Origin of the sequence: Intrasporangium sp. (genome assembly GCF_030452765.1) — a bacterium.
Lineage (GTDB): Bacteria > Actinomycetota > Actinomycetes > Actinomycetales > Dermatophilaceae > Intrasporangium_A.
In genome coordinates, this window is record NZ_JAKDLO010000015.1 from 1 (window position 1) to 41,290 (window position 41,290).

General features: G+C 70.4%; 36 protein-coding genes and 1 riboswitch. Of the genes, 13 read left to right on the forward strand and 23 right to left on the reverse strand.

Annotated elements, in window-relative coordinates:
• The first annotated feature begins 186 nt into the window (after positions 1–186).
• The 3 genes from L0H79_RS03380 to L0H79_RS03390 all read left to right on the forward strand — a co-directional run bounded on the left by L0H79_RS03380 (position 187) and on the right by L0H79_RS03390 (position 4,263).
• Entirely contained in the window at positions 187–1,794 is a 1,608-nt protein-coding gene (locus L0H79_RS03380; protein ID WP_301483137.1) for an amidohydrolase, read from the forward strand.
• Entirely contained in the window at positions 1,791–3,389 is a 1,599-nt protein-coding gene (locus L0H79_RS03385) for a class I adenylate-forming enzyme family protein (RefSeq protein ID WP_301483138.1), read from the forward strand. Before L0H79_RS03380 ends, L0H79_RS03385 begins: the two co-directional genes overlap by 4 nt.
• A 217-nt stretch (positions 3,390–3,606) precedes the next feature.
• Positions 3,607–4,263, forward strand: coding sequence for a TetR/AcrR family transcriptional regulator (locus tag L0H79_RS03390; protein ID WP_301483139.1), 657 nt, complete (start codon positions 3,607–3,609; stop codon positions 4,261–4,263).
• A gap of 307 nt (positions 4,264–4,570) precedes the next feature.
• Here the strand turns inward: L0H79_RS03390 and L0H79_RS03395 are convergent, their stop codons facing one another.
• The 3 genes from L0H79_RS03395 to L0H79_RS03405 form a co-directional block, all read right to left on the reverse strand.
• The gene (locus L0H79_RS03395) at positions 4,571–5,491 is read right to left on the reverse strand and encodes an ornithine cyclodeaminase family protein (protein WP_301483140.1); all 921 of its coding nucleotides are present in this window, start codon (positions 5,489–5,491) and stop codon (positions 4,571–4,573) included.
• Positions 5,492–5,600: 109 nt separating this feature from the next.
• Positions 5,601–6,755: a semialdehyde dehydrogenase gene (locus L0H79_RS03400; protein WP_301483141.1), complete on the reverse strand. Its 1,155-nt coding sequence runs from the start codon at positions 6,753–6,755 to the stop codon at positions 5,601–5,603.
• Positions 6,756–6,858: 103 nt separating this feature from the next.
• Positions 6,859–9,036: a heavy metal translocating P-type ATPase gene (locus tag L0H79_RS03405; protein WP_301483171.1), complete on the reverse strand. Its 2,178-nt coding sequence runs from the start codon at positions 9,034–9,036 to the stop codon at positions 6,859–6,861.
• Positions 9,037–9,287: 251 nt separating this feature from the next.
• Here L0H79_RS03405 and L0H79_RS03410 point away from each other — a divergent pair, with 251 nt between their 5' ends.
• The 4 genes from L0H79_RS03410 to L0H79_RS03425 all read left to right on the forward strand — a co-directional run bounded on the left by L0H79_RS03410 (position 9,288) and on the right by L0H79_RS03425 (position 14,396).
• The gene (locus tag L0H79_RS03410; RefSeq protein ID WP_301483142.1) at positions 9,288–9,968 is read left to right on the forward strand and encodes an alpha/beta fold hydrolase; all 681 of its coding nucleotides are present in this window, start codon (positions 9,288–9,290) and stop codon (positions 9,966–9,968) included.
• A 455-nt stretch (positions 9,969–10,423) separates the two neighbouring features.
• Entirely contained in the window at positions 10,424–12,406 is a 1,983-nt protein-coding gene (locus L0H79_RS03415; RefSeq protein WP_367652427.1) for an MMPL family transporter, read from the forward strand.
• A 149-nt stretch (positions 12,407–12,555) separates the two neighbouring features.
• Positions 12,556–13,776 carry a sensor histidine kinase gene (locus L0H79_RS03420; RefSeq protein WP_301483144.1) on the forward strand — a complete coding sequence of 407 codons (1,221 nt, stop codon included), beginning with the start codon at positions 12,556–12,558 and terminating at the stop codon, positions 13,774–13,776.
• Positions 13,773–14,396, forward strand: coding sequence for a response regulator transcription factor (locus L0H79_RS03425; RefSeq protein ID WP_301483145.1), 624 nt, complete (start codon positions 13,773–13,775; stop codon positions 14,394–14,396). Before L0H79_RS03420 ends, L0H79_RS03425 begins: the two co-directional genes overlap by 4 nt.
• Here L0H79_RS03425 and L0H79_RS03430 read toward each other — a convergent pair.
• The 4 genes from L0H79_RS03430 to L0H79_RS03445 form a co-directional block, all read right to left on the reverse strand.
• Positions 14,302–15,006, reverse strand: coding sequence for a nucleotidyl transferase AbiEii/AbiGii toxin family protein (locus L0H79_RS03430; protein ID WP_301483146.1), 705 nt, complete (start codon positions 15,004–15,006; stop codon positions 14,302–14,304). The two genes, L0H79_RS03425 and L0H79_RS03430, sit on opposite strands and share 95 nt — an antisense overlap.
• Complete coding sequence (locus L0H79_RS03435; RefSeq protein WP_301483147.1) at positions 14,999–16,054, reverse strand: type IV toxin-antitoxin system AbiEi family antitoxin domain-containing protein; 1,056 nt, start codon at positions 16,052–16,054, stop codon at positions 14,999–15,001. The genes L0H79_RS03430 and L0H79_RS03435 overlap by 8 nt, the downstream gene beginning before the upstream one ends.
• A 50-nt stretch (positions 16,055–16,104) precedes the next feature.
• Positions 16,105–16,371 carry a hypothetical protein gene (locus tag L0H79_RS03440; RefSeq protein WP_301483148.1) on the reverse strand — a complete coding sequence of 89 codons (267 nt, stop codon included), beginning with the start codon at positions 16,369–16,371 and terminating at the stop codon, positions 16,105–16,107.
• Between the two features lie 133 nt (positions 16,372–16,504).
• On the reverse strand, positions 16,505–16,711 hold the full coding sequence (locus tag L0H79_RS03445; protein WP_301483149.1) for a hypothetical protein: 207 nt from the start codon (positions 16,709–16,711) through the stop codon (positions 16,505–16,507).
• A gap of 158 nt (positions 16,712–16,869) precedes the next feature.
• Here L0H79_RS03445 and L0H79_RS03450 point away from each other — a divergent pair, with 158 nt between their 5' ends.
• Positions 16,870–17,112, forward strand: a complete 243-nt coding sequence (locus L0H79_RS03450; protein ID WP_301483150.1) for a DUF1778 domain-containing protein — start codon at positions 16,870–16,872, stop codon at positions 17,110–17,112.
• Positions 17,113–17,135: 23 nt separating this feature from the next.
• A complete protein-coding gene (locus L0H79_RS03455; protein ID WP_301483151.1) occupies positions 17,136–17,465 on the forward strand; it encodes a type II toxin-antitoxin system PemK/MazF family toxin in 330 nt (109 codons plus the stop codon).
• Positions 17,466–17,504: 39 nt separating this feature from the next.
• On the opposite strand, the gene L0H79_RS03460 is transcribed toward L0H79_RS03455, so the two are convergent.
• From L0H79_RS03460 to L0H79_RS03535, 16 genes are all read right to left on the reverse strand, one after another.
• Positions 17,505–17,651, reverse strand: coding sequence for a hypothetical protein (locus L0H79_RS03460; RefSeq protein WP_301483152.1), 147 nt, complete (start codon positions 17,649–17,651; stop codon positions 17,505–17,507).
• Positions 17,648–17,842 (reverse strand): antitoxin MazE family protein, encoded by a 195-nt coding sequence (locus L0H79_RS03465; protein WP_301483153.1) that lies wholly within the window; start codon positions 17,840–17,842, stop codon positions 17,648–17,650. Before L0H79_RS03465 ends, L0H79_RS03460 begins: the two co-directional genes overlap by 4 nt.
• Positions 17,843–18,054: 212 nt before the next feature.
• Positions 18,055–18,843 carry a CHAP domain-containing protein gene (locus L0H79_RS03470; RefSeq protein ID WP_301483172.1) on the reverse strand — a complete coding sequence of 263 codons (789 nt, stop codon included), beginning with the start codon at positions 18,841–18,843 and terminating at the stop codon, positions 18,055–18,057.
• Positions 18,844–18,941: 98 nt separating this feature from the next.
• Positions 18,942–19,122, reverse strand: a riboswitch (cyclic di-AMP (ydaO/yuaA leader).
• 180 nt (positions 19,123–19,302) lie between these two features.
• Positions 19,303–20,382, reverse strand: a complete 1,080-nt coding sequence (locus L0H79_RS03475; RefSeq protein ID WP_301483154.1) for a GTP pyrophosphokinase family protein — start codon at positions 20,380–20,382, stop codon at positions 19,303–19,305.
• A gap of 61 nt (positions 20,383–20,443) precedes the next feature.
• Entirely contained in the window at positions 20,444–21,016 is a 573-nt protein-coding gene (locus tag L0H79_RS03480) for a hypothetical protein (RefSeq protein WP_301483155.1), read from the reverse strand.
• A 62-nt stretch (positions 21,017–21,078) separates the two neighbouring features.
• Complete coding sequence (locus L0H79_RS03485) at positions 21,079–21,480, reverse strand: YciI family protein (RefSeq protein WP_301483156.1); 402 nt, start codon at positions 21,478–21,480, stop codon at positions 21,079–21,081.
• Between the two features lie 252 nt (positions 21,481–21,732).
• Positions 21,733–22,563 (reverse strand): nucleotidyl transferase AbiEii/AbiGii toxin family protein, encoded by an 831-nt coding sequence (locus L0H79_RS03490; protein WP_301483157.1) that lies wholly within the window; start codon positions 22,561–22,563, stop codon positions 21,733–21,735.
• Positions 22,560–23,102 carry a type IV toxin-antitoxin system AbiEi family antitoxin domain-containing protein gene (locus tag L0H79_RS03495; protein ID WP_301483158.1) on the reverse strand — a complete coding sequence of 181 codons (543 nt, stop codon included), beginning with the start codon at positions 23,100–23,102 and terminating at the stop codon, positions 22,560–22,562. The genes L0H79_RS03490 and L0H79_RS03495 overlap by 4 nt, the downstream gene beginning before the upstream one ends.
• 60 nt (positions 23,103–23,162) lie before the next feature.
• Positions 23,163–25,337, reverse strand: a complete 2,175-nt coding sequence (locus tag L0H79_RS03500) for an ATP-dependent DNA ligase (RefSeq protein WP_301483159.1) — start codon at positions 25,335–25,337, stop codon at positions 23,163–23,165.
• Positions 25,338–25,467: 130 nt separating this feature from the next.
• The gene (locus L0H79_RS03505) at positions 25,468–28,818 is read right to left on the reverse strand and encodes a S8 family serine peptidase (protein ID WP_301483160.1); all 3,351 of its coding nucleotides are present in this window, start codon (positions 28,816–28,818) and stop codon (positions 25,468–25,470) included.
• A 244-nt stretch (positions 28,819–29,062) separates the two neighbouring features.
• Positions 29,063–29,941, reverse strand: coding sequence for a sugar phosphate isomerase/epimerase (locus L0H79_RS03510; RefSeq protein WP_301483161.1), 879 nt, complete (start codon positions 29,939–29,941; stop codon positions 29,063–29,065).
• Positions 29,938–30,897, reverse strand: a complete 960-nt coding sequence (locus tag L0H79_RS03515) for an NAD(P)-dependent oxidoreductase (protein WP_301483162.1) — start codon at positions 30,895–30,897, stop codon at positions 29,938–29,940. The genes L0H79_RS03510 and L0H79_RS03515 overlap by 4 nt, the downstream gene beginning before the upstream one ends.
• Positions 30,894–31,688 (reverse strand): HpcH/HpaI aldolase/citrate lyase family protein, encoded by a 795-nt coding sequence (locus L0H79_RS03520; RefSeq protein WP_301483163.1) that lies wholly within the window; start codon positions 31,686–31,688, stop codon positions 30,894–30,896. The genes L0H79_RS03515 and L0H79_RS03520 overlap by 4 nt, the downstream gene beginning before the upstream one ends.
• Positions 31,685–33,646 carry a 3D-(3,5/4)-trihydroxycyclohexane-1,2-dione acylhydrolase (decyclizing) gene (gene iolD / locus L0H79_RS03525; RefSeq protein ID WP_301483164.1) on the reverse strand — a complete coding sequence of 654 codons (1,962 nt, stop codon included), beginning with the start codon at positions 33,644–33,646 and terminating at the stop codon, positions 31,685–31,687. The genes L0H79_RS03520 and iolD overlap by 4 nt, the downstream gene beginning before the upstream one ends.
• A gap of 31 nt (positions 33,647–33,677) precedes the next feature.
• Positions 33,678–35,126 carry an aldehyde dehydrogenase family protein gene (locus tag L0H79_RS03530; protein WP_301483165.1) on the reverse strand — a complete coding sequence of 483 codons (1,449 nt, stop codon included), beginning with the start codon at positions 35,124–35,126 and terminating at the stop codon, positions 33,678–33,680.
• Positions 35,123–36,277: a Gfo/Idh/MocA family protein gene (locus L0H79_RS03535; RefSeq protein WP_301483166.1), complete on the reverse strand. Its 1,155-nt coding sequence runs from the start codon at positions 36,275–36,277 to the stop codon at positions 35,123–35,125. Before L0H79_RS03535 ends, L0H79_RS03530 begins: the two co-directional genes overlap by 4 nt.
• A 235-nt stretch (positions 36,278–36,512) precedes the next feature.
• Between L0H79_RS03535 and L0H79_RS03540 the strand changes: the two genes are divergently transcribed.
• From L0H79_RS03540 to L0H79_RS03555, 4 genes are all read left to right on the forward strand, one after another.
• Positions 36,513–37,451: an alpha/beta fold hydrolase gene (locus L0H79_RS03540; RefSeq protein WP_301483167.1), complete on the forward strand. Its 939-nt coding sequence runs from the start codon at positions 36,513–36,515 to the stop codon at positions 37,449–37,451.
• 134 nt (positions 37,452–37,585) lie between these two features.
• Positions 37,586–39,142 carry a DHA2 family efflux MFS transporter permease subunit gene (locus L0H79_RS03545; RefSeq protein ID WP_301483168.1) on the forward strand — a complete coding sequence of 519 codons (1,557 nt, stop codon included), beginning with the start codon at positions 37,586–37,588 and terminating at the stop codon, positions 39,140–39,142.
• Positions 39,143–39,208: 66 nt separating this feature from the next.
• Positions 39,209–40,573 carry an NAD(P)/FAD-dependent oxidoreductase gene (locus tag L0H79_RS03550; RefSeq protein WP_301483169.1) on the forward strand — a complete coding sequence of 455 codons (1,365 nt, stop codon included), beginning with the start codon at positions 39,209–39,211 and terminating at the stop codon, positions 40,571–40,573.
• 98 nt (positions 40,574–40,671) lie between these two features.
• Positions 40,672–41,290 (forward strand): YceI family protein (locus L0H79_RS03555; protein ID WP_301483170.1); only part of this gene is annotated, 619 nt, incomplete at its 3' end.

Consider the following 41,290-nt stretch of genomic DNA (forward strand, 5'->3'; position numbering starts at 1 on the left):
CCACCCTGCGCGAGGTCCTGCCCGGGCGCACGGTCGCCTGCCACTACGCCGAAGGGATCCTGGACGGGTCGGTCCAACCGGCGAGCACCGGGCAGCAGGCGGTCGACGACGCACAGCCCGCCTCGAAGTGAGGCGCACCCCAGCGGCGTCCTTGCCGCCACGCACCGACAGGAGCAGGCCCTGACGATGGATACGATTCTGCACAACGCCAACGTCATCGTCGGCGACGCCACCGGTCGTCGCGCCGCCTCGCTCGGGCTCGCACAGGGCAGGGTCGTCGCCCTCGAGGTGGACAGCGCCCTCGTCGACCCGGACCGGCGGGTCGACCTCCGCGGGCGGACGGTCGTGCCCGGATTCCACGATGCGCACTGCCACACGACCTGGTATGGGCTGTCGCTCCGCGAGCTGCCGCTGGACGACCCGAAGATCCGTGACCTCGATGACGTGTACGCCGCCGTGGCAGCCGCGGCGGCGACCCAGCCGGAGGGCGGCTGGATCATCGGGCGAGGATGGCACCCCCTCCGCCTCGGCGGCCGCTCGCCCCGGTTGCCGGACCTGGACCGGATCACCACCCGGCATCCAGTCTGGCTCGTGGCCAGCTCGGGTCACGCGTCCGTGGTCAACTCCGTCATCCTGCGACTGCTCGACTTCACCCACCTGTCGGCTCGCAGGCCCCTGCAGACCGACGAGCAGGGCCAGCCGACCGGCCTGCTCGAAGAGGACGCGCACGCGTGTGTCCTCGAACAGGCCCGCCCGTACCTCCTCGACGACGTCGTCGCCGCGATCGGCCGCGCCCACGACCAGTACCTGCGCGTCGGCATCACCAGCGCCCAGGAGGCCGGGGTGGGGGCCGGGCTCGTCGGGTATGGCGGCGCCGAGATGGGCGCGTACCAGGTCGCCCGCGAGCGTGGTCGGCTGCGGGTCCGCACCACGTTGATGCCCAGCGCGAAGGGCCTGCACGACCTGCACCAGTCCAGGGGCGAAACCCTCTTCGGGCTCGGCCTGGGCGTGCACACCGGGTTCGGCGACGACCGGCTGCGGATCGGCCCGGTCAAGTTCTTCACCGACGGGTCGGTGCTGGCCGGCACGGCCGGAATGCACGGCGGGCCGGAGCAGCCGTACTACGACCACGAGTGGCTGCGGCGCCGGATCATCGACGCGCACCGTTCGGGCTGGCAGCTGGCCATCCACGCCCAAGGTGATGCGGCCGTCGACTTCGTGCTCGACTGCCTCGAGGAAAGCGCGCGGCGCTACCCGCGCCATGACCCCCGGCACCGGATCGAGCACGCCTCGATCGCCACGGACCAGGCTGTGGCGCGGATGGCCCGGCTCGGCGTCATCCCCGACCCCCAAGGACGCTTCGTCGGCGTCGTCGGCGACGGCCTGCTCGACCTGCTCGACCCGGCCCAGCTGGCCAACACCTATCGATCCCGCACGTTCCTCGCCGCCGGCCTGGTCCTGCCCGGCAGCTCGGACAGGCCCTGCACGGAAGGCATCCCTATGCTCGGAATCCACGACATGGTCAACCGGCGCACCGACAGCGGGCGCCCGTTCGGCCTGGAAGAGGCGCTCACCCCCACCGAGGCGCTGCGCGCCTACTCGCACGGGTCCGCCTACGCCACCTTCGCCGAGGACCGACTCGGGACACTCGCGGAGGGGCAGCACGCCGACCTCGTCGTGCTCGACGCCGACCCGACCGAGGTGGCACCCGAGAGCATCCGCGAGATCGAGGTGCTGGCCACCTACGTCGCAGGCCAGCTCGTCCACGACCGCGACGGCCGGTGGGCCCGATGACCCCCACACCTGCCAGAGACGCACCCGCCGACGCCCACCTGGTCCCGGTCCTCGAGACGCTCCCGGAATACGTGGACCACTGGGCCCGGCAGACCCCCGACGCCGAGGCGTACATCGACCAAGGACGGGCGACGACCTACCGCGAGCTGGCCGCCCAGGTCGCCACGTTCGCCGCCGCGCTCCGAGAGCGAGGAATCGGGCCTGGCCACCGGGTTGCGATGCTTACCGACCCACGCGCCGAATACTGGATCTGCCTGCTCGGCACCTTCCGCGCCGGCGCTACCTGGCTCGGACTCAACCCGAAGTACCAGCTCGAGGAGCTGCTGCACGTCGTCGGCGACAGCCGCCCGAGCCTGCTCCTGGGCATCCCGCACAGCGGCGACCGCGACCTCACCCCGATCCTCGACCGGCTGGCCGAGCACGCCGGCGCCGCGGCGCCGGTCATGCTCGACACCGACGGCACCAACGGGTGGGACGCGTTCCTCGAGACGGCACCCCCCGCATCCGGCCGGCCGCCGATCGAGATGCCGGAACCGGACACCGCAGCCCTGATCGTCTACACGTCAGGCAGCACGGGTAAGCCCAAGGGCGCAGTCCTCGGGCACCGCGGGCTGTGTGCCAGCTTCCGGATCCAGGCGCGACACAACGACGTCACGGCGATGCGAGCAATCGTCAACCTGCCGATCAACCACATCGGCGGCGTCGGAGACCTCTGCTGCACCCCGCTCGTGCAAGGCGGCGCCCTGCTCTTCCAACCGCGGTTCAGCCCGCCCGCCATCCTCGACGCCATCGAGCAGCAAGGCGCCAACACCCTGATGCAGATACCCACGATGCTCAAGCTCTTGACCGAGCATCCCCGCTGGGGCACGGCCGACCTGGCCGGCCTGCAGTTCGTGGCCTGGGGTGGTGGTCCGCTGCCGGTTGACACGATCGAGGCGCTCCGGGCGACCGGGGCCCGGCTGGGCACGACCTACGGGATGACCGAGATCAGCGGGTCGGTCAGCTACAGCCGCCCTGACGCCACCGACGAAGAGCTCTCGAGAACCGTCGGCCACCCGATCGACGAGATCGAGATGCGGCTCATCGCCGGCGATGACGCTCCCGTCAGCCCGGGGGAGGAGGGCGAGGTAGCGGTCAAGCACCCCGGCCTGTTCCTCGGCTACTTCGGCAACCCCGAGGCGACTCGGGCGGCCTACACCAAGGACGGCTTCTTCCGCACCGGCGACGTCGCGGTCCGGCGACCCGGCGGTGCCCTGCGGCTGGTCGGGCGACGAAAGGAGATGTACAAGTCCGGCGGCTACAACGTCTACCCACGCGAGATCGAGCTCGCCCTCGAATCACACCCGGGCGTCTCCATCGCAGCAGTCGTTCCCGTGGCACACGAGACCTTCGGTGAAGTCGGAACGGCCTTCTGCGAGACGGCGCCCGGCCACACGGTCACACCCGAGGAACTCGACACGTGGTGCCGCCAGCGGCTCGCGAACTACAAGGTCCCCAAGCAGTTCCGGATCGTGGATGCCCTGCCGCTGCTGCCGGTCGGCAAGGTTGACAAGATGTGCCTACGGACGATGGCGACAGGACCCGCACAGTCGTAGGCGTACGGGAAGGATGCGTTATCCCACGTCGGCGCCGTCACTGATCACCGGCTTCCGCCGCCGAGGAAACTCGCGGCGCCATGCCACAGCCAACAGCCAGCGAAGGTCGTTAGTCGGCCATATGCTGAGGGCCTGCACCAGAGGCTGATACGTCAGTGAGCCTCGACCAAGTCATCGGACCGGTGGTCACTGACTCGGACGAGGAAGGAGGGAGAGAATGAACGCCTCCGTAGACATCTCGGTCCCGGACGGGGTGGTCAGGGAGCCTGTTCAGACCAGGGCCAAGGCGACGTTCGAGCGGATCCTGCAAGCGGGCCTCGAAGTGCTCATGGCCGACGGATTGCCGGGGATGAACACGAACCGGATCGCCGAGGTCGCCGGGGTGAACATCGCGACCGTCTACGCCTACTTCACGAACAAGGAGAGCATCCTGGCGTTCCTCGCTCGCCGCTTCGAGGACGAGCGTGCCAGTTGGGTGGAGGAGTACGCGGCCCAGCTCGGAGTGAGTGGTGGCCCAACCTGGGAGCAGTGGTTCAGCAAGTCGATCGATGGTATGATCCGGTTCCGCCTCGTCGAACCAGGCTCACTCGCGGTGCGTCGGGCCCTGACGGCGATGCCAGAACTACGGGATCTCGACACGTGGTCGACGCAACGCGCGACCGAAGCCAAGGTCGCAGGGCTGCGCCGCATCGCCCCGAAGCTGACGCAGGCAAAGGCCCGCGCCATCTCGCACACCTACACCCTCACCGTGACTGCAGTCATCGATGAAGCCTTCGCGAAAACGCCGTATGACCGTGCCGCGATCCGCGAGCTCAAGCGCATGATCATTGCCTATCTCGGCAGCTACCTTCCCCCGTCTGAAACGCAGAAGTGAGTCGGGCGAGCCCCCCAGACCGGCGATCGCGCCCGGCAACTCGAGCAAGGCAGTCGCAGTCGGCCCCGCAGCCAGCGGGGCACGATCGCCGGATCCCCTTGCCGCTGGCACTGGTCGGTTTGCCTCCCATCTGCAGGATGCCCTCCATCCGGAACCCTTGGGTGCTGCATCATGAACGCTACGTCGATCAGGGGGCACGATCAGATCTCCTTGGTACGGCCATCGCGTGACGGGCCATGACCTTTGCCTGGGCTCCTGGCTGCGAATCCCGATCGGAGAACGGGGCGGCTGGGGATTGCCGGGACCGTCACGTGGGCAGCAGTGTGAGGAGCCGATCGAGTAGGAAGACCTCAGTGCCGGCGAGGCCGACGGAGCAGAACAGCACGCGCTGGTCCGCGCTGGTCCGCCCCGCGGAATGCCCCGCGAGGACGGCACCAAGGGAGGTCAGCAGGTGCTCCTTTCCGGTGCCTACGAGGACATTCGGCGGGTCATAGGCGGAGATCTGAGCCACCGAGTCCGTGAACGCCAGGTCACAGACTGCCACCAGGTCGGGGCCGAACTCCGCACGCCCGACCTGCTTGGGGCCCAACGTGGTGATGAAGGCGCCCGGCGCCACCCACGCCGGGTCGATCACAGGTGTGGGACTGCTCGTGGCGAGCACCACGATGTCTGCATGGTCGACGGCCTCCTGGGCGTCTGCGGTGGCCATCGCGTTGAGCCCGAGCTCGGATCGTACGCGTCCAGCGAACGCGGTCCTGCCGTCAGCCCCTCGGCTGTACACCCGGACGTGAGCAAGGTCTCTCACGACGCTGATGGCGCACAACTGTTCCCAAGCCTGCGTGCCGGTTCCGACCAGCGCAAGACTGCTTGCCTCGGGCCGAGCCAAGACGTCTGCGGCGACACCGCCGATGGCCCCAACCCGTCGTGGCCCCAGCTCGTTACCGATCGCGATCCCGCGCACCCGGCCCGTGTTGGCATCGTGGACCACGACGACCTGCTCACCGGGTTCGGCGGTCTCGAACGTGTCGTAGGACCGGTAGCCGAACCACGCGCGGCGCAGCGCTCCGGTGGTGAAGACCAGACGGCTACCACCGAGGTCGGCGTGAACCCGGGGAGGCGACTGCAGTTCGCCGCGATGCTCGGCGACCATCGCTTCGCGCATCCACTCGACCGCGGCATCGCGAGTCAACAACCGTCGCACGTCGGCATCAGTGAGGACCTCAACCATGACCGGATCATGCCAGTTCTCGTCGACACCTCTGCCGCGAGATCATGCGAATCAAACGGACTCCCCTGCGCGGTCACTGACCCGACCACCCTGCGCCCTGCGCCGCGGGTCACGCAGTCGCTCGAAGGCCCCCGAGCGCCGCGGTGACCCGGTCGAAGCGTGCACGCCGCTGGGTGGTCTGGGACCGAGCGGTCGCGTGCGCACCGGTGGGCGACGCCGTGGCATGAGGCAGCACGAGCGGCTCACCGAACGAGGTCGGCTCGGCCGGCTGGAAGCCGAGCCCGCTGAAGCTGTGCGCGAGCTCCCTTGTCTGCTCGACGAGCTCGAGGACCGGCGTGCCGATCGAGAAGTCCCCGCGATGCCCGCTCAACGCCAGCAGTGCGGCCTCCGCGAAGGACGCGTGGGCCCGACCGTCCGGCAGACCGATGCTCCCGCCGTGCAGCCGCAGCGACGGGATCTCGACGATCCCACCGTCGACGACCAGCACGTCGGGCCGCTGCTCCCGCAGACCGAGCGAGGTGTAGCGGGGCTGAGTCGCGTCGAGCACGACGGCACCTGGCGCCAGGTGCTCGGGCCGCAGGACCGTTCCCGCTGAAACCGTCAGGAGCACGACGAGGTCGGCGTCGGCAACCGCCGAGACGTCATCGCTGATGCGTGTCCACGCGCAGCTGCTGACCTCACCCGCGAGTGAGGCGAGCCCCCGCGTCGACCTGTCCACCAGCGTCAACCGGTCGACCGCGGCGTCGCTGGTAAGGAGCCGAACCAGCGCCGTACCAACGCCTCCCGTCGCGCCGACGATCCCGACGTGGTGGTCCGCGTCGGGATGCACGGCCTCGCCGAGCAACCGCCGCACCTGCGCGTCGAGCGTCGCCGCGGTGAAGGCATTCCCGTTGGTCACCCCGATGCTCGCCCGGCCGCACAACCACCGTCCGCCGTCCGTGACCGTCGCGGTCAGCCCGCCGAGCCCGACGGTGCCGACTCCGAGCGTGGCCGCCCGGTCGACGGCCCACGCGACTCGCTCGCGACCCACCAACGGATGCTCCAGCAGGCGCCGCGCACCCATCGGGACGAGGATGACGTGGCCGACCTGCTCACCACCGACCTCGATGGTGGCCGTCGGAATCGGCGGCAGCGCCAGCCGCCGCAGCGTCGAATGATAGAACCGCTCCGGCACCCTGTCCAAAGGAGACCACACGCGCCCCAGATCCTCCGCGAGCCGCGCTCGCGGGTGGACGAGGAACGCGAACCCCTGACCCCGCTCCATCTCCCTACCCCCCACGCTCAGGGGTGCCGCCCCCCGGCGGTACCCACTGTCTTGCAGAGTAGCCCGGGGCCTCGTGTGATACCGCCCGAAAGGGGTATGTCGCTCACCGAGCCCCGACGCTCGCCTCGGGTGAGAGGTCGAGACGTCGGAGCAGTTGGGCGTTGGCCGCCACGACGATGGTCGACACCGACATGAGCAGGGCCCCGACCTCCATCGGCAGGACGAACCCGACAGGCGCGAGCACCCCCGCGGCGAGCGGCACGGCGAGGATGTTGTAGCCCGCCGCCCACCACAGGTTCTGCTTCATCTTCCGGTACCCGGCGCGTGACAGCTCGATGACGGACAGGACCGAGCGCGGGTCGTCGGAGGCGAGGATGACTCCGGCGGAGGCGATCGCGACGTCGGTGCCGGCGCCGATCGCAATGCCGACGTCGGCCTGGGCGAGGGCGGGGGCGTCGTTGACGCCGTCGCCGACCATGGCCACCCTGCGGCCCTCCCGCTGCAGCTCGGAGACCTTGCTGCTCTTGTGCTCAGGGCGGACTCCGGCGAAGACCTGGTCGATCCCGAGCTCGGCCGCCACGGAGCGGGCGACCGGCTCTGCGTCGCCGGTGATCATGACGACGTGGACTCCGAGCGCGTGCAGCGCGTCGACGGCCTGACGGGACTCCTGCCGTACCTCGTCGGTCAGGGCGAGGGCTCCGGCGACCTGCCCGTCGACGACGACGTGCAGGACGATCGCACCCTCGTCGGACCACCGCGAGGTCGCCTCCAGGGGCGAGGCGTCGTGCTCGGCAAGTAGGTTCGGCCCGCCGACGCTCACCGTGTGCCCGTCGACCCGTGCCGTCACCCCCACCGCGGTCGAGGCGCGGAAGTCGGTCGCGGCCGGGAGGTGCAGACCGCGCTGTTGCGCGCTCGCGACGATCGCCCGGGCCAGCGGGTGCTCGCTGTCGCTCTCCGCCGCGGCTGCGAGGGCGACCAGCTCGTCGTCGGCCAGCCCGGTCGACAGGACGTCGTGGACGACGGGCTCACCCTTGGTGAGCGTGCCGGTCTTGTCGAACAGCACGGTGTCGACCTGACGCATCTGCTCGAGGGCCCCGCGATCCTTGACGAGGACCCCGCCCCTGGCGGCCCGCTCGGTCGAGATCGACACGACGAGCGGGATCGCGAGCCCGAGAGCGTGGGGGCAGGCGATGACGAGGACGGTGATGGCACGCATCAGGGCGCTGTCGGGAGTCCCGGCGAGGCTCCATACGACGATCGTGACGACGGCTGCCCCGAGGGCGAACCAGAAGAGCCACCCGGCGGCACGGTCCGCGAGCAGCTGCGCGCGGGTGGTCGAGGACTGTGCCTCGGTGACGAGGCGCTGGATGCCGGCCAGGGCCGTGTCGTCCCCGACTGCATCGACGCGCACCCGCAGGGCGTTGTCGGTCGCGACGGTGCCGGCCACGACGTGGTCGCCGATCTCGCGGCGCACCGGCCGCGACTCCCCGGTGATCATCGACTCGTCGATGTCTGCGCCGCCGTCGGCGACCTCACCGTCGGCCGGCACCCGTCCGCCGGGCCGGACGATGACGATGTCGCCCACCCGCAGCTCGGCGGGGGACACGATCGTGATGCTGTCGCCGTCGAGGCGTTCCGCCTCGTCCGGCAGCAGGGCGGCGAGCGAGTCGAGCGCGGAGGAGGTACGGGCGAGTGAGCGCATCTCGAGCCAGTGCCCGAGCAGCATGATCACGATGAGCAGCGCCAGCTCCCACCAGAAGTCGAGCCCGTGCGAGAGCAGGCCGAGGGTCGCGCCCCAGGAGGAGACGAAGGCGACGGTGATGGCCATCCCGATCAGCAGCATCATCCCGGGTCGGCGTCCGCGGATCTCGCTCACCGCGCCGGTGAGGAACGGCTGCCCGCCCCACACGTACATGACCGTCCCGAGCACCGCCGGCACCCAGTGCAGGCCGGGCACGTGGGGGAGGGAGTAGCCGACCAGGTCGGCGAACATCTCGCTGAGCAGCACGGTCGGCACCGAAAAGGCGAGCATGATCCAGAACAGCCGCCGGAACATCGCGACGTGGTCGCCGTGCCCGGAGTGCCCGCCGTGCCCCGAGTGACCACCGTGTGAATCCTGACCGGTGTGCCCGGTCTGGGCGTGCGCGCCGTGTGGTGTCTGGGTACCGGGTAGGTCATCGCCCCCGCTGTGCTCGTGGGTCGATGCCCGGGTGGCGTGGTCGTGCTGACCTCCGGCTTGGTTCGCGCCCTGGGTGACGATCCGGAGCTGGTTCTCCTGCATGGCGACTCCCTTCACGTAGACACGATACCCCCCTATGGTATTAAGTCAATACTCAAGCGTGACCTAATCCCCCCGACCCGGCTTGGTAGCCCGAAGCACGGACTGAAGAGGCAGGTGATGAAGATGAAGCAGGAATGTCCCCACTACCCCTTAACGTCGTCTCGTGGTCGAGCCATCTCGGCCGCAGTCCGCTGAGTGCGACCCATCCGGGCTCCAGAGCGCCCAGCCCCACACGAAGGAGAGCTGAACCAATGGACGTCATCCTGATCGCCGGCCTCTGGCTGGACTCCTCCGCATGGGACGCAGTGGTGCCCGAGCTGGAGAAGCTCGGGCACAGCGGCATACCCGTGGCCCTTCCCGGCCAGGGGGACGGCAGCGGCACCGCCACCCTGGACGACCAGGTCGCGGCGGTCTTGGCTGCCGTCGACGCAGCCGAGAACGCGCTGGTGGTCGGCCACTCGGCCGCCGCCACGCTCGCCTGGCTCGCCGCGGACCGTCGGCCCGACCGGGTGCGAGGACTGGCCCTCATCGGCGGGTTCCCGTCCGCGGAGGGGGAAGCCTACGCGGACTTCTTCCCGACCACCGACGGCGCCATGTCCTTTCCGGGCTGGGAGCCGTTCGAAGGCCCGGACTCGGCCGACCTCGACGATGCGATGAAGGCAGCCGTGGCAGCCAACGCGATCGCTGTCCCCGAAGGAGTCGCGAAGGGGATCGTCCACTACACCGACGACCGTCGATATGCCGTCCCCGTCGTCCTCGTGTGCCCGGAGTTCTCGCCGGAGCAGGCGAAGGAGTGGCTGGAGGCCGGCGAGCTGCCGGAGCTGGCGGAGGCCCAGCACCTCGAGTACGTCGACATCGACTCGGGCCACTGGCCGATGTTCACCAAGCCGGCTGAGCTCGCCCGCCTCCTCGCCGCCGCCGCCACCTCCTGATCGAGAGTGCAGCACTTCTCATCGAGAGTGCACTACTCCTGATCGAGCGTGCAGCACTTCTTATCGACAGTGCGCCACTCCGGATCGAGAGTGCAACACCGCGCATCTCGGCCCTGTCACACCAGAGCGACTGGTCCCTGATGTCGACCCAGTCCCGCCACCGGGTCCGAGGACACCGGAGCCAGGGCACCCGGCCATCCTGGTGGCCGGGCAGGAGTCATCCGAACGGATGATGTCCGGCGGTGGGAAGGGACACCACGTCTTCCTAACGTGAGACACGGCACCCGGACGGTGCCAGTCGCGACGAGAAGAAGGCACACCAACCCATGACCACCCAGCTCCACCAACACGATTCGTCAGGCGTAGCGCGCGCTCTCACAAGGAGGCGTGGCGCCTGGCTGACCCTCATCATCGGGATCCTCCTCGCCTTGGGGGTCATCGGCGGCCTTCAAGGCATGAATGCGTCAGCCCGCAGCGACGCCGCGCCTGCCTCGTCGGAGTCGACCCAGGCGGCTCGGCTCGCCGAGCAGTTCCCGGACAGCGACCTGCAACCGGTTCTCGTCGTCGCATCCCGCCCGGATGGGCATGCCCTGACCGACCAGGACCTGGCCCAGCTGCAGGACCTGGCGCCGCAGCTCGAGATGGTCTCGGGCCACCGCCCGTCGCCACCCAACACATCCACTGACCAGCGAGCCGCAGTCATCCAGGTGCCGGTCCGGGTCGCTGAGGACAACACCGCCAACGCCACCACAGTCGACCACCTACGTGACACCATCGCCGCCCACACCCCACCGGGGCTGACGCTCCAGGTCACCGGCGGCGTCGCCTTCGGGGCTGACATCGCATCGGCGTTCGACGGCGCCAACGTCACTCTGCTGCTCGTGACGATCGGCATCGTCGCACTCCTGCTCATCCTGACCTACCGCTCGCCCGTCCTGTTCCTCGTGCCCCTCGCCGTCGTCGGGCTCGCGGACCAGGTCGCCGCAGTCGTGACCCAGGCCCTCGGTCAGGCCTTCGACCTGCAGTTCGACGCCGGAGTCGTCAGCGTTCTCGTCTTCGGCGCGGGCACGAACTACGCCCTGCTGCTCATCTCCCGCTACCGGGAGCGGCTGCACCACACTCAGGACTACCGCGAGGCCCTCGCCCACGCATGGCGGGCGACCGTGCCCGCAGTCGTCGCGAGCAACCTCACCGTCGTGCTCGCCCTGCTCACCCTGGTCCTCGCCGTCATCCCCGGCACCCGAGGCCTCGGCATCGCGGGCGCTGCCGGCCTGCTCATCGCTGCCGTAGCCGTCCTCACGCTGCTGCCCGCCGGGCTCTCGCTCGCCGGCCGCCGCGTCTTCTGGCCCTTCGTGCCCAAGCCGCAGACCGCCCCGCATCCGGCCCACAACACCTGGGGACGCATTGCCCGAGCCGTCACCCGACGACCTGCGGCCGTCCTGCTCGCCTCGACCGTGTTGCTCGGCGCCATGGCCGCTGGGCTCCTGGGCACGAGCGTCGGCCTGACCCAGGCAGACCGCTTCCGCGTCCCGTCCGAGTCCGCCGCCGGCCTCGAGGTCCTCGCCGAGCACTTCCCCGCGGGCGCAGCAGCCCCCATCACCGTCATCGCCGCGGCCGATCGGATCGACGAGGTCCAGGCCGCCGTCGAGCAGGCGAACGGTGTCGATTCGGTCCACCCCGGCGGGACGACCAGCGGACCAGACCCACTGGCGAGGCTCGTCGTCACGGGCGACCCCGCCCCGGGCACGGATGCCGCTTCCGACCTCGTCCGTGACGTCCGAGCTGCGGCCCATGCGGTCCCAGACGCCCATGCGGTCGTCGGCGGCCAGCCCGCCGTCGACCTCGATGCCCGGGACGGCAACCACCGCGACCTGCTCGTCGTCGCGCCCCTCATCCTCGCCATCGCCGCTCTCGTGCTGTTCGGGCTGCTCCGCTCGGTCGTCGCACCGCTCGTGCTGCTCGTGACGAACCTCGCGAGCGCCCTCGCTGCCATCGGCGCCGGGTCCTGGCTGGCTCGCCGGCTCTTCGACGCACCCGCCCTCGACCTGCAGGTCCCGCTCTTCGCGTTCCTGTTCCTCGTCGCGCTGGGCATCGACTACACGATCTTCCTCGTGCACCGAGCCCGCGCGGAGACGACGGAGCACGGCACGCGGGAGGGTATCGTCCGGGCCGTCGCCAGCACCGGTGGCGTCATCACGAGCGCGGGCATCGTCCTCGCGGCTGTCTTCGCCGCCCTGGGCGTGCTGCCGCTCGTCACCCTGGGCCAGCTCGGCCTGATCGTCGGCCTCGGGGTCCTGGTCGACACGCTGCTGGTGCGCACCGTCGTCGTGCCGGCCCTGTTCGCCCTGCTCGGTGACCGCATCTGGTGGCCCTCCCGGCCAGCGGCCCGCCGCCACGACACTCCCGCGCGGGAGCTCGCTGTCACCGTCGCCGAGTAGCGTCGGTGGGCATGAGGACGAGGCCCGTGGGGGGGGCGCCCCCGGGGGGGCCCCCGGGGCCCGCGCGCGCGGGGGGGGCCCGGCGCCGCCGCCCCGCCCCCGCCCCCCCGGCCCCCCCCCGGGGCGCGCCGGCGCGGGTCGCCCCGATCGTGCGCACGCTGACGATCGTCGAGCACGTCGTGCTGGTCGCCCTCGTCGGCGTCAGTGTGGTGCGTGGCCTCCTCGACGAGGCCAACCCGTGGTTGCTCGCCACCGGCGCGCTCGCACTCCTGCTCTGGTATGTCGCTGGGCTGCCTCCCAGCCACCGCCTCCTTCGCAGCCGGGTCCCGAGCCGCAGACGGGTCCCGAGCCGCTGGTGGCTGGCCGGGCTCGTCGTGGTCTGGTTGCTCCTGCTGCTCGTCACGAGCGAGGCGGTCTGGGTCGCCTTCTCGCTGTGGCTCCTCATCGGTCGCTTCCTGCCGCTGCGCCCGGCTCTGCTCGGTGCGGCCGTCGTCCTCGCCGCGGTCCTGCTCTCGCCCCTGCGCGACAGCGCCGTCCTCGGCGTCGCCGGCGTCATCGGCCCAGTGATCGGCGCCCTCGTCGCCCTGGCCATCTCTCGCGGCCAGCAACAGCTGGTTCGCGACGCGATCGAGCGCCAGCGCCTCGTCGAGTCGCTCGTCCATGCCCAGCGGGAGATGGCAGCCATGCACGAAGAGCTCGCGGCGGAGCAGCGCAACTCCGGTGTCCTCGCTGAGCGCACCCGGCTGTCCCGCGACATCCACGACACGCTCGCCCAGGGCTTCTCGTCGATCCTGCTGCTCGCCCGTGCCGGGCGTCCCCACGACGACCCGCAGCGCCTTCACGACCTGCTTGCCCAGATCGAGTCGAGCGCTGCGAGCAACCTCGTCGAGGCCCGTCGCGTCGTCGGTGCGCTCGCGCCCGAGGACCTCGAGAGCCAAGGCCTCCCCGCCGCCCTGCGAAGGCAGCTCGAGGCACTCACCGAGGTGAGCGGCATACAGGCGCAGCTGCACGTCGACGGCGACCTCACGGCACTGCCCACGGCAACCGAGGTGGCCCTGCTGCGCACCGCCCAAGGTGCTCTCGCGAACGTGCGCCAACACGCCGGTGCAACGCGCGCCGTCATCACCCTGACCGACGCGGGAGACGCGGTGCGCCTCGACATCGTCGACGACGGCGCGGGGTTCGATGCCGACGGTTGGGCGGCGGCACGGGCTCCCGCCTCGCCGGCCGCCGGCGGCTACGGGCTGCGCGCCATGCGCTCGCGCCTGCGCGAGCTCGGCGGTGAGCTGCACGTCGAGTCGCAGCCCGGCGAGGGGACGGCGCTGTCCGCCCAGCTCCCCTTGGCGCTCAGCGGTGAGGAGGAGCCGTGACCGTCCGCGTCGTCATCGTCGACGACCACCCTGTCGTCCGCTCCGGCCTGCAGGCTCTCCTCGCCGGACAGTCGGCCCTCGAGATCGTCGGCCAGGCGGGCTCCGGCATCGAGGCCCTCGACGTCGTCGACCGGGCCAGACCGGATGTCGTGTTGTGCGACCTACGGCTCGGGCACGGTCCGGACGGTGTCGACGTGACTCGCGCCCTGCGCGCCACACCCGATCCCCCGGCGGTCGTCATCCTGACGACCTACGACCACGACGCCGACATCGTCCGCGCCGTCGAGGCGGGCGCGGCCGGTTATCTGCTCAAGGACGCGACGGCCGACGAGATCGCGTCGGCCGCAGTCGAGGCCGCGCGCGGTGAGAGCGTCCTGTCGCCCGGCCTCACCGAACGGGTCGTCGACGCCATGCGCACCCGCCGCGCCGACCTCAGCCCCCGCCAGCGCGAGATCCTCGGTCTGCTCGCCGAGGGCCTGTCCAACCGCGAGATCGCCCGCCGGGTGTTCCTCAGCGAAGCGACGGTCAAGACCCACCTCGCGCACGTCTACGCCAAGCTCGATGTCGAGGGCCGCACGGCCGCCGTCGCGCGGGCGCGTGAGGCCGGGATCCTGCCGTGACGATATGCCGCAGCTGTCGACCAGGCAACGAACATGTGACCCAGCCGGAGTCATCCTGACCGCACCGAGGCGGGCCACAAGAGGTATCGCGTCGAGGCGGCAGCTCCGGTGCGTTCGCCGGGTCGGTCGTGGTGACCTCTCCGGTGATCCCGGTGCCGACGGCGAGGTCCACCTGCAGCGAGCCCTTGGTGCTGAGCCCGATAAGGATCTCGAACCTGACCTGGTAGCCCTCGGTGTAGGGCTGGGTGTCGTTGCCGATCGACTGGGTGTGGCTGACGTACTGGAACCGGAAGTGGTCGCCAAGGTCGATCGCTGCCAGACGGATCAGGTCGTCGAGGGCTTGGGTGAGAGTGAAGCCGCGGCGGTACAGGTCGATGTCCCGAGTGGCGCGGGTCGAAGGCACTCGGGCGAGCATGCCCGTGCCGCCCTTCAGCACCCAGTCGGAGTCCTCGGCCTCGGAGAACACGCGGCTCAGGAAGCGGTTGAAGTACTCCAGCTGGATCCGCTTGTTGACGTCGAGTGACGGATCGGCAGCAGCTGCGCTCCTCGCGGCGTCCTTGATCGCGTTTTCGACGCCGCGCGGAGTGGAGTATGGCTCGGGCTCAGCCACGCGTGACCGCCTTCTGGGTCTCACGAATGGCGGCAAGCGTCTCCGGCTTGAGCGCGATGCTGTCGCTCAGGGCAGTGGCCCATCCCCGGCTGATCTTCTCCATGACGTCGCTGTTGACGAGCTGTGCTGAGATTCGGCGCGCGACCTCGTCGAGACCTGCGTTCTTGACCAGGTCGACACTCACGCGCTCCATAGTTGCGTTGATGTCGGCGAGCTGAGGAGCCATAGAACTCCGGATTGTTGCGGCAACCGACTCCTGGATCGAGCGCATGGTCTGTTGCATCTCGGGAGTCATGACGAGCCGATCGAGGTCCTCCTTGCTAAGGCCAACGAAGTAGCTCGCAGCGACCCGAGAGCCGAGCGACGCGTCGGCGGCGACGCGACGCGCGACAGCCTCCGGGTCGATGCCTGCGATCTCCATCAGCCGATCCAGCAGGGCGGCTCCATCACCCTTCTTGAGTCCGTTGCGCTGGGCGAGGGGAGCGAGGAGTGACCGGAGCCGCTCGAGGTCGAGGTCCAGTTTGCGAGAGGCGTCGCGGAGTGCGTCAGCGACGAGGTTGAGGTCGCCCACCTCTTCGATGAGATCGGCGATGGTGCGCTCCATCGTCATGACCGGCAGGCCATCGACGAGCGTGACGTCGCGGGAGTCAAGCATGCGCTGGCGGTAGCGGATGGCGCTGCGCTGACTCTGCCGGCGGCCCGGGGAGACGAACTCGTGCCGTAGGGCGCGGAAGTCACCGATGCCGTGCAGGTCGGCGGCGGACTCTCCTGCCACGACCACGCCGTTGGCGCCGTCCTTGATGCGCGCCTCGCCCATCGTCTTCGAATCGGTGCTGAGCCAGGCTGCTTTCAGGTCGTCGTGCGGGCCGCCGGGAGCACCGGCGTCCTTGTAGACCCCGTGGGCGACGCGTTCCAGCTGGCCGTCAGTGGCGAGTCGGGCGAGGTCGAGGCGGGTGATGCCGTGCATGCTGGCTTGAGCCGAGGTCACCAGGCCCCACTGATAGGCGGTGACCTCAGCAAGGACACGGAGGGCATCCTTCGACTTCATGCTTGGAGTGTATCTCTAACTTAGATACATTCCAAGCAAACGGCTAGCCATCAGAGCCCAAGAGCAGGTCCGCTGCTCGACGGAGTTGTGCGACGGAGGTCATCGACGGGAGCCGTGCGCCGGGCTCGCCGTGCGACGAGGTCCTTCACGCGAAAGGCGAGGGCGGCAGTTGGGTGGTCCACCGGCAGCGGTTTACGGGCGACGGCGAGCTCGAGCATCCGCTCGGCGTCGACCGCCTTGCGCTGGAGCCCGTCGAGGGCTTCGCCGTACCGAGCGTTGATCCGGTTGGTGAGGTTCCGGTGGTACCGCCTCGTCATCGTCGCGCGGTGAAGGTCCGGAGGCTGCGCTCGTCGGTGGGTACGCCTGGTGCGGGTCGATGTCTTTCAGAAGCTGAGGAAGGTGTTCGTTGGTGAGCCGGTCGATCAGGTGTGGGGTCGCGGTCTTCTGAGATCACCAGCCAACCCTGCGCGCCGGCGACGGGTCCTCGTACGCGTTGAGCATGACCGTCTTGCCCGTGCCTCGCAGCCCGGTCACCAGGGTGGCCCGTTCGGGTGCGCCCGGCCCACCACGCAGGCCTTCCAGGAAGTCCTCCAGGTCCCCGTCGCGACCCACCAGCAGCGGCGGGCTGGTCCCAAAGGTGGGAGTGAATGGGTTCATCTGCACAAGCGTCTCGCCTTTCAATCCTTTTCAATCTCTTAAATCTAGTATGGCGTGGACTGCTCTAATGGCCTTTCAACCGTTTCAACCTTCGTGACACAACCTCGTGGTACTCACGTCCCAACGACGTGTTACGCATGCGTGTTACGATAGCGTGTATGGCTAAGACGTTGAGCATCCGCCTCAATGCCGAGGACCGGGAGACCCTGGAGGCGGCCGCACGCGGGCAGGGAAAGGGACTCAGCGCGTTCGTTCGGGAGCTGGCCGAGGCCGAGGCGCGGCGAGTGCGGCGGGAAGCGATACGAGTTGAGGGCGAGCGGGTGGTAGCCCATCTGGCCACCCACCCGGGGGCTCAGGACGAGCTTGACGAGATCGGCACGCCGCTGAGCGATCTACGGTGAGCCGACATCCGGCTGGCAGCATCGTGGTCGTCGACTGGCGCGGCGACGCGCTGCCGCAAGAGCCAGGTCGACTGCGCCCCGCAGTGGTCGTCGAGGATCACGAACTGTTCCCGGACGAGTACCCCGACACGCTGGTAGTCCCGTTGACCCGCGACGAGGGCCTTGCCCACCGCTCGTTCGCCGAACGGATCGAACCTGGTGCGGACAACGGCGTCACCGCGACCTGCTGGGCCCTGGCCCACCACGTCACGAGCGTGTCGATGCGGCGGGTGCAACCCACCGGATCCCGGGTGACCACGCAGCATTTGGACACCATCCGCCAGCGCATCGTGACCGCCATAGGACTCACCTGACCTGTCGCTGTCCGATCGCGGATCGATAAACGGGCACGGTCAGGCGATGCCAAGGAAGACGACCAGGGCCCGGGACAGGGCCAGCATGGTGGCATCGAACCGGTCATCTTGGACGACCAGCACGGGACGTGGCTTGCTCGCGTAGTGCTTGCCCCCGGTCGCGGTCCACAGTTGTCCACGCCTCACTCGGTGTCCTCGTCGGGGAACCAAGAGATGGCATCGACGAAGGCCTGGTCATCTGCTGCGTGCGGGCTTGCGGCGGCCAGTGCGGATTGTCGGTGCGCCTCGGCGGCGAACCCTGGAGCTCGCACGTCGGCGACCCAGATCTGCACCGGACGCAGTCCCTGGCGGCGCAGCCGCGCTCGGTGCGCAGCCACCCTCTCGCGGACCGGACGCTTGTTCCGTTCACTTATATCCACACGTTACATGTAACGAAGACACTTCGCCCATCGAGGGGTTGAGAATCGACAACTGGGGATGGTCCAGGCGCGCGCGCCTGGACCATCGCCTCTACACGTGGCCGAGAACGACGTAGGCCGCCCACCTCGCGGAGGTGAGCGGCATACCGTCGCTCGGGGCTGGCTCAGGCTCAGGGAGCGTAGATGTACCGCATCCCGCCGACGTTCGTCAGCGTGCGGGTGTTGTAGTTGTAGGCGCCCGCGAGGGCGTTCATCTCGACGATCGTGACCCGGTTGCCGTTGACGGCGGTGACCCAGCCGACGTGACCGGCGCTCGAGGAGCCGTGGACGCCGGGCTGCATGACGACGATCGAGCGGACCCGCGGCACGCTGCTGACGGTGTAGCCCGCGCTCGCGGCGCCGTAGGCCCACCCGGAGGCGTTGCCGGTCCAGCCGCTGGGGTAGTAGCCCTCGGACTGGTACCACTTGTTGAGTGCCCCCCACGTGCACTGCCCGGGGGTGGCCCAGTTGCGGGACGACCGGATGCCGGAGGAGGCGGCGGGAGCGTTGTTCGAGCCAGCCTTGGCGGAGTAGGTCGACCCGGACCGGTTCGACCGCGTCGTGGACCTGGAGGCCCGCTCCGCCTGGGCGGCACGGGCAGCCCGTGCCTGGGCTGCGGCCTTCGCCTCGGCAGCGGCCTTCGCCTTGGCGGCCTTGGCGCGCCGGTCCTTGACGACGAGGTCCTCGATGACGATCGGCTTCGTCGTGGGCTTCTTCGCCTTGGGGGCGGCGTAGCCGATGGCGGCCAGCGCGTTCGCCGACTCGGTCACGCCCGAGTCCGGGCCGACGGCGCTCGGGGCAACGCTGACGGCCTGCGCAACCGTGCCGCTGGTTGCGGAGCTCACGGTTTCGGCAGCCGCTGGGCCGGCGACTGCGGCGATGAGGCCACCGGCTGCCGCAAGGGTGGCCGCGCTCTTCATCACTGGTTGGGCAGACTCCCTGGCGATGAGCCGGAGCTCGGTCAGGGGGCTGGGGCGTCCGGGGGCGCGGTGGCGTCCGGTTGGGCGTCGAGTTGTCACTTGTACCTCATGACCGCCTGCGAGGTTAGCTGTCGGGTTCGGGCGGAGGTCCTGCCCGGCCCACGGAGGGCTCGCGTTGAGCCCACGCTGAGGGCTTCACCCCGAGGGCGCGACGCCCGGGAGTTGGGTCCCCCACTCCTGCCAGATGGGATGTCATGGGGCCTCGGGCGATAGGCAGGACTCGGCGGGCCGCCCTCGGCACCGGCTCGATCCGAACCGGCGGGCTTCACACTAGTGGAGCCCGCCCCCGAATGTCACATTTGGATAACGGGTGGAGGGTGTCGTGATTCTCACAGTCGTTGGGTCGGGGGCTTTGGTGCCCGTTTGAGGGGGACTTGGTGTCCGCCCGACGGGTTGGGGCTACTGCCCGCCTGACTCCAGCCGGGCCAGCCGGGCCTGCAGCGACGGCACCCGGTGCGCGTTGCCCGGCAGGTGCAGGTAGTCCGCGCCATACACCGCCAGGAGTGCGTCATCGAGCCGCCGCACGGCCCCGGGCGGGTACTTGTACTCCATCCGGTCGCTGAGCCGAGCCTCGTCGACCCCCGCCAGTACCTGGCCGAGCTGCTCGACCCTGCCGATGCCGAGGTCGGCGAGCAGTCCCGAGATCCAGTCGTAGTGGTCGCTGCGGGACCAGCCGGCATCCGTGTACGTCGCCGCGAGGAACTTCGCGAGGTCCTGGGCGCCGATCCGCGGGGTGGGCGGCTCGTGTCCCTCCTGCGCGTCGGCCGCGTCCACGGCCTCCTCGTCCTCGTCCTCGGCAGGCTGTTCGGGCAGGGCCACCTGCAGTCGGTGTCGGATGGCCGCGAACTCCCGGTCCGCGAGGTCGAGCAGACCGGCGGCGAGGGTGAACCGCCGGTCGAGGTCGGAGGCGTACTCCTCCGGTACCGTCCCCTTGTACCGGATGTCGTGCTCGAACTCGGCCCACGCGTGCTGCAGCACGGTTCGCACCTGCACCGACGCCGCGAGACGCCGCAGCGGCTCGTACTCTGCGGGGAGGCTCCGGCTGGCGTCCACGGCGACGAGCAGGTGCCGGCTCGAGTAGCCGAACCGCCCGGCCCGCGCCGTCTCGACCCCGAGGTCGCGATCGTCGAGGACCGCTAGCTCCTGGGCCAGCAGCTCAGCGACCGCGTCGACGTCGTCGAGGACGTACGTCACGACGCGCACCCCGATCGCATCGGTGATCTCCTCGCGGATCAGCGCGTCGAGGTCGTCCGGCCGTGCCAGTGCCCGGACGATCCGCTCGGCCTTGCCGGCATACGACTCGACCGTCTTGGTCCGTCCCGTGACCGTCAGATAGTTGATGCCCGCGTCGTCGAGCAGGTCTGTGACCATGTCGACGAAGTGGCGGGTCGCCACCTGCAGCTGTGGTCGCCGTTCGGCGTAGGCGGTCGCGGCACGATGCACCGCGGCCCGACGCTCTCGGGAGCCGGCACGTGTCATGGGCCCCATCCTGCCGGGTCGCCGGCTCGTCTCAGACAGAACCTCCGCAGCGGCGTCACGGTCAGCTCGTCCGCGAGCGCGCGGTACCGCTCGGTGGCCTGCTCCTGCCGTCCCCTGCGCCAGGCGAGGTCGGCCAGGGCCGGCCGCGCGTCACGGCGTGCGTATGCCGCTGTGCTCGCCTCGATCTCGAGCAGCGCGTCCTCGACGCGTGGGTGGTGATCTCCGGGATCGTCAGGCCGCAGACGATCCGTCGGGCGAGCACGAGCTGGCTCGTCTCGCTCAGCTGCTCGTCGCAGGCGACATACAGCAGCGCGACCCGGTCGTCGAGGTCGGTGCTCGCGGCGAGCGGGTCATCGGGGTCGTGCGTCATGGCGGTCTCGTCCACGATGGGCGGCGTCAGCTGCGGGGACAGTCGAGCGAGTACCGAGCGGCGTCGTCGGTCGTCGAGCCAAGCCCGTTTGCCGACGGTGATGCACCAGGCGGCGAGCGAGTCGATCCGACCGTGGTGGGCGGCGGCGCGGGCGAGGGACTCAGCGGCATACTCCTCCGCGTCGTCGAGGCTGCCCGTCGCGGCGGCGAGGCCACGCACGATCCGTGGCCACGCGTCCGAGAGCTCCTCCGGGGTCGGCCGCATGCAGTCATTGTCGCCGCGGCCATTGTCGCCGTGGCCGACCCCGTCAGGCAGAGCGGCGGAGGTCACATGCCAGGCGGGAAGACCTTGCGCCACTCGATCGAGCCCCCGGTGGGGACGAGGGCGGCGATCCGCCTCGCGAGGTCGGGGTCGTCGGTCTCGACCAGGTAGAAGCCGGTGATGACCTCGGAGGTCTCCGTGAACGGTCCGTCCGTCCAGGCGGCGTCCTCGACCCGGCGCTCGCCTGCTCCGGGCCGGACCGTGCCGCCGAACTTCGAGTTCTGCAGGGCGGCCCCACCGACGACCCGGGCGCCCAGCTCGGCCACTGCCGCCTGAAACGCCTTGTGCTGCGGGAAGGAGCTCTCCGCGTGTGCTCGCGGGTCCTTGCCGGCCGGACCGTTCCCGGGCAGGAACGTGTCCGAGTCCCAGTCGGGCTCGTGGATGAGGTAGACGTACGTGTCGGCCATGATCGGCTCCTTCACTCTTCACTCGGTGCTCGTGACGGCTCTCGTCACATTGTGCTGACGAACGAGCGCCACCGGAATCGACATGAGTATCGACGTCGTTCGCAACTCTGGCCCGCCAAGAATCAATGCCGGTGATGCCTACCGCGTGTCGTGGCTGGGGCTGATCGCTTGGGGCCTTGAACGCGCGTCGGCGACTGTTGGCTGCCGCCGACCGCGGCTGGTCGTCCCGCCACATTCTTGCCACAGGTGAAGTCAGGCTGTTCCCGCCTCGATGCGGGCGACGAGTGCGTTGACCCAGGCGACGGCGGATCCGACGTCAGGCACAGCGTTCACGTCTTGGGCGGCTGTCTCGTAGAGCGTGTCCCATCCGACACCGGCCACGACGGTCGGCGGCCACGACTGCTGGCGGCGGTAGTCGAAGAGCCGAATGCAGGTCGCCCGGACTCGGGCGAGGTCGAGGTCCTCGCCCTTGTCGAGGAGTTGGAGGTCGACGAGGTCGCGGGCTCGCTCGTTGTCCTCGCTCGTGACGGCGTGGAGCTTCTGCGCGACTTGGTGATCGACGCGCATAACCGGCACGGGCATGGGCACTTCGAGTCCAACCGCGGTGAAGAGCTCTGCGAGATCCGCGGCGAGGTGGTATTCGGGCTCGTCGGCGTCACCGATCTCGTTGTGGCCCAGCTCGAGGTGCACTGTGCACCATGACCGGCCCCGGTAGTCGAGCTTTACCTCGAACGGTTTCATGACGTACGCCATGGGCACAGCTGATGGGCGAGGTGCGGTCTTCGCGACCAGCCTCCCGGTGAAGCCTGCCCATCCCGTCGACAGCGACTCCTCGAAGTCGCTGCGGAACCGGGCGAGCGGCTGGACCCGCGCTGCGTCGAGGTCTTGGGTGAAGCGTGTGCCACGTCCGAAGCGCAGGGCCATCGCGCTACCACCCTTGATCGCACCCTCCGGCAGTATCTGGCCGACCACGACCAGCGCCATCCCGACTCGACGGCGGAGGGACAGGCCGTCGTTGCCTTCGAGGTTGCGGATGCGCTGCGCCAGGGAACGCACGCTCGTGGGGGCGCCGGAGTAGCTCACGACCGCAGCGCCTTCCGGACACGCTGCCACTCTGCCGTGGTGAGCAAGCCTTCCTTGCGTGCCTGCCTGGCGGCATCCAGCAGACGCTCGGTCTCGATCCGCCCCCGACACTCGAGAATGGCATCGGCTACGCGTTGAGCCTTCAGGCCCTCGTAGAGGGTCGTCCGCACAGCGTCTCTCGCCTGAGTCAACTCCACGAACGCCGGGAGCTTGGGGCGCGCCCGCCTGGGAACCGCCACCTTGATTTGTTTGGGGTTGACCTCGGCCAGCCCGAACAAGGCGAGCACCGACTCGCCGTGGAGGTACGCTCCCTCGCCTGCCCGGAGCAAAGCCTCGGCGAACTGGTCGTAGTCCGTCGGCGGAATGTCCGGCACTCGGTACAGCCCGTAGGAGACGTTCTCCAAACCGCCTCGTGCGGCGAGCTTGGGCAGCTCAACGGCCGGCACCCCCGCCTCGGTCGCCTCCTTCGTCGTGACGTACCCGTAGTGGTCGAGCGCGATCTCGCGCACGACGTCCCGATACCTCACCTTGACAGCCATGGCACAACCATACCGGGAACAGTAGTGTTGTGACCACGGCCATGAACCCCTCGTTGATGCCTACCTGGCCGTGAGGACGTCGGCGAGGTCGTAGCCGACCGGCTCGTCGAGCTGCTCGAAGGTGCAGGACCTCGGATCACGGTCGGGCCGCCAGCGGACGAACTGGGCCGTGTGGCGGAACCGGGATCCCTCCATGTGGTCATAGCGCACCTCGACGACGAGCTCGGGCCGCAACGGGACGAAGGACAGGTCCTTCTGGTTGTTCCACCGGCTGAACTCCGACGAGCGGGGAGTGCGTACCCCCTCCTCGGGCTTGGCCCAGTTCCACGGGTGGTCGTCCCACTCGGAGATCAGCTGCTGCACCTGCTCGAACAGCTCCTTGCGTCGGGCCATCGGGAAGGCGCCGATGACGCCGACACTGGCGAGCTTCCCGTCGGCGTCGTAGAGGCCGAGCAGCAGCGAGCCGACCGCCTCCGGGTCGGTCTTGTGGGTCCGGTACCCGGCGACGACGCAGTCGGCGGTGCGCTCGTGCTTGATCTTGAACATGGTCCGCTTGTCCGGCTCGTAGCGGCCCTCGACCGGCTTGGCGATGACTCCGTCGAGCCCCGCCCCCTCGAACTGCTCGAACCACTCAAGGGCGCGGTCACGGTCCGGCGTGGCCGGGGTGAGGTGGATCGGGGCTTGCGCGTGGGCCAAGGCCTTCTCGAGGGCGGCGCGGCGCTCATGGAACGGCTTGTCGAGATAGGACTCTCCGTCGAGGGCGAGCAGGTCGAAGGCGACAAAGCTCGCCGGTGTCTCGGCCGACAGCTTGCGGACCCGTGTGGCGGCCGGGTGGATGCGCTGTTGGAGCAGCTCGAAGTCGAGCCGGTCCCGGTCCTCGGGCCGAACGAGCACGATCTCTCCGTCGATGACGGCCTGCTGCGGGAAGTTGGCACGGACCGCCTCGACGATCTCCGGGAAGTAGCGGGTCATCGGCTTCTCGTTGCGGCTGCCGATCTCGACCTCGTCGCCGGAGCGGAACACGATCGAGCGGAAGCCGTCCCACTTCGGCTCGTAGAGCACCTCACCGGTGACCGCGCCGAAGTCCTTGACTGCCTTGGCGAGCATCGGCGGGACCGGCGGGGGGACCGCGCCCCACAGCGTGCGCAGGTCGGCGTCGCGCTCCGACTTGGGTGCCATGTACTCATGGTCGGCCTTGTCGGCTCGACGTTTGCTCGGCTGGACCCGGGGCGGCTCACCGGGCATCTTCGGGTAGTCCGGCGGGAAGTTCAGCTCGCCCAACCCTCGTTCACGGACGTCTTTGTCCCACAAGGCGATTGCTGCACCAACGTCCCCGCCGGACGCGTCCATACCGGCCCAGGGGTTGCCTCGGTCGGTCACCCGGCCGGGCACGGTCCTGACGGTGAGCGTCCTCGGGTCGATCTGCCTCAGCTCCGCCCACGTGACCGGCGTCGAGACGGGCGCCCCCGGCAGTGGCCGGGGCGAGAACGCCGAGGCGATGGTGCGGTCACGGCTCGCTTGGTTGAAGTCGACGAAGATCCGTTCGCCGCGCTCCTCCTTCCACCACGATGTCGTGACGAGGTCGGGCAGGCGCCGTTCGAGCTCACGGGCGATGCCGATCACGCCGTGCCGGACGTCCAGGAACTCGTGCGTCGGCGCGATCCGAGCGTAGACGTGCACCCCCCGGTTGCCGCTCGTCTTGGCCCACGCGGTGAGCCCGATCTCGGCCATGACCTCACGCAGTGCGAAGGCCGCCTCGACGGCGTCGGCGAACACCCGGCCCGGCTGCGGGTCGAGGTCGATGCGCAGCTCGTCGGGCCTGTCGACGTCTTCGGTGCGCACCGGCCAGGGGTGGAAGGTGATCGTGTTCATCTGGACCGCCCACACCGCGGTCGCGACCTCGTCGATGACGAGCTGCAGGTGGCGCCGACCCGAGGGGTAGGTGACGGTGACCGTTCGCGCGTGGTCCGGGACGCCACGCGGCGGGTTCTTCGAGAAGAACTCCTCACCCTCGATGCCCTCGGGGAAGCGCTGCAACGTCACCGGCCGGCCCCCCAGCGCGGCGAGCAGCGGATCGGCAACGGCGAGAACGTAGTTCGCCAGGTCGAGCTTCGTGACGGGCTGGTTGTCGGCCATGCCCGCAGCAGGCCAGAGAACCCGCTCGGGGCTGGAGACCCGCACCTGGCGCGTCCCGTGCGGACCGGGGGCTTCGAGCACGGCGGCCTTGTCGCTCACCCGCCGATCGTAGGCGCAAGCACCCGGCGGAGCACGGACAAGGAGCCCGGACAAGGAGCCCGGCGAGCCTGCCGGGCTCCTTGTCGTGCGCTGGGTCAGCCCCCCGGCCGGCCCGGGCCGACCCCCGGCGTCACCGGAACCTCACCACCTGCGCACGCGACCCGCTCGCCCCGTGCAGCCGGATGACCAGCGCCTGCGCGGCAGAGGGCTTCGGATGTTGGCCCTTCCCGGTGTCCTTGGCGGCCGGCGCGCCGGTGCGGGTCACCGGGATCGTGCCCCGGGCGTCGAGGAACAGCTCGGAGTCGACGCCGATGGCGGGCTTGGCACTGTCGAACGTGACCGGCCCGACCTCGTCGATGTCACCGTTCGAGTTGTTCGTGTAGGGGCTGAACGTCCCGACGCTATAGGTGACCTTCGACCCCTTCGTCGCGGTGAGGGCCTCCCGCAGGACCGGGACGAGCACGACGTCGGTGTCGAAGACGTTCGCGTCGATGTCGCCGAACTGGAAGTTGACCGGCTGCAGGTCGATCGCCTCCCCCGACTCGAGGTCGACCAGGACCGAGAACAGCACGTCCGTGCCGGGGTAGTTCTGCACGTACGCCTCGTAGTCCGACTCCTTGTCGCCGTTCACGTCGAAGTCGACGTAGGGGATCATCGTGTTGCCGATCGTGGCGCTGTTGCCCCAGGTCGCCAGACCGAACCACAGCCACTCGTCGGTGGCGTTGGCCCCCACGTACTTGAGGTCACCACCCTGTGCGGTCTGGTTGACGGTGCAGCCGGTCTGCTCGGCTGCCTTGCACGTCGGCAGCCGGGGGCTGGTGGCGCCGAGCTCGAGGACGGACAGCAGCGACGTGTAGGCGCTGGCGCCCGACCCCTGGTCGATCCCGGTCCCGATCACCCGCAGCGTGTCGCGCCGGGGTGTGCTGAGCGGGAAGACCCTCGTCGAGGACGTGGGCTTGGCCGCCCCGTAGACCGGCACCCGCAGCGGTTGCGCGCTCGCCCCACTGACCAGCACCCGGCCCGACGCGTCCGAGACGAACTGCCTGGGCAGCCCGATCTGTTCGGCCTGCATCGTCGGGTCGATCGTGTGCCGCAGCGCGGTCGGCCGAACGGTCATCGTCACGACGACCCTGCGGGTCTGGCCGGGACGCAGGGTGACCCGGGCCGGACGGACCGAGTAGCCCACCCCCGGCTGGGTGACGATCGGCTCGTACCTCAGGGAGAGGTTCGCCCGGGTCGTCCCCGTGTTCTGCAGGGTGATGGTGCGCCGCGCCGTGACGAGGCCACGGGTGACCGGCGCCTCGACGACCCCGAACGAGGCACTGACCCCGCCGGAGCCGGCCTCCGCGTAGGCGAGGACCTTCGTGCCGACCGCGGCGAGCGCGTCGACCCGCCCGACGCCGACCCGTGCCGGGCCGAACCTCGTGCCGGACTGGTTCGGGTCGGTCCACAGGTCGTGCCCGGCGGTGTTCATGATGGCCGCCTTGAGCTGCTCGCTCGTCCACGTCGAGTGGCTCTGCTTGACGAGGGCTGCGATACCGGCCGTGTGCGGGGTCGCCATCGACGTGCCCGACAGGACGCTGACACCGTCGCCGGTTCCCATCGCCGCCGAGGCGATCGTGTCGCCGGGCGCTGCGACGTCGGGCTTGACGACGCCGATCGAGCCGTGCGGGCCGCGCGAGGTGAACGACGAGGGCAGGTCGGCGATCGACGGGTCGACGTCCTGGACCGCGTTGAGCAGGTCCTTGGTGAAGGTGACGTCGAGCGTCCCGGCGTCGACGGCTGCCTGCAGCCGCTGGGTCTGCTTCAGCGTCAGCTGGAAGACCGGGATGTCAGGGTCCCCGCTGATGCCCGAGGCGAAGATCGCCACATCGCCGGTGAACAGGGCTCCGATCGCGCCGGCCTTCTTGACGTTGGCGGCGCGGCCCGCGGACCCGCAGCGGCGGGTCGAGTCGTCCGAGTCCCAGGTCAGCCAGGCGACCTTGCCGGCGACCGCTGCGGCGTCGGCGCCGTCGAGCGGGTCGCAGCCATCCGCGTTCGCCTCGCTCAGGGCGACCACGTCGCCGGTGACGTCGGGCTCGTTCGCCCAGTCGTAGGCCACCGAGGTCTGCCCGGCCGCCGTGCCCACCTCGGCCGGAGGCGCGTTGACCTTGATCCCGGACAGGAGCTGGTACTGGTCGACCGAGCTCGCGACGGCAAGCGAGCGCACCGCGTTGCCGGGTGACCCGCCGACATCGGTCAGGTCGCCTGCGTTGCCCATCGCGATGACCGGCAGCACCCCGTGCTTGGCCAGGTTGTCGACCACGAGGTTCTCGGGGTCGTCGACGGTGGCGTAGTCGCTGCCGAGGGAGAGGTTGACGATGTCGAGCCGGTCGCTGAAGTCCCCGTCCCCGTTGGGGTCGAGCGCCCGGTCCAGAGCGAGGCTGACGACGTCGGTCGAGCCCGCACAGCCGAAGACCTTCAGGCCGTACAACGTCGCCTTGGGCGCCATGCCCGGGCCCACCTGCATGCCGTACAGGTCCGTGCCCGTCAGCGCGCGGTAGTCGCCGGTGAATGTCGAGCCGTCCGCGTCGACGCCGTAGCCGGCGACGGTGCCGCTGACGTGGGTGCCGTGCTCGTTGCAGTCGAGCGGGTTCGCGTCCGGGTGTGGCACCGGCTGGTAGTCGGGGGAGTCGGGGTCGGCGTCGTAGTCGTTGCCGACGAAGTCCCAGCCGCCGGCGAGCTTCGTCTTGGCCAGCGGCGGCAGCGGGTCTCGCCAGGCCGCGCCGGCCTCACTGTCGGACACCTCGAGCGCGGCTTCGTAGGCAGCGCGCGTGCCGACCCCGCCGAAGTCGGCGTGCGTGAAGTCGATCCCCGTGTCGATGACCCCGACCGTGACACCGTCGCCGAGCCGGCCGGTCTGCTGCCACTCGTCGAGCACCCTGGTCAGCTGGGCGGCGCCCGCGTTCGTCACCTTCTTCGGGACGATCGGGCGCACCGCGACGACGTCGCTGCGGCCGGCGACCGCCCGGATCGCGGCCGCGTCGCCGCGCATGACGACGGCGGGCACCGTGTTGACGATCTGGTAGAGCTCCCTGGCTCCGCTGTCCCTGCCCTTGGCGGTCTTGACCACGGCCGCGGCCTTGTCCCGGGCGGCCAGCCTGGCCGCCCGTGCGGCAGCCCGCTGGGCGGCCTTGTCCTTGCCCTGCCCTCGCGCTGCGCTCGCAGCGTCGGCGGCGCCCTGGCCGGTCAGCTCGACGAAGACCGTCCGGGGCCCCTTCCTCGCGCTGACCGAGCCGGCCATCTTGTCCCGCAGGGACGCCGGCAGCGTGGCCTTCGTGACGGGGACCGGCTTCGCCGTCGGGTCGTCGGCAGGGGACGGCGCGGCCGCGCTCGCGGTGGCGGCACCGAGGCTCCCCGTGATGACGAGGCAGGCGGTGGCCACGATTCCGAGGGCTCGCCTGGTGAGTGAGCGCGACCGTGGGGTGGGTGGGTCCTGCATCGTTGCGGCTCCTGTCGGTTGGCTCCCCGAGCTAACTGGTGACCGTAACGGAGCTGGCGCCCCGGCAGGGCCTTGCGCGCGAGGTTCTTCCCACCGGCTGCCCGATGACCCCGCAGCGCCGGGCGCTACGCCATCGACAGTCCTGGTATGCCGCTGTGCGCAGGAGGCGACACCACCCGGCGTCAACCGGGTCGCGGACCAGCGGACACGCGGAGGTCGGCTGCCTGGGTGCGCGACAGCGCGGTCAGCCGGCCAGGAGGCCTCGGACATACGTCGCGCTGGTGCTCACGTCTGCGGCCGGGCCGGCGGCGCCCTCCGGTGGCCCCACCAGGATCGTGTCCTGCTCGAGGGTGTACCACCCGGAGTAGCCGTGGCCCTCGAGGTGCCCCACGATCGCGGCGATGTCGACATCGCCCTCACCGAGCGGCCGGTACATGCCCGCCCGGACCGCCTCGGTGTAGGTGAGTCGACCCTCCTGGACCTTGCGAGCGAACGCACCGTCGACGTCCTTGAGGTGGGTGTGTGCGATCCGGTCGGGCACTTCTCGGGTGAGCTCGGCGGGGTCGGTGCCGCCGATGAGCAGGTGTCCGGTGTCGAGGCACAGCGCGACCGAGGAGCCGTCGAGCACCCGGAGCACGTCGCCGGTGCTCTCGACCATCGTCCCGACGTGCGGGTGGAGCACCACCGTGATGTCGTGTTGCGCTGCCTCGTCCGTGACGCGGTCGAGGTTGGCGAGCAGCACGGCCCAGTCACCGTCGTCGAGCAGCGGCCGCGAGTCGTACCCGGTCAGCCCGGTGTCGGCCGACACGACCATGACCCCGGCGTGCGCCGCCACGAACCCGGGCAGCAGCCGCCGCAGCTCGACCAGGGGGTCGACCTCGCGGCGGTGCAGGACGAACGGGGTGAAACCTCCGACGGCCTGCAGGTGGTGCTCGGCCAGGACGGCGGCGAGCCGGTCGGGCTCGCCGGGCAGGAACCCGTCGGGTCCGAGCTCGGTCGCGGCGAGGCCGAGCTCCTGCATCTCGGCCAGGACCCGGCCGGCGGGCAGCTGGTAACCCCAGCCGGGGACCTCGCAGACGCCCCAGCTGATCGGGGCTGCGGCGATGCGGTTGCCGGTGCTCATGGGGTGCTCCTCGGTGGGTTGCGGTGATGGTGGGTCCAGTCGGGGTTCGCGACGGCTGCGGGCGGTTGCCCGGACAGGACGGCGGTGATGCCCCGGGCCGCGTCGGCGTAGGTCAGGGCGGTGGCCCGCCGGGTCATGCCCATCAGGTGCGGGGTCAGGACGACATCCGGATGGTCGAACAGCGGATGGTGCTCGGGGGGCTCAGGATCGTAGACATCGAGCCCGACCCCGCCCAGCCGCCCGGCCCGCAGCGCGTCATACGTCGCGTCGAGGTCCACCAGCCCGCCGCGGCCGCAGTTGACGAGGATCGCGCCACGCTTGGCCCGCGCCAGGCGCGCCTCGTCGACCAGATGGCGGTTCTCCGGGGTCAGGGGCAGGTGCAGGCTGATGACGTCGCTGCGGGTTAACACCTGCTCGAGGGTGGCCGGGACGGCTGGCGGGGTGACCGGCGCGAACGGGTCGTGCGCCAGCACCCGCATCCCGAAGGCGTCGGCGAGCCTGGCCGTGGCGCAACCGATGCGGCCGTAGCCGAGGATCCCCATCGTCGCCCCGGACAGGTCGCCGAGTGCCAGAGCGGAGCGCTCGGGCCACCGCCCCTCCCGGACGAGGTCGGTGGTGACCCGGAGCCGCTTGACGAGGCACAGGGCCAGGGCCATGGCTCCCTCGGCGACCGCACCGGTACCTGATCCGGGGGTGATGACGACCGGGATGCCCCGCGCGGTCGCTGCGGGCACGTCGACCCGGTCGGTGCCGACGCCGGTGCGGGCGAGCACCCGCAACCGGGGCATCCGGCTCAGCAGGTCGGAGTCGACCAGCACGTCCGCTCGCACGAGCGCACCGACCGCGGCGGCCAGCTCGTCCGGGCCGGGATCGGCGACCACGCGCGCACCCTCGGGCAGGTAGGGCTCGACCAGGTCGGGTTCCACCTGCCCGAGCGCGACCACGACGACGGTCATGACGGGCCCGCGGTGGCCTGGGCGAGCTCGCGCCGCAGCGCCGTGGCCAAGACCGTCGTGTCCGACCCGATCGCCACGAACCGCCATCCCTGCTCTGCCCACCGGTGGGCGGACTCCCCGTCTGCCACGAGCAGCCCCACCGCGGTCCCGTGCTGGCGGCCGGCGGCGAGGACGGCCGCGGTCGCCTCGAGGAACACCGGTGCGCCCACCTGTCCCGGGACACCGAGGGCGTGGCTGAGGTCGCGTGGCCCGACGAAGAGCACGTCGACCCCGTCGAGGGCGGCGATCGTGTCGACCTCCCGGAGCGCGCCGAGCGTCTCGACCTGGATGACGCCCAGGACCTCCTCGTCGGCCCGGTCCAGGGCGCCGGGGTCGAGCCCGAAACGGCACGCCCGGTTGTACGTCGCGACGCCGCGCTCGCCTGCCGGCGGGTAGCGCATCGCGCGGACGGCCTGCTCCGCCGTGGCGACCGAGTCGACGCGCGGGAACATCACGCCCGCGGCGCCTTGGTCGAGGATGCGACCGGCGCGAATGCGTTCGGTCGTCTCGGCGCGGACGACCGTGGGCACCCCGTAGGCCGCGGCGGCCGGGATGGTCGTGCGCAGCTGCTCCTCCCCACCACCTCCGTGCTCGAGGTCCAGCAGCAGCCAGTCGAGGCCGGCAGCGGCGCAGGCCTCGGCGACGAGGGGCGAGGCTCCTCCCACGAAGGTCCCGAAGGTCGTCGCGCCGTCGGCGAGGCGGGCCTTGAGCCGGCCGCGGTCCGTCGGGCTCGGCAGGCCGGTGGGCGTCATCCGTACCACCGCTGTGCCTCGAGGCCCTTCTCGTACACCACCCGCGCCTGTTGGACGCTGTCGATCTCGCTGACCTGCGCCGGGGCGACGTCCCACCAGCACCCGGCCGAGGGCAGGTCGGCGTGCGGGATGACCGGCACGACGATGACGACGGGTCCCCGGTGGTCGCGGGTGTCGGCGAGTGCGGTGCGGACCTCGGCCGCGGTCGTGGCCCGGATGGACCGGGCGCCCAGCCCTGCCGCCACCGCGACCAGGTCGACCTGGAGGTAGTCGCCCGAGAGCCGCGCCGGGCCGTCGGCCGACAGATCGAGACCGTCGGGTCGGTAGCGGAACTCGTTGCCGAACTCCCGCCCCACGGTGCCCATCTGGAGGCGGTGGATCACCTGGTAGCCGTGGTTCTCGGGGATGACGATCGTGACCGCGGCTGCCTCGGCACCGGCCGTGACGAGCTCGGTCGGGGCCATCAGGAAGGTGCCGTCACCGATGAACGAGGTGACCCGATGGGCCGGGTCGGGGTCGGCGAGACGGACCCCGACCGCGGCGGGGATCTCGTAGCCCATGCAGGAGAACCCGAACTCCAGGTGGCAGCGGCGCCCGCCGGTGGCATCCCACACCTTCAGCAGGTCCCCGGGTGGCCCACCGGCTGCCGCGATGATCGTGTCGCCGGGCCGGGTGTGCTCCTGCAGGAGACCGATCAGCTGGCCCTGCGTGAGGACCGCGTCCGTGTCGGGGATGACATCGGTGCTCGTGCGACGCAGCTCGGCGATCTCGACGGGCTGGTCGGCATCGAGCGCCGCGGCACGCACCGGCGCCCAGCGGGCCTTGGCCTCGCGGGTGCGTGTCTGCCATGCGTGGGGTGCCTGGTGGCCCGCGAGTGCGTCGGCCAGCCCCTCGAGAGCGAGCCGGGCGTCGCCCTGGATGCTCGTGGCCCCGAGCCGGTCCCCGTCGCGTGGGTCGACGTTGATGCTGGCGAACCGCACGTCGGGGTTGCCGAAGAGCGAGTGCGATCCGGTGGCGAAGTCGGTCAGCCGCGAGCCGACGGTGAGGACGAGGTCGGCGTCACGCGCGAGGTCGTTGGTGGCGGGGTTCCCCTCGAGCCCGATCCCGCCCAGCTGCCACCAGGCGGGCTGCTGGACCGCACCCTTGCCCGCGAACGTCTCCGAAACGGGTATGCCGACCGCCTCGGCCAGCCGCTCGAGCGCGGCCGTGGCCCCGGAGTAGAGCACCCCGCCTCCGGCGACGATCATCGGCTGCCGAGCGGCCCGCACGAGGTCCGCGACCGCCGTGACCTCGACCGGGTCGGGGACAGGACGGCGGATCGTCCAGTCGCGCGGCTCGAAGAAGGCGGCGGGGAAGTCGTGGGCGTGGGACTGCACGTCCTGGGGCAGGCTGATGACGGCGGCGCCCGTGCCCACCGGGTCGGTGAGGACGCGCATCGCGGCGGGCAGGGCCGTGAGCAGCTGCTCGGGACGGGTGATCCGGTCGAAGAAGCGGGCCACCGGGCGGAAGGCGTCGTTGACGCTGGCGTCCGCCTCGATGGGGTGCTGCAGTTGCTGCAGCACGGGGCCCTGCCGGCGGGTGGCGTAGGCGTCGCCGGGCAGCAGCAGCACGGGCAGCCGGTTGACGGTGGCCAGCCCGGCACCGGTGACCATGTTCAGGGCGCCGGGGCCGATCGAGGCCGTGACGGCCAGCGTTGCGTGCCGGAGGCTGGCCTTGGCGTACGCGGACGCGATGTGGACGAGGTTCTGCTCGTTGCGGCCCTGCACGAAGGGCATCTGCTCGCTCAGCTGGTCCAGGGCTTGCCCGAGGCCGGCCACGTTCCCGTGCCCGAAGATGCCGAGGGTCGCCGGGACGAGGCGGCGGCGTTGCCCGTCGGCGAGGCTGAACTGGCGAGCCAGGTACAGCGTCAGGGCCTGGGCGGTGGTCAGGCGGATCGTTGCGTGTGACTGGGTGGTCATGGCTGTCTCCCTTCGATGAAGCAGTGCGTGGTCACCAGGGCCGGCCATGGAGGATGACCGTCTTGGCCTCGGTCATCTCCTCCACTGCGGACCGGAAGCCCTCCTTGCCGATCCCGGAGGCCTTCAGCCCCCCGTACGGCATGAGGTCCGCTCGCCACAGGGGCGTCCAGTTGATATGGATCACCCCGGCGTCGATGTCGCGCACGGCGCGCACGGCCCCCGACACGTCTGACGTGAAGATCCCGGCACCGAGGCCGTAGCCGGTGCCGTTGGCCTGCGCGACGGCAGCGGTCCAGTCCGCGGCGGTGGAGACCGCGACCGCTGGGCCGAAGAGCTCCTCCTGTGCCAGAGGCGACCGGGGGTCGACTCCGGCGATGACGGCCGGGGACACCGTCGCACCGTCGAGGGCGCCCCCGGTGCGGATCGAGGCGCCCTCTTCGGTGGCTGCCTGGATCGCGGCGTGGACCCGGCTGGCCTCGCTCGCGGTGATGAGGGTCCCCATCTGGCTCGTCGCCGCGCCGGGGTCGCCGACCTGGATGGCCGCCACCTTCGGCACGAGCGCGTCGAGGAAGTCTGCGCTGATGCGCGGGTGGGTGATGACCCGCTGGACCGAGATGCACACCTGTCCGGCGTTGACGTACCCACCGAGGGCGACCGCCGCCGCGGCCGCCTCGATGTCGGCATCCGGCAGCACGACGACCGGACAGGAGGCGCCGAGCTCGAGAGAGAGCTTCTTCACCCCTGCCAGGGACGCGATCCGCCGGCCCGTCGCCGTGGACCCGGTGAACGAGATCTTGCGCACCCGCGGGTCCGACACGAGCGCGTCCCCGAGAGCGGCGCCCGGGCCGGTCAGGACGCCCAGGACGCCCTCGGGCAGGCCTGCGTCGAGGAACACCTGCGCGAGCAGGAGCGCGGTGAGCGGGGTGGTGCGGGCCGGTTTGAGGACCACGGAGTTGCCTGCCGCCAGGGCCGGAGCCACCTTGTGCAGGACCAGGAGCGAGGGGTAGTTGAACGGCGTGATCGCGACCACGACCCCACACGGCTGCCGAACGGTGAAGCCGAGCTTGTCCCGGCCGGTGCCACGGTTCGCGTCCAGCGGGAGCGTGTCGCCGTAGAGCTGGGTGCCCTCGTACCCGGCGAGCCGGATCATGTCGCCGGCCCGGCCGACCTCCCCGCGCGCCTCGGTGATGGTCTTGCCGTTCTCGGCGCTGAGCACCTGCGCGATGTCCTCCGCGCGCCCCTCGACGAGGGCGGCCGCCCGGTTCATCACGTCCATACGCGCGAACGCCGGGGTCTCACGCCATACCGTGGCGCCTCGTTCGGCGGCCCGCCGGGCCGCCTCGACGTCGGGCGCGCCCGCGACGGCGACCTCGCCCACGACGTGGCCGTCCCAAGGAGAGCGGACCGGCTCGCTGGCTCCGGAGGCGGCCGGGGCCCACTCTCCTGCGATGAGCAGTCGGTCCGGGATCGTGGTGTTCACAGCTTCACCCATCCTTCCGAGGTGATGGATTCCATGGCGGCTTCGGCGACCGTCGCGGCGCGCACCGCGTCGGCGAGGGTGGCGCCGGTCGGCACGCCGCTGACAATGGACTCGAGCAGCCGCTTGGCCTCGATGACCTTCAGGTCGTCGTAGCTCATCGCGATACCGGCGTCCGGCTGGAAGACGCCGAACTCCGCGAGCCCCGGACCGACGAGGCGCGTGGACCACATGGCGGCCTGGTAGTCCTGGTCGAGACACACCCGCAGCTCACCCATCCGGCGGAAGTCCCAGGCGATCGCACCGGTCCGCCCGTGGATGACGAACCCGTACGCGTTCTGCTCCCCGACCGAGGCCCGGCTCGCCTCGAGCACCCCGCGGGCGCCCGACTCGAACGCCACGAGCATCGAGACGTAGTCCTCGTTCTCCACCGTCTCGAGCGGTCCGCCCGCGCCACGCGAGAAATGTGATGCGGCGCCGACGCTGGCGGGTCGCTGCGTGATGAACGTGCAGTCCTGGGCCATCACCCGGACGATGGGGCCCACGAGGTACTCGGCGAGGTCGGCACCGTGTGAGCCGAGGTCCCCGATGACGCCACTGCCGGACAGGGCGCGAGTGAACCGCCACGTGTGCGCGCCCTGCGGGTGGGCGGCATAGTCACCGAGCATCTGGAAGCGCGCATGGGTCACCTCGCCGATCCGGCCGGCCCGCACCAGCTCGCGGGCGTGCTCGACGGCGGGGGCGTTGCGATAGTTGAACCCGACGGCCGAGTGCACCCCGGCCCGTGCCGCGGCCTCGGCGATGGCCCGGGTCTCGGCCAGACCGCGCCCGGCCGGCTTCTCCACCCACAGGTGCTTGCCCGCCTGCGCGGCGGCGACGGCGACCTCCGCATGGATGAAGTTGGGTCCGGTGACGCTGACCACATCGACGGCGTCGCTGGTCACGAGTTCTCGCCAGTCGGCGGTCGTCGCGGCGAAACCGTACGAGTCCTTCGCCAGCTCGAGCCGTGAGTCGGGCGCGTTGTCAGCGACCATCGCCAGCTCGGGGACGACGGGAAGATCGGGGTAGTGGTGGCGGACGCGGGTCAAAGCGCGGGCATGGGCCTGACCCATCCACCCGAAGCCGACCACCCCGAGACGGACATGTTGTGTCACGGCAGGTCCCTTTCCGATGCAACAAGGCGTGGTGTGTGGAGTCGTCGCGCCGGTGCCTTGCGATCACGCGTCGATGCGACTACCTCGACGATATGGTCCCGCGGGCCTCGCCGACCCCCGCGAATCCCCTCAGAAAGACCTCAACCCCGGGTCAGCGGCATCGACCGTGCTCGGCAGCGTTCCCGTTCCTGCGGATGTCCACAGAATCGGTGCTACTCGTGGGTACATTGAAAGTATGACGACCGTTGACATCCCAGTCGCGGCGCTCGCATCCCGGTGGAAGGGCAAGAGCCGCATCGTGGATCTGCGCGGCCCCGTCCATTGGGTCGACTTCGGGGCGCCCGAGCGGGACGACCGGGCGCCCGTCGTGCTCGTGCACGGGTTGGGCGGGTCGCACCTCGACTGGGTGCGCATCGCCCCTGCGCTCGCCGACCACCGCCACGTCGTTGCCGTCGACCTGCCCGGGTTCGGACTGACCCCTGCGGCCGGGCGCCACACCACGGTCCGCGCCAACGCACGCCTCCTCGGCCGTTTCGTCGACGAGGTCCTGCGTCAGCCCGCCGTCCTCGTCGGCAACTCGATGGGCGGGATGATCGCGCTCCTGCTCGCGGCCGACCGTCCCGGGCTCGCCGCGGGGCTCTGCCTGCTCGACCCCTCCCTGCCGCTGGACCGTCGCCACCAGGACCCGCTCGTCGCGGCCGAGTTCGCGCTGTTCACGGTGCCGTTCCTCAGCCGGGCCTACCTCGAGCGCAACCGGCGCCGTCTGACCGCCGAGGAACAGGTGCTCCGCACCCTCGATCTCTGCTTCGCCGATGACGCCCGGATCGACCCCGACGTGCTCGAGGCCGACGTCGCACTGGCCGAGTACCGGGCCGCGATCCCCGGCACCGACGTCGAGTTCCTCGGCGCAGCGCGTTCACTGCTGCGCGTGCTGGCCCGCAGCAGGAGTTATGCCGCTCACATCCGTTCGATCGACCGCCCGGTGCTGCTCGTGCACGGTGAGCAGGACCGCCTGGTGCCCTTCTCTGCAGCGGAGGCGACCGCGGCGGCGAACCCGCGCTGGGAGACACTCTTCCTGCCCGGGGTCGGCCACGTCCCACACCTCGAGGTCCCGGGGGTCGTCCTTGACCGACTGCTGCCCTGGCTCGATCGGCTGCGCCGCGCCTCGCAATAATGCAAACCGGTCGCTCCGGGCCGGGCTCTGGACGTAGCGTGGACTGTCAGTCCCGCGTCGTCGTGGTGTCGTCGCCGCCCCCGTCCCGCTCGGATCCTCGACTCCCACCGTCTCCGAAGAAAGCGCCTCCAGCCGTGGCCCACAGAGCACCGACCCCGACCGGCCTCCCCGAGAAGATCGACGCCGCCGTCCTCAAGATCGCCGGTGTCGTCGTCCTCGGCGCGATCATGTCGATCCTCGACATCACCGTGGTCAACGTCGCGCTGCCGACGTTCCAGACCGTCTTCGCCACCGACCCGGCCCACCCGGTCGAGTACTCGACCGTGGCGTGGACCGTCACGGCCTACACCCTCGCGCTCGCGACCGTCATCCCGCTGACCGGCTGGTCCGCGGACCGGTTCGGCACGAAACGGCTCTACATCATGGCCCTGCTGCTGTTCACCGCGGGGTCGGCGCTCTGCGCCACGGCCAACACGATCGGCGTGCTCATCATCTTCCGGGTCATCCAGGGCCTCGGCGGCGGCATGCTCATGCCTCTGGGCATGACGATCATGACGAAGGCCGCAGGTCCGCACCGGATGGGCCGGCTCATGGCGATCCTCGGTATCCCGATGCTGCTCGGCCCGATCTTCGGCCCGATCCTCGGCGGCTGGCTGATCGACCACTACTCGTGGCACTGGATCTTCCTCGTCAACGTCCCGATCGGCATCGTCGCGGTGGTCTACGCGTTGATCGCGCTGCCCAAGGACAAGCCTGAACCCTCGGAGTCCTTCGACGTCGTCGGCATGCTGCTCATGTCGCCGGGTCTCGCCCTGTTCCTCTACGGCGTCAGCTCGATCCCCGGTGAAGGCACCATCGCGGCGGCCAAGGTCCTCCTGCCGGGGATCGTCGGCCTGGTCATGCTCGGGGCGTTCGTCGTGTACAGCTTCAGGCCGAAGCACCCGCTGCTCGACCTGCGACTGTTCGCCAACCGCAACCTCGCGGTCTCGATCATCACCATGTTCCTCTTCGGTGCGGCCTTCTTCGGAGGCCTGCTGCTGGTGCCGACCTACTACCAGGTCGTGCGCGGTGAGCTGCCGGTCACCGCCGGCTGGCTCATGGCGCCCCAAGGGGTCGGCGCCATGATCACGATGCCGATCGCTGGAGCCTTGATCGACAAGTTCCCGGTCGGGCGGATCGTGCCGTTCGGGGTGCTGCTCATCACGGGTGGGATGTTCGCCCTGACGCAGGTCACGGCCGACACGCCCTACTGGGGGTACCTCATCCCGGTCCTGTTCGTCATGGGCCTGGGCATGGGCGCGACGATGATGCCCGTCATGACCTCGGCGCTCAAGACGCTCACCGCGCACCAGGTTGCCCGCGGGTCCACGCTGATCAACATCACGCAACAGATCGCGAGCTCGATCGGTGTCGCCGTCATCTCGGTCGTCTACACGAACTACCTCAAGGGCGAGCCGCTCGCCGTGCCGGCCATCGCCGCCGCGCACGACCCGGCCATCGCCGAGAAGCTTGGCCCAGCCGGCATCGCCGCCGGTCTCTCCCAAGCCGCCGAGGCCTTCGCCAGCACGTTCCTCGTCGCTGCCATCCTCGTCGCGTGCACGCTCGTCCCGGCCTTGTTCCTGCCGCGCAAGCACGAGGAGTCCCGGCTCCTCGAGGACGAGACTTCGGCGCCGCCCGCGATGCTGCACTGAGGCGCCCGGGCCGGCCCGGGGCCTCGGGCAGGTTAGGACCCACCCGGATCCGGGCAAGACCGGGCGGTGGACACCCAGAGCTACGACATCGCGGTCATCGGTCTCGGCCCCGGCGGTGAGATGGTCGCCGGTCGGCTCGCGAGAGAGGGCGTGAGCGTCCTCGCGGTGGACCATCGGCTTGTCGGTGGTGAGTGCCCCTACTGGGGATGCATTCCGTCGAAGATGATGGTCCGCGCGGCTGGAGCCCTCGCCGAGGCCCGATACGTCCCCCGGCTCGCGGGGCGGACCGGTGACATCGTGCCCGACTGGGGGCCGGTGGCCGACCGGATCCGTGACGAGGCCACGGACGACTGGGACGACACGGCCGCCGTCGACCGGCTCGTCAAGAGCGGGGCGGCCTTCGTGCGGGGGACGGGCCGTATCCGCGGTCCGCACGAGATCGAGGTCGACGAGCAGATCTACCGGGTCGGCCGGGGCATCGTCGTCAACACCGGGACGACTCCGCTCATCCCGCCGATCGAGGGCATCGCCGACGTCGACGCGTGGACCAACCACGACCTCGTCGAGGCCCGGGAGCTGCCCGCATCGATGGTCATCCTCGGGGGCGGCACGATCGGCTGCGAGTTCGGGCAGGCGCTCGCCCGCTTCGGCGTCACCGTCGCGATCGTCGAGGCCGGGCCACGCCTGCTCGCACACGAGGAGCCCGAGGCGTCCGACCGGCTCCGCGACGTCTTCGATGCCGAGGGCATCGAGGTGCGGCTCGGTGCAGCCGCGACGAAGGTCACCGAACGTGACGGCCACGTCGAGCTCTCCTTCGAGGACGGCACGACCGTCACCGGTGAGCGGTTGCTCGTCGCTGTGGGCCGCCGGGTCGACCCGTCAGCCGTCGGCCTCGACCGGGTCGGCGTCGACCCCACCGCGCAGCGCGTCCCGGTCGACGACCGGTGCCGGGTCACCGACCAGGTCTGGGCCGTCGGCGACATCACCGGCAAGGGCGCCTTCACCCACGTGTCGATGTATCAGGCGGCGATCGTCGTCCGCGACGTGCTCGAACAGGACGGTCCTGCCGCCGACTACCGCGCGGTGCCGCGGGTCACCTTCACCGACCCCGAGATCGGCGCCGTCGGCCTGACCGAGGCCCAGGCCAGGGAGCAGGGCATCGAGGTCCGCACCGGCACGGTCCCGATCGCCGAGACGAGCCGCGGCTTCGTGCACGGCCCCGGCGGGGAAGGCGTCCTCAAGGTGGTATCGGATGCCGACCGCAGCGTCCTCGTCGGGGCGACGGCGATGGGCCCCGCCGGGGGCGAGGTCCTCGGTGCGCTCTCGGTCGCGGTCCATGCCGAGGTCCCTCTCGAGGTCCTGCGCTCGATGATCTTTGCGTATCCGACCTTTCATCGTGGCATCGAGACGGCACTCGGCGGGCTCGACTGACCGGGACGCTTTCGGGGACAGTTGTCCGATCGCCAGTGCGGCGGTCCGCCCGACATGGGATATTTGGCGCTCGAAGACACACTGGAGGTGCGCTGGGAATGGACGATATCGACCTGAACGGAGACTGGGACTTCGACCCGAGCCATACGCGGATCGGCTTCTCGGCGCGGCACGCGATGGTGACGACTGTGCGGGGGTCGTTCAACGACATCGAGGGGCACTTCCACGCCGACCTCGAGGACATGACCAAGTCGACCGCGGTCGTGCGGCTCAAGACGGGCAGCATCGACACGCGCAACGACCAGCGCGACGACCACCTGCGCAGCGGCGACTTCTTCGACGCGGAGCGCTGGCCAGAGATCGTCTTCGAGAGCACCGACATCGAGGAGATCGAGGAGCGCGCCTACATCGTCAACGGCAACCTCACCATCCGTGACGTCACCCGGCCGACCGTCATCCCCCTCGAGCTCATGGGGGTGCAGACCGACCCCCAGGGCAACATCCGGGCCGGCTTCGAGGGCAGCCGACGGGTGAACCGACGCGACTTCGGTCTCGAGTGGAACGTCGCCCTCGACGCCGGGGGGGTCCTCGTGTCGGAGAAGATCTCCCTCGAGTTCGAGATCTCGGCCGTCAAGCGGCAGGACGACGAGTCGCAGGGCGACGAGTCGCAGGACGGCGAGTCGCAGGACGGCGAGTCGCAGGACGGCGAGTCGCAGG

What these genes read in the sequence shown, in the direction of transcription:
- L0H79_RS03440 (WP_301483148.1), bottom strand. Translation starts at nt 16,371, where the DNA reads ATGACGAGGCGGTACCACCGGAACCTCACCAACCGGATCAACGCTCGG.
- L0H79_RS03445 (WP_301483149.1), bottom strand. Translation starts at nt 16,711, where the DNA reads ATGAACCCATTCACTCCCACCTTTGGGACCAGCCCGCCGCTGCTGGTG.
- L0H79_RS03515 (WP_301483162.1), bottom strand. Translation starts at nt 30,897, where the DNA reads ATGACCGTCGTCGTGGTCGCGCTCGGGCAGGTGGAACCCGACCTGGTC.
- L0H79_RS03410 (WP_301483142.1), top strand. Translation starts at nt 9,288, where the DNA reads ATGGACGTCATCCTGATCGCCGGCCTCTGGCTGGACTCCTCCGCATGG.
- L0H79_RS03395 (WP_301483140.1), bottom strand. Translation starts at nt 5,491, where the DNA reads ATGGTTGAGGTCCTCACTGATGCCGACGTGCGACGGTTGTTGACTCGC.
- L0H79_RS03480 (WP_301483155.1), bottom strand. Translation starts at nt 21,016, where the DNA reads ATGCGGCCGACCCCGGAGGAGCTCTCGGACGCGTGGCCACGGATCGTG.
- L0H79_RS03415 (WP_367652427.1), top strand. Translation starts at nt 10,424, where the DNA reads ATGAATGCGTCAGCCCGCAGCGACGCCGCGCCTGCCTCGTCGGAGTCG.
- L0H79_RS03470 (WP_301483172.1), bottom strand. Translation starts at nt 18,843, where the DNA reads ATGAAGAGCGCGGCCACCCTTGCGGCAGCCGGTGGCCTCATCGCCGCA.
- L0H79_RS03380 (WP_301483137.1), top strand. Translation starts at nt 187, where the DNA reads ATGGATACGATTCTGCACAACGCCAACGTCATCGTCGGCGACGCCACC.
- L0H79_RS03495 (WP_301483158.1), bottom strand. Translation starts at nt 23,102, where the DNA reads ATGGCTGTCAAGGTGAGGTATCGGGACGTCGTGCGCGAGATCGCGCTC.
- L0H79_RS03405 (WP_301483171.1), bottom strand. Translation starts at nt 9,036, where the DNA reads ATGCAGGAGAACCAGCTCCGGATCGTCACCCAGGGCGCGAACCAAGCC.
- L0H79_RS03540 (WP_301483167.1), top strand. Translation starts at nt 36,513, where the DNA reads ATGACGACCGTTGACATCCCAGTCGCGGCGCTCGCATCCCGGTGGAAG.
- L0H79_RS03435 (WP_301483147.1), bottom strand. Translation starts at nt 16,054, where the DNA reads ATGAAGTCGAAGGATGCCCTCCGTGTCCTTGCTGAGGTCACCGCCTAT.
- L0H79_RS03475 (WP_301483154.1), bottom strand. Translation starts at nt 20,382, where the DNA reads ATGACACGTGCCGGCTCCCGAGAGCGTCGGGCCGCGGTGCATCGTGCC.
- L0H79_RS03385 (WP_301483138.1), top strand. Translation starts at nt 1,791, where the DNA reads ATGACCCCCACACCTGCCAGAGACGCACCCGCCGACGCCCACCTGGTC.
- L0H79_RS03400 (WP_301483141.1), bottom strand. Translation starts at nt 6,755, where the DNA reads ATGGAGCGGGGTCAGGGGTTCGCGTTCCTCGTCCACCCGCGAGCGCGG.
- L0H79_RS03520 (WP_301483163.1), bottom strand. Translation starts at nt 31,688, where the DNA reads ATGACGCCCACCGGCCTGCCGAGCCCGACGGACCGCGGCCGGCTCAAG.
- L0H79_RS03505 (WP_301483160.1), bottom strand. Translation starts at nt 28,818, where the DNA reads ATGCAGGACCCACCCACCCCACGGTCGCGCTCACTCACCAGGCGAGCC.
- L0H79_RS03450 (WP_301483150.1), top strand. Translation starts at nt 16,870, where the DNA reads ATGGCTAAGACGTTGAGCATCCGCCTCAATGCCGAGGACCGGGAGACC.
- L0H79_RS03390 (WP_301483139.1), top strand. Translation starts at nt 3,607, where the DNA reads ATGAACGCCTCCGTAGACATCTCGGTCCCGGACGGGGTGGTCAGGGAG.
- L0H79_RS03510 (WP_301483161.1), bottom strand. Translation starts at nt 29,941, where the DNA reads ATGAGCACCGGCAACCGCATCGCCGCAGCCCCGATCAGCTGGGGCGTC.
- L0H79_RS03485 (WP_301483156.1), bottom strand. Translation starts at nt 21,480, where the DNA reads ATGGCCGACACGTACGTCTACCTCATCCACGAGCCCGACTGGGACTCG.
- iolD (WP_301483164.1), bottom strand. Translation starts at nt 33,646, where the DNA reads ATGACCACCCAGTCACACGCAACGATCCGCCTGACCACCGCCCAGGCC.